A 57,462-nucleotide genomic window follows, 5' to 3' on the forward strand; every position below is an offset into this window, starting at 1 on the left:
GCCGCGCCCAGCTCTCTCCGGCGGTCGGCCGCTGGCAGGTCATCGTCCTGGAGGACGCCGACCGCCTCACCGAGGGCGCGGGGGTCGGGTGACCATGGGCCCCGGGTGTCCAGAAATCCCGGGCTCCGGGTGTTCGGGGATGCCGAGCGGCCCCCAAACCGTCCTCCCCCGAAAGCCCCGCTCCCCCTCACAAGGTCTTCGTAGCCCCCTCGTTCCCCGGTTCCGGTGTCCCGTCCGTGCCGTTGCCCGGACCGATGCGGATTTCGAAGTCGCCGTCGTAGTGCTTGTGGCCCTCGATGACGGCGGCCTCCACCGCCTCTACGCCCATTTCGCCACGGACGATCAGCGGGTCGCTGCGCAGGTCGCGCATCAGGGCCCAGCACATGCCGATCATGACCAGTGCGAACGGTGCCGCGACGAGGATCGTCAGGTTCTGGAGGCCCTTGAGGGCGTCCTCCTCGCCGTCGCCGATGAGGAGCATGATCGCGGCGACCGCTCCGGTGACGACGCCCCAGAAGATCACGACCAGCTTGGTCGGCTCGAAGGAGCCCTTCTGGGAGAGCGTGCCCATCACGATGGAGGCGGCGTCCGCACCGGAGACGAAGAAGATGCCGACCAGGACCATGACGAGGATGCTCGTCGCCGTCGCGATCGGGAACTCCCTGAGCAGGCCGAAGAGTTGGCCCTCGGGGGTCGACTCGTCCGCCAGGCGGCCCGCGTCCTTCATCTTCATCGCCGTACCGCCGAAGACCGCGAACCACAGCAGGCTGACCGTGCTGGGGACCAGGATGACGCCGCCGACGAACTGGCGGATCGTACGGCCGCGGCTGATGCGGGCGATGAACATGCCGACGAAGGGCGTCCAGGAGATCCACCACGCCCAGTAGAAGACCGTCCAGCTGCCCAGCCAGGTGGCGACTTCCTTGCCGCCGGTCGCCTCGGTGCGGCCGATGAGCTGCGGGAGGTCGCCGAGGTAGGCGCCGATGGAGGTGGGGAGGAGGTCCAGGACGATGACCGTCGGGCCCGCGATGAAGACGAAGACGACCAGCAGCAGCGCCAGCACCATGTTGATGTTGGAGAGCCACTGGATGCCCTTTTCGACACCCGAGACCGCGGAGGCCACGAAGGCGACCGTGAGGACGGCGATGATGGAGATCAGGAGGCCGGTGCCCGCCTTCTCCATCCAGCCGACCTCTTTCATTCCGCTGCCGATCTGGAGCGCGCCCAGGCCCAGCGAGGCCGCCGAGCCGAAGAGCGTCGCGAAGATGGCGAGGATGTCGATGAAGCGGCCGACGCCGCCGTTGGCGTGCTTCTCACCGATGAGGGGGGTGAAGACCGCGCTGATGGTCTGCCTGCGGCGGCGGCGGAAGGTGCTGTACGCGATGGCGAGGCCGACCACCGCGTAGATCGCCCACGGGTGCAGCGTCCAGTGGAAGAGGGTGGTGGCCATGGCGGTCTGCATGGCGTCCGACGATTCGGCGGGGTGCGTGCCGGGCGGCGGCGAACCGAAGTGCCCGAGCGGCTCGCTGACGCCGTAGAACATCAGGCCGATGCCCATGCCGGCGCTGAACATCATCGCGACCCAGGAGACCGTCCTGAACTCGGGCTTCTCGCCCTCCTCGCCGAGGGTGATCTTCCCGTACCTGCTCACCGCGAGCCACAGCGCGAAGACCACGAAGGCAGTAGCAGCCAGTATGAACGCCCAGCCACCGTTGTGGATCAGGCCGTTGAGCAGCTTGCCGGAGACGTCCTCCAGAGACTCGGTCGCGAGGGCACCCCACAGGACGAACGCGAGCGTGAGAACGGCGGTGACGCCGAACACGATCCGGTCGGTCTGTGGTCGGTGGGTGGTGTGCGGGCTGCCGGGCAGATCCGCCATGACTGGCGAAGCTGCCCGGTCGTCCGACGGCTGGTCGTCGTGGGACACGTGGTCACCTTTCGGGTAGGGAGGATTCCCTGCCGCTACCCGGTATCACAGGTGACGCACGTCACGGTCTGCTAACAGCGCGTGTCGGGTTGTCCGGTTGTGAGGTGGTACGCGGCCTTCGGGTCGAGGAGCAGGGGGATCAGGTCCCGCTGGGACTGCCGCAGGGGTACGTACGCACCTCCTGAGGCCGGGGTGAACGCGACGTCGTGCAGGGCGAGTTCGTCCCGTACGTCATCGAGCTGGGCCTTCGTCAGCCGGTAGCCGCAGGGCGGGTCGGCGAGGACTTCGGAGGGCTTGGCGGGGTCGTTGTCGGCGCCACCCAGATAGACGGGTCCCCGGTCGGCGAAGCCGGCCAGTCTGGCGCGGGTGGTGGCCGTCTCGACGGGGCCGCGCCGCTCCGACACGTACGCGAGCGCGCCGGAGAGGGAGGCGAGGTGGGAGGCGACCCTGCGCCGCTGGTTGAGGGCCTGGTCCTGCTTCTCGGCCTCGCTCAGCGCGTCGACGCGGCTCTCGATGAGCAGGCCGACGGAGTGCTTGATTCCGGCCGCGTTGCGCAGGATGCGCTCCTGCCCGTCGCCCGCGACCTGCTGGGTGGGTTCACCGGTGACCGGGTCCGTCCAGATGCCGTACGTGCCGGTGCTGAAGCCGGAGGCGTGGGCGGCGGGGCGTACGTAGTCCTCGGAGAGCTTCTTCGACTCGGCGTGGACGCGGGCGTCCGTGTTGAGGTTGCGCGGCCACAGGTCGAAGAGGTCCTTGTCGTAGAAGGGCGGCGTGGCTCCGTACTCGTGCAGGTCGTAGATCAGGTCGGGTTTGCGGTCGCGGACCACGGCCGCCATGGCGCGGCCCTCGGCGGTGGCCAGTGCGATGTGGTCGCGGTTGATGTCGACGCCGTCGGAGTTGCCGCGGGTGTTGGCGGCGCGGCCGTCCGGGTTGGCGGTGGGGACGACGAGGACGGTGGTCCTGCGGAGGAAGTCGCGGGTCCGGTGGTCCTTGGCGTACGCCAGGTCGCGGACCTTGCTCAGGCAGGCTTCGCGCCCGGCCGGCTCGTTGCCGTGCTGACTGCAGATCAGGAGCACGGTGGAGGCGGTGCTCCGGCGCTCGCCGATGCGTACGAGCTGGAGCGGCCGGCCCTGTCTGGTGGTGCCGACGGTGGAGGTGGAGACGCGGGAGCTGCCGCGGTCGACGGCTGCCAGGAACGTCTGTTCCTCGGGCTGGGTGGTCCAGCGGGCGCCGTCGGTGATTTCGAATCCGGTACGGGGCGGGGTCCGGCCGAAGTCCCCGGCCTGGGCGGAGTCCGCCGCCCGGCCCGAGTCCCCCGCCTGGGCGGGAGCGGCCACCAGCGGGACCGCGAGGGCGACCGCGCCGAGCAGCGTGCCCAGGACGCGGGCCCTCATCGCGGGCCTCCCGGCATCCGGGAGATGTTCTGCGGCACGGGGATCCCGTCGCGGGCTGCCGGCGAGAGCGGTGCGGCGGTGGCGTCGCCGGAGGTCGCCCTGACGAAGGCGCGGTCGCCGCCGACCACGGGCAGCTTCGCCGACGTGCCGGCGAGGTCGACACCGACGGTGGGACGGGTGTCCGGGGCCTCGACCAGTCCGGCGTCCGTACCGCCGACGATCAGGGCGAGCCGGTGGCCGGCCGGGACGACGTGGTCGGAGGCGGCCAGGTCGATGGTGATCTCGTACTTCTTGCCGGGGGTCAGCGGGCGGGCCAGGCCGTCGCCCCTGTAGTGGGCGAGGCTCGCCCAGCCGCGGCTGAAGACGGTGAAGCCGACGGTCGCCGGGTTGGCCTTCGTCTCCTTGAAGCAGGAGCTGTCGCCGGGGGTGCTGGGGCCCCAGCAGGTGCGCCCGGGGAGCGTGGTGATGCCCTCGCCCGCCGCTCCGTAGTTGCGGATGGTGGCGGGGCCGAGGTCGACGAGGACGGCGCTGAGGTTGGCGCTGGTGGTGGAGGGGGTGACGCTCAGGGTGACCTTGCCGGAGCCGGAGAGGCGCAGGTCGCGGGAGAGCGGCTTGGTGGCGAAGCCGGACTTCTCCGGGGTGCCGGTGTCGATCTTCGCGGCCCAGGCGGTCTCGTCGAGCTTCGGGTCGTCCGTGAAGGTCTCCACCGCGCCGGGCTTCGCCGGCTTCAGACCGAGGGCGCCTACGCCGGGCGAACTGCCCTTCTGCGGGCGGAGCCTGGTGGTGTCGGTGGAGCGCGGCGGCCAGACCTTGTCGGTGGACCACTGGTCGGGGGCGCGTTCGATGTCGGCCATCGGCTCGCGGTCGATGCCGTTGTCGTAGCCGAGGAGTTCGTGGTCGAACCAGCGGTGCAGGGTCTTCACCCACTCCGCCCGCCGGAAGTCGAACGGGTCGACGTGCCCGGTCTGCGACAGCCACACCTTGCGCTCGACGCCCTGCTCGGCGAGGGCGTCCCACCACTTGCCGAAGTGGTTGGTGCGGACGTTGAGGTCCTGCATGCCGTGTACGGCGAAGACGCTGGCGCGGACCTTGCGGGCGTCCGGCACGAAGTCGCGGTCCTCCCACATGTCGGTCCTGTTGCCGTTGAGCGGGGCGCCGTCGGCGAGTTCCTTCTTGACCGGCTTGCAGCGGGCCTTGGCCTCGGCGCTCTCGACGTATCCGGCGAGGTCGTCCGGGCCACCGTCGTACAGGTCGGCGCCCTGCTGGAAGTAGTAGTCGTACCAGGAGGAGATCGCGCCGATCGGCACGATGGTCTTGAGGCCCTCGACGCCGGTGGCGGCGGTGCCGTTGGCGACCGTGCCGTCCCAGCTCTTGCCGATCATGCCGGTGCTGCCGTTGGACCAGTCGGCCCGGGTGCGCTCGGCGCCGGTGCGGGTGGTGTATCCCCGGCCCCGGCCGTTCAGCCAGTCGACGACGGCCTTGGCGGAGGCGACCTCCGAGCGTCCGCCGACGTCGGCGCAGCCGTCGGAGCGGTTCGTTCCGGTGAAGTCGACGGCGACGTAGCCGTAGCCGCGCGGCACGAAGTAGTTGTCGTAGAAGAGCGGGAACTGGACCGGGTTGCCCTTGTCGTCGTACGTCTTCTTCTGGCTCTCGTTGCCGCGCCCGCAGCAGGAGTAATACGGGCTGGCGTCCATGATCACCGGGATGCGGCGGCCCGAGCCCTCGAGTTCGCGGGGGCGGACGATGTCGACGGCGACGCGGTCGGTCCTGCCGTCCTTGTCGCCGTCGACGCGGGTGTCGACCCAGACGGACTCACGGATGGCCTTGTCGTACGCGTAGACGGGCTTGCTCTCGCGGGCCCGGCCGGCCGCCGACGCGTCCGCGGCCGAGGCGGCCGGATTCGCGGCCTGGGCCGCATCCGCCGCCGCACCCGAGGGGGCCAGCAGCACGGCCGTCATCGCGGCCACGGTCATCGGGACGAGCGTTCTCCATTTCGGGCGCCTGGCCCGCGCAGCTATCGGCATGGGCGGACGGTAACCCGGTCGACTCCTGTGCAAAAGAGGGCAGGAGCGAGCCCCGTGCGCAGCGAGAAGCCAAAAGGGATACGGGGTCACATGTCGGCCGTATGGCGATCGTGTGACAGCAGCGACCATGGACATGACTGGTGGCCGAGGGGCTGAATAGAGTGCCAACAGATCGTTCCACCAGACCACTTGGAGCACTCGTGCACCGCAGAATCATCGCCCCGGGCGTGCTCGCCGCGGCCACCCTGTTGCTGGCGATCCCGGCATCGGCCGCCTCGTTCTCGCCGGGCGCCCCGGGCATCGGCGACCCCTACTACCCGGCCAGCGGCAACGGGGGCTACGACGTATCCCATTACGACCTGCGTCTGAAGTACCAGCCGAAGACTGACCTGTTGGAGGGCACGGCCACCCTCGTCGCCACCGCCACGCAGGACCTGTCGCGCTTCAACCTGGACCTGGGTCTCGCGGTCAGCGAGGTGCGGGTGAACGGCAAGAAGGCCACGTTCGCCAAGGAGGGCGAGCAGGAGCTCGTCGTCACACCGGTCACGCCGCTGCAGAAGGGCAAGGCCCTCTCGGTCGTCGTCAAGTACGCGGGCAAGCCCTCCGAGGTGAAGATCGGCGGCTACACCGCCTGGGCCCGTACCCCGGACGGCGGCGTCGCCGCGCAGGAGCCGGACTCGGCCGCCTGGTGGTTCCCGAGCAACGACCACCCGCTCGACAAGGCCACGTACGACGTGTCGGTGTCGGTGCCGGACGGCACCCAGGCCATCTCCAACGGCGTGCTGCAGTCGCAGAGTTCGAAGCTGGGCTGGACCCGCTTCGCCTGGCGCTCCAACAAGCCGCAGGCCTCCTACCTGGCCACGCTGGCCGTCGGCAAGTTCGACATCACCACCGACAAGACCGCGTCGGGGCTGCCGGTCCTCAACGCGTACAGCAAGGACCTCGGCGACAACGACGGTGCGGCGCGCGCGAGCATCGAGCGCTCAGCCGAGGTCGTCGAGTACCTGGAGGGCGTCTTCGGCCCGTACCCGTTCAACGCGATCGGCGGTTACGTCCCGAACGTGACCAGCGGTTTCGCGCTGGAGACGCAGACCCGCCCGTTCTACAGCCCCCGGCAGTTCGCAAGCGGCGCCAACGTCTCGGTCGTCGTGCACGAGCTGGCCCACCAGTGGTACGGCGACAGCGTCTCCGTGCACCACTGGAAGGACATCTGGGTCAACGAGGGCTTCGCCCGCTACAGCCAGTGGCTCTGGTCGGAGAAGGAGGGCGAGGGCACCGCGCAGGAGCTGGCCGACTACGCCTACGCCTCGCACCCGACCGAGGACCCGTTCTGGCAGGTCAAGCCGGGTGACCCGGGTGCGGACAAGCAGTTCGACGGCGCGGTGTACGACCGGGGCGCGATGGCCATCCAGGCGCTGCGCAACGAGGTCGGCGACGACGCGTTCTTCCAGATCCTCAAGGGCTGGCCGACGCAGTACGCGTACGGCAACGCGAAGGTCTCCGACTTCGTGAAGTACGCGGAGAAGATCTCCAAGAAGCCCCTCGCGGAGCTCTTCGACACCTGGCTGTACCAGCCGGTGAAGCCGGCTGCCCCTGCCGCGGCCGGGCCGAAGACCGCGAGGTCGTACTCCGGCGCCGGTACGCACGCGAAGCCCGTGCAGCCGAAGTCGTGGAAGAAGATCGCGGTGACGAACTCGGTCCACGACCACTGAGCGTCCACGACCGCTGATCGCCCACGGCCACTTGATCGTGCAGGGCCGCTGATCGTCCACGACCGTTGGTCAAGGACCGGCCGAGTACTGATCAACACGACGCCGCCCGTCGACCTCTGCTCCACAGGTCGGCGGGCGGCGGACGTCTTCCGTGCGGAAGTTGTGCTGCTTGTGGGTGGGAGGACAGATGTGTGGTGCGCATTGTCTACCGGGAAGTAACCCGTGCTGATTTGATGTGCGGCACCGGTGTACCGCACCTCTCGCCCCACCCTTCTCACGGGAGAACTCTGTGCCGATACCCTCACGCCGACGCGCCCTCACCGGCGCCGTCGTCACCGCCGTCGCCGCGGCGGCCACGCTGGCCGTCACCGCCCCGGGTGCCGTCGCGGCCCCGACGGCCCCGACGGCCTCCGCCGACGTGCCGAAGCTCCAGATCCTCTCGTACAACGCCTTCATCTTCAGCAAGTCCCTCTACCCCAACTGGGGTCAGGACTTCCGGGCGAAGGCGATCCCGGCGGCGTCCTTCTTCCAGGGGCACGACGTCGTCGTCCTCCAGGAGGCCTTCGACAACGGGGCCTCGGACGCCCTGGGCCGCAACGCCGCCGCCCAGTACCCGCACCAGACGCCCGTCGTCGGCCGCGGCAAGAGCGGCTGGGACGCGACCGGCGGTTCGTACTCGGCGACGACCCCGGAGGACGGCGGGGTCGCGGTCTACAGCAAGTGGCCGATCGTCCGCAAGGAGCAGTTCGTCTTCAAGGAGGCGTGCGGCGCGGACTGGTACTCCAACAAGGGCTTCGCGTACGTCGTCCTGAACGTCAACGGCGCGTTGGTGCATGTCGTGGGCACCCACCTCCAGTCGACCGACCCCGGCTGTAAGGCGGGCGAGGCGGCGGCCAAGCGGAGTGCGCAGCTGAAGCAGATCGACGCGTTCCTCGACGCGAAGAAGATCCCCGCCGCCGAGCAGGTACTGCTGGCGGGCGACCTGAACGTCGACTCGCACAGCCCCGAGTACACGTCGATGCTCGCCGACGGGGGCCTCGACGGCGCGGACGCCCGCACCGGGCACGAGTACTCCTTCGACACCGCCGACAACTCGATCGCCGCCGAGCGCTACCCGACCGACCCGCGCGAGGACCTCGACTACGTCCTCCCCCGCACGGGCCACGCCCGCCCGGCGGGCTGGACGAACGACGTCGTCAAGGAGCAGAGCGCGCCCTGGACGGTCTCCAGCTGGGGCAAGTCCTACACGTACACGAATCTGAGCGACCACTACCCGCTGGTGGCTTCTGCCAGGTGACATGACGTGACGTCAGATCTGCCCGGACTCGCAGTGTCGCGCCAAGTCCCGGCCGAGGAAGGGGGCTTGGCGCGGCACTCACTCCGCCCTCCCGAAGCGATGACGTGGCCTGTGCTTCTGCGTCGACGGCCCTTCGGGCGGCGGCAGGTGAGGGCCGATCCGGCCGGTTCCGGTAAGTTCAGCCGTACGAAACGGGTCTCGGTGTCCACCGGGCAGGGCCAGCGGCCTCGACGGCTCGAAGCCGATCACCGAGGACGCGTAGCGCTACTGTGCGCTCGCGACGTACTCCGGCCGGATCGCGGGTTACGACGTGAGCACTCTGGAGGACTGACATGACTGGGACGAACGACACCACATCCAGAAAGACGAGCGACGGCGCTGTGTCCCGGCGCGCCCTGCTCGCGGCCGGGTCGGTCGCGGCGCTCCTTCCCGCGGTGTCCCTGGCCGGGGCCGCCCCCGCGCAGGCCGCGTCTGCCGCGGGCGCCTTCGGCCCTTCGGTCCTGGCGGATGCGGCCGATGCCTTCGACCCGTTGCTCGCGCGGGCGCAGCAGCTGCTGACCGGAGGCACGTTCGACCCGGCGGACCCGGATTTCCGTACCGCGCTCACGGCGCTCGACACCTCGGCGGCGGCCCTCTGGCAGCAGTTGGACCGGTCGGCCGGGCGCACCGTGCTCTGGCCGGACCTCTCCCCCGTCACCGCCCCCGGCAGCTTCGGCCAGAGCTATACCCGGCTGCGTACTCTCGCCACCGCCTGGGCCACGCCGGGCGCCGCGCTCGGCGGGTCGGCGGAGGTCGCGTCCGCGCTGGTGGCGGCGCTGCGCTTCCTCCATGACACCGCCTACAACGCGGCGAAGAGCGAGACCGGGAACTGGTGGTTCTGGGAGATCGGCGCACCCCGGGCGCTCCTGGACTGCTGTGTGCTGCTGCGCGGGGAGGTCCCCGCCGCCGACCTCACCACATATCTCGCGGCGGTCGACCGCTTCTGCCCGAACGCGGACCGCCGCACCAACTCCCCCGCCCTCGCCGAGACCGGTGCCAACCGTGCCGACAAGGCGGTGATCGTGGCGCTGCGCGGGCTGCTCGGCCGGGACGCCGCCAAGGTCGCCCTCGCAAGGGACGGCCTCTCCGACGTGCGGGACGGCGGGCGCAACAGCCTGTTCCGGTACACCGCTTCGGGCGACGGCTTCTACCCGGACGGCTCGTTCGTCCAGCACGATTCGGTGGCCTACACCGGAACGTACGGAAACGTGCTGCTCGGGGGCGCGGCACACATGATCGCTCTGCTGTCAGGGTCCAGCTGGGCGGTCGGCGATCCGCAGGTGTCGGTGATCTACGAGGCGGTCGAGCGGTCCTTCGCCCCGGTGCTGTTCGACGGGCTGATGATGGACTCTGTACGCGGCCGGGCGATTTCTCGCGAACGGTCGGTGGACCACGTCGACGGCGCGGCGACCATGTCGAGCATCGTCCTTCTCGCCACCGGAGCCCCCGCCCCGTACGCCGCACGCTGGCGGGCACTGGCCAAGGGGTGGATGGAGCGCAACCGCACCACCCCGTACACCAAACTGGCCTCCCTTCCTCAACTCGTGTGCGCGAAGACGCTGTTGGCGGACGATTCGATTCCTGCTGCCGACCGCACCACCGGGCACTTCGTCTTCGCCGACATGGACCGGGTGGTGCACCGCCGCCCCGGCTGGGCGTTCGCACTCTCCCTGTCCTCGCGGCGCATCGCGGCGTACGAGGCGGGCAACGGCGAGAACCTGCACGGCTGGTACACCGGCGACGGGATGACGTACCTCTACAGCGGGGACGACCTCGGGCAGTTCGGCGACGGCTTCTGGCCGACCGTCGATCCGTACCGCCTGCCGGGCACCACGGTCGACACCCGCCGGCGCGCGGACCTCGGCACCGGGGGCGGCACGGGCACCTACCGCCCGGCGAACGCCGTCGCGGGCGGGGCCGTCCTGGACGCCCAGTACGGCGCGTCCGCCATGGAACTCACCGCCCAGGGCAGCACCCTGCGCGCCAGGAAGTCCTGGTTCTTCCTCGACAACGCGGTCGTCGCGCTCGGCTCCGGCATCACCGCGAGCGACGGGCGCACGGTCGAGACGATCGTCGAGAACCGCAGTCTGCACGCGAACGGCACGGCCCGTCTGCTGGTGGACGGCGTCCGCCGGCCCTCCGCGCTCGACCGGCCCGCCGACCTGCACCGCGCCGCGGGCTGGGCGCACATCGAGGGCGTGGGCGGTTACGTCTTCCCCGGCAGGGCAGCGCTGCACACCTTGCGCGAGGAGCGCACCGGAGCCTGGCGCGACCTCAACACCGGTGCGGACACCGGGGGTTCCACCGCCCCTGTCACCCGCCGCTACCTCACTCTCTGGCTCGACCACGGCACTTCCCCCTCGGCTTCCTCCTACGCGTACGTCCTCCTGCCGGGTGCTTCCCCGGCGACCACCGCTGCCTGGCAGCTGTCCCGGCCGGTGCACATCGCCGCCAACGACGCGAACGCCCAGGCCGTGGAGGCACGGCGCCTCGGGCTGACCGCCGTCACCTTCTGGCAGCCGGGCACCGCGGCCGGGATCACCTCGTCGGGCCCCGCGTCCGTCCTCGTCCGGCGCCGGAACGGCTCCGTCTCGGTGGCGGTCGCCGACCCCGGCCGCACCCAGACCACCCTGACGCTGCAACTCCCGTTCGCCGTACGGTCAGTGGTCTCCGCCGACGACACGGTGCAGGTCACCCCGGGCCGCCGCCCGGTGCTCACCGTCACGGTCGGCGGCTCCCGGGGACACACCCACCGGGCCGAGCTCCGCTGAGCCGACGCCACTGAACCCACCACCGCCTCGGCCGGCACCACCGACCCCACCACCACCGAGGCCCCGGCTGGGCCATGGCCCGTCACTCCACCGGCCTGACCAGCGCGATCGTCGCACTGCACGGCTGGGACGAGAGCAAAGACGCCGACCCGGCAACGCGTGCGGCCGGCCTTCCTCGACGGCACGGTGGTGGATGCCTGACCGGGACCCGCTCAGGCCGCCCCCGTCCCCCTTCGCAGCGCCGCCCGCGCCGGGAGCACGCTCGCTGCGAGGGCCAGCAGCAGGCAGCCGCCGACCGCCGCGAGCACCGGCGTCCACGGGATCACCAGGTCGACCGGGATGCCGAGGACCCCGCTCAGTCCTGCCCTGATGCCGAGCAGCGACGGAAGTGCGACCAGGCCCCCGAGCAGGGTGCCGAGGGCGACGACGAAGGTGGTCTCGCCGGCCACGGTCCACAGCACCTGGCGGGGCGTGGCCCCGGAGAGCCGCAGCACCCGGAAGTCGGCGAGCCGGTCGGCCGTGGCCATCAGGAGGGTGTTGGCGACGGCGATGCCCGTGTATCCAGCCGACATGACGACCAGGAGCAGGGTGAACACCCAGACCAGGCGGTCCTCCTCGGCCTCGGCGCTGCCCGCGTGGGCAGCGAGGGAGATCTCCTGACTGCCCGTCACTTCCCCCCGTTTCGGACCCGTCCGGTAGACGACCTCGGTCAGCGCGGAGGGGTCGTGCGCACGGACCGCGCTCCGGCTCAACAGGGCCTGGTACGGGGTGGACCGGTCGCTCAGGACCGCCACGACGCGCAAGGTCTCGCTGCGGCCGTCCTCGAAGGTGACGCCGACTCCCGGGGCCGTGCCCCACGCCCTCCGTACCGACTCTCCGACCGCGATCGTGCCCGGCGCTCGGAGCGCGTCGAGCGACCCGGAGAGCACGGTGAGCCGGGTCTGCACGGAGGCGAATTCCGCCGGCTCGACGCCTGCTGCGGCGATCGGCGTACGGGTGGTGTGGAGTGTGGTCGGGAGAATCGAGACGCCCTCGACGCGGGCGGCCGCCGCATCGGTGAGTCCCGGGGTGCGGTCGGGGACGACGGCCGCCTCGGCCCGTACGGACACGGCTTCTTCGGTCCGGTAGGAGTGCGCGGACGTCTGCGTGTTGCCGGTGATCAGGACGACGAAGCCGATGGTGGCGAGTACGGGTGCGACGGTCGAGGCGGTACGGCGGACCGCCGTCAGCATGCCCTCGCGGACGAGCAGCGCGACGGCCCCGCCGCGCCCGGTCAGTGGCCGGGTGACCAGCCGGACCAGGGGCGGTACGACGGCCGGGGTCAGCAGGGCCAGGCCGGTGATCAGCCCGACCGCGGTGAGCAGGGCGAAGGTCACCATGTCCGTGGGGTCGCCGGCGGCGGTCGCGACGGCCGCCGCACCTCCTGCGGCGGTGCAGGCGAGGCCTGCCCACAGCCGGGCCCGGGACAGCGGCAGGTCGTCGACCGCCGCTTCGCGCAGCGCCTCCAGCGGGGCGGTACGGGCCGCCCGCCGGGCCGCCGACCGCACCCCGGCGAGCGCGACGCCGACTCCCACCGCGAACGAGGCCGCCGTCACCCAGAGTTGGATGCGTACCGTGAACCCCTCGGGCTGGAAGCCCGCATCGACCAGGACGTCACCGAGCAGCGGTGCGAGCACCGTCCCGAGCAGCACCCCGGCGGCGGCCCCGACCGCTCCGACGGCCAGCCCCTCCCCGTACAGCATCCGGCGCAGTTGCTTCGGGGTGGCGCCGACCGTCCTCAACAGGCCGAACTCGCGGCGGCGTTGGGAGACGGAGAAGGCGAAGGTCGAGGCGACGACGAAGACGGTGACGAAGCCGGAGAGCGCGGCCATGGCGGTCAGTACCTGGGAGCCGATCCAGCGGGTCTTCTCGTCCTGCACGGGCGCGAGGGCCTCTCGGGCGTCGCCGGTGAGGACGGTGCCCGCCCGGCCGACGGCTTTCGTCGCGGCGGCTGCAACGGCGGCGGTGTCCGCGTGCGGGCCGGTGAGCAGACCGAGTACGCGGACGCCTCCGGAGAGGGCGGCGGCGCGGGCGTCGGTGACGTAGTAGCCGGGCCCTTCGACGGTGCCGGAGACGGTGAAGGGCTCCGGCCCTCTGGCGGTGAGCAGGGTGATGCGCTCACCCGCCCGTATCCCCAACTCCCCCGACACAGCTACCTCTTGAGGAGTTCGGGGCGGCCTCCCCTCCTTGATCGCGTACGGTGCGAGGGCCGCGCTCGACCAGCCGCGCCCCCGCCGTTCCCCCTTGCGCTGCTCCCCCACCGGCCGGTCGCCGCCCCATACCGCCTGGGCGGCGAAGGTACGTTCCGGCACGACCTGCCGCACCCCGGGCAGGGCGGCCAGTGTGCGGGTGAGCTGCTGGGTGCGCTGCGGCGACCACGGGGCACGGTCCACGAACGTACCCTCTCCACCGGCCCCCTTGGGCGCTTGTACGAGGACGGGGCTCGCGGCGTATTTCGCGGGCACGCCGCTCCCGCCGGACAGCAGGATCAGCGCGCTCGCGGAGAGGATCGCGACGCCCAGGCAGAGGGCGAGGAAGGAACCCGCGAGGGCGGTGCGGCGTTCGCGTACCGCGGCGAGGACGAAGGTCAGGGCGTTCACGCCTGCTCCTCCAGTACCGCCATGCGCGAGGCGATGGCCTCGGCGCCCGAGCGTGCGGTGATCTCGTCGGCGATCCGGCCGTCGGCGAGGAGGACGACACGGTCGGCCCAGGAGGCGGCGGTCGGGTCGTGGGTCACCATGATCACGGTCTGTCCGTGCCGGTCCACGAGGCCGCGCAGCAGGGCGAGTACGGCCCGCGAGGTCTTGGTGTCGAGTGCGCCGGTGGGTTCGTCGGCGAGGAGTACGGCGGGCCGGGAGATGAGGGCGCGGGCGAGGGCGACGCGCTGCTGCTGGCCGCCCGACAGCTGGCTGGGGCGGTGTCCTGCCCGGTCGGCGAGGCCGACCTCGGCGAGGGCTGCGGCCAGTGCGGCCGGGTCGGGGCGCTGCCCGGCGAGGAGCAGCGGGAGGGCGACGTTCTGGGCGGCGGTGAGCGCGGAGACCAGGTTGAAGGCCTGGAAGACGAAGCCGACGCGGTCGCGGCGCAGCAGGGTGAGGGCGGTTTCGTCGAGTCCTTCGAGTGCGGTGCCGCCGACGGTGACGGAGCCCTCGGTGGGGCGGTCGAGCCCGGCGGCGCACTGGAGGAGGGTGGACTTCCCGGATCCGGAGGGGCCCATCACGGCGGTCATGGTGCCCGCTTCGAAGGCGAGCGTGACCGAGTCGAGTGCGGTCACGGCGCGGTCGCCTGTGCCGTACCGCTTGGTGACGGAGGTCAGTTGCACGGGGTGGTGGCCGAGCGCGGTGCGCGCTGCTTCTGGTGTGGTGGTGGGCATGGGTTCGAGTCAACCCACTTGTGGGGCACGGCACATGGGCCGCCGGGCTAGTCCTGATACTCCACCCAGCACTACTGCCACCGCCCGTCCGCTGCCGCTATCGTCGGCCGGATGATCACCCGAACCGTGCTGGAGGCGCTGACCCGGCGCCCCCTGGGTTTCCTCCGTTCGTCCTGGCCCTGGCGCTCGCTCGCGCACCTCCTGTCCGGTGGGCTCCTGGGGGTGGGGACCTGGCTGGCCGTGGCCGGGCTGCTGGCCGCGCAGGGCCGGATCGGGCTCGGTGCCGCGGTGGTGTGCGCGGTCCTGGTGACGGGCTTCGCGGTGGCACTGTCCGGGCCGCTGGAGAGGTGGCGGCTGCGGCTGGTCGACGTGTCGGCCGTGCCGGTGCGGCCCGGACTGCGCACCCCGGCCGGACTGCGCTCTCTCGGGTACGGGGCGGTGTCCGTACTCGCCGTGGGATGGGCCGATCTCGCCCTGGCCACCGTCGCGTTGGGGATCCCCGGAGTGCTGCTGCTCGCCCCGTTCCAGCCCGACGCCCTGTGGTGGGCTTCGGTCTGCGGTCCGGTCGCAGGGGTGCTGCTGCTGCCGGTGGCCGCGTACCCGATCGCGGCGTGGGCCGGGGCGCGCGGCGCGCTCTCCCGTGCCGTACTGGCGGCCCCGGACGTCGAGTTGACGGAGGTAAGGCGTTCCAGGGCCCGCCTCGTCGACGCGTACGAGGCCGAACGGCGGCGCATCGAACGGGACTTGCACGACGGGGCGCAGCAGCGCATGGTCGCCCTGACGATGAAGCTCGGGCTTGCCCGGCTCGACCTCCCGGCGGGTTCGCAGGCGGCGCGGGAGGTCGCCGAGGCGCACACGATGGCGAAGGAGGCCCTGGCCGAGCTGCGCGAGCTGATCCGTGGCGTCCACCCGCAGGTCCTGACCGAGCGGGGGCTGCCGGCGGCGGTACGGGACGTGGCCGGGCGGTCGGCCGTCCCGGTGGACGTGGACCTCGAACTCCCGGACCGTATCGCCGAGTCGGTGGAGGTCGCGGCGTACTTCGCGGTCTGCGAGGCGCTCACCAACACCGCCCGGCACAGCGGCGCCACTCGGTGCCGGGTCAGCGGAGGCGTCACCTCCCGGACCCTCCTGATCGAGGTGTACGACGACGGGCGGGGCGGCGCGGACCCGGCGGCGGGCTCGGGGCTGACGGGCCTCGCGGACCGGGTCGCGGCGGTCGACGGCAGAATGCTGCTGTCCAGCCCGGCCGGCGGGCCGACCCTGCTCAGAGTGGAGATACCTGTGGGGACAGCGAGGGGACCTGTGAACGGCACACCGGAGGAGTTGCCGTGCGGCGGCTGAGGATCGTGATCGCCGAGGATGCCGTGCTGTTGCGGGAGGGCCTGGTGAGCCTGCTGGAGCGGTTCGGGCACAGCGTTCCGGCCGCCGTGGGGGACGGCCGGGCGCTGGTCGCCGCGGCCCAGGAGCACAGGCCCGATCTGGTGGTCGCCGATGTGCGGATGCCACCGGACTTCCGCGACGAGGGACTGCGCGCGGTGCGTGAACTGCAGTCTGCGCAACCGGAGTTGGCGGCCGTGGTGCTCAGCCAGTACGTCGAGCAGACCTTCGCCGAGGAGCTGCTGGAGTCCCGGCACGGAGCGGGCACCGGCTATCTGCTCAAGGACCGGGTCGGCGACGTCGAGGAGTTCATGGGGTCGCTGGTGCGGGTCGCGGACGGCGGCATGGTGGTCGACCCCGAGGTGGTGCGGCAGCTGCTCGCCCGGCGGCGGGACCCGCTGCTGCGGATCACGCCTCGCGAGCGGGAGGTACTGGGGCTGATGGCGGAGGGCCGGTCCAACGCGGCGATCGCCCGAGCGCTGGTGGTGACGGAGGCGGCGATCGCCAAGCACATCGCCGGCATCCTCCAGAAGCTCGACCTGCCGCCGGCGCCGGACGACCATCGGAGGGTGCTGGCGGTACTGGCGTACCTCCGGGGCTGAAGTCCTCCTGCGGGGCCGAGCATCTGCGTGTTCGACATCCGTCCGCGGGCGGATGTCACATCCGGGAGGGCCCGCTGCGTCCCTTCCGTGAGAGCACGCCACTTGTTGCGAAGGAGCTGGTCATGACCGGAAACGTTGCTGTCATCGGTGGGGGCATCGCCGGGCTGACCGCCGCGATCACCGCGGCGGAGGCCGGGGTGGGTGTGGACCTGTACGAGGGGCACGGCTCCCTGGGCGGGCGGGGCCGGGCGACCCCCGCCCCGTACACGGCACACGAGGGCCCGCACGTCTTCTACGCCGACCTGGACCACTGGAAGTGGCTCACCGACCGCGACCTGGTCGGCAAGCTGGGGCGTCCTTCGCTGCGGGACCTGAGGTTCGGATTCGTACGGGACGGGCGGCTGAGGTCGGCGCCGCCGGCCGGGCTGGTGCGGATGATGATGCCTGGGCGGCCCCGTACGGCGCCGGTGGACATGACGTTCCACGCGTGGGCGTCGGAGCGGTACGGCGAGGCGGCGGCAGTAGCGGCGGCACGGGCGGTCGGGGTCGTGACGTACGACGCGGACACCGGGCGGCTGTCGGCGGCGTTCGTGTGGGGACTGTTCCGCCGGGTGTTCGCCACGACGGTGCCGACGGTGCGGTGGGTGGTGGGCGGCTGGCAGGCGGTGCTCGGCCGGATGGAGGCGCGGGCGCGGGAGCTGGGCGTGCGCATCCACCTGGAGAGCCGGGTGACGGAGCTGCCGGAGGACCGGCCGGTGGTCGTGGCGACCGAACTGGCCGCTGCTGGGCGGTTGTTGGGGGACGACTCGCTGGAGTGGCAGAGCGGGCACGTGGTGATGCTGGACGTGGCCGTACGGTCGGACCGGAGGGACCGGTTCATCGCCTTCGACCTGGACGGGGGCGGCTTCCACGAGTCGTACTCGATGCAGGACCCGACCGTCGCACCGGCCGGCGAGTCGCTGTTCCAGCTGGACATGCCGGTGCGGGCGGGCGAGAGCCTGGCGGATGCGCGGGAACGGCTGGAGTCGCTGGCGGACCTGACGGTGCCGGGGTGGCGGGACCGGACGACGTGGAGCCGGACAGCGACGGCGAAAGGCCGTACGGGAGCCCTGGACCTGCCGGGCCAGACCTGGCGCGACCGGCCGGCGGTCGACCGGGGCGACGCGGTCTTCCTGGCCGGGGACATGGTGGCGGCACCGGGAATGCGGGGCGAGATCTCGATCTTCAGCGGAATCGAAGCGGCCAGGGGCGCGGTGGCGGCGGCCAAGCCTGGCTCGACACCGGGAAGCTCGGGGAAGGGACGTACGGCGTGACGGGTGGGGCGGGGCGGGGCGTACGGGGCCGGAGGCGGGCGTGTGCGCGCAGACGGACGAGAGCGAACGCGCACGCGGCGACGGACGCGAACACGGACAGGTGGCGAACGCGCGCGGGCGGGAGCGAGGGCGGCCTCGCAAGTGCGGACGGCCGGGAGCGGACGCGCGCTCGGGCGGGAGCAGAGGCGGATGCGCAGGCACAGATGGCCGGGGGCGGATGCGCAGGCCCAGACGGCCGCGAGCGGAGACGGACGGAGGGCGCAGACAGCCTAGGGACGGACGCGCACACGCAGACGGACGGAGGGCGGACGCGCACATCCACACGCACACAGACGGGGCGAACACGTGCACGGCCAGAGGTGGAGGCGAACACGGCCGGGGTGGAAGCGGACGTACACGCGGACAGGAGCAAAGGCGGACGTGCACCGCGGACAGCCGAGGGCGGACATACAGGCGCAGACGGACGAGGGCAGACGTGCCCACGCAGACGACGGCGGACGAGCACGGGGCCGGAGGCGGAAGAGCCGACGCGGGGCGGGCCCCGCGCACAGCGGGGAGCGGACACACGCACGGCCAGGGCGGGTCCCGCACGGCGGACACGCACACAACCTGGGCGGGCCCCGTGCACAGCGGGGAGCGGACGCGCGCACAGCGGGGGGGGCGGACACGCACCCAACCAGGGGGCGGGCCCCGTAGGCATCATCCGGGGCGCAGCGCCTACCGCTCCCGTGCGAAGGAGCGCCGGTAGGAGCGCGGCGGTACTCCCCTGCGGCGGACGAACTGTTCGCGGAGGACTGCCGCGCTGCCGTAGCCGACCCGATGCGCTATCTCCTCGACGGGCAGGTCGGTCGTTTCCAGCAGTTCCTCGGCTGCGGTCATCCTCAGATTGACCAGCCACGCGTGCGGCGTGGTGCCGGTCGCCGCGGCGAACCGGCGGGCGAAGGAGCGTCGGCTCATCAGGGCGCGCCGGGCCAGCTCCGCCACGGAGAGCGGTTCCCGGATGTTCTGACGGGCCCAGGCGAGCACATCGCCGAGCCGCTCGTCCTGGCAGTCCTCGGGCACGGGGGCCGCCAAGTACTGTGACTGGCCGCCCTCGCGGTGGGAGGGCAGGACCAGGTCGCGGGCCACGGCGTTGGCGGTCGCCGCTCCGTGCTCGCGGCGGATGAGATGCAGGCACAGGTCGAACCCGGCGGCGGCGCCCGCGCCCGTGACGACCGGCCCCTCGTCGACGTACAGGGCGTCGGCCTCCACCGCGACGTCGGGGTGTCGGCCCGCGAGGAGGGCGGCGAACCGCCAGTGGGTGGTGGCCCGGCGGCCGTCGAGCAGGCCGGCCGCGGCGAGCGCGAAGGTTCCCACGCAGTGGGCGGCGACGAGCGCGCCCCTCGCACGGGCCGCCACGAACGCGTCGAGGACGGCACGCGGCGGCGGGATACGGAAGTCAGCCCAGGGCAGCGCGAGTACGAGATCGGCGGTGGCGAGCCGCTCCAGGCCGTCCGCGACGGTGAGCGGCACACCGATGTCGGTACGGAGCTGTCCCGGCCGGTCCGTACACAGCGCGAAGTCGAAGTACGGCAGCCCGGGACGCGGGTCGAACACCTCGGCGACGACGCCGACGGCAAGCATGCCGACACCGGGCGGGGCATACGCCGCGATACGTGTGAACGGCGCTCGGGGCGCGAGCTGTTCGGCGGCGGGAGCCAACGAGGCGCCGGACTCGGCCTGTTGAGATGACATGCGGGCGAGTCTGGCACGATTCCCGCGATCGGTGGCAGGAAGGCCACTCGTGGCTGCCCCGCCCGGACGGAATGCTTGCGGACATGACGACAGCGACTGAAGCAACGAAGGAAGCAACGAAGGAAGCAACGACGGAAGCAACGACGGAAGCAACGACAGCGGCAACGGCAGAAGCGCCGCTCGCCCGCACCGCCTCCTACACCGTCCTGCACACCGGCTACACCCTCTCGACCGGTCCCGGCGTCGCCGCGACCGTCTCCTACGTCACCGACGGCGACCGGCACGTGATCTTCGACCCGGGCATGGTGCCGGACCGCGACAGCATTCTGGGCCCGCTGGCCGAACTCGGGCTCGGCCCGGACGACATCACGGACGTGGTCCTCAGCCACCACCACCCGGACAACATCATCAACGTGGGGCTGTTCGGCCGGGCCCGGGTGCACGACCACAAGGCGGTGTACGAGGGCGACCAGTGGGAGGACCGGGACGCGGAAGGCCACGAGCTCACGCCCTCCCTGCGGCTGATCCACACTCCGGGGCACAGCGCGCAGGACGTGACGCTGCTGGCGGGGACGGCGTCGGGGGTGGTGGCGTTCGCGGGCGACCTGTGGTGGCGGCCGAACGGGCCGGTCGTCGACCCGGTCGCCCCCGACCAGGCGCTCCTGCGGGAATCACGGCTGCGGGTACTGGCGCTGGCGGACGTCATCGTGCCGGGGCACGGAGCTCCGTTCCCGGCGGACGAGAACGCGCCTCTCTGACGCGCGCCGCTGAGTGCATCTCTGACGCGTCGCTGAGCGCCTCGCTGACGCGTCGCTGAGCCCATCTCTGACGCGCCGCTGAGGTGGAGAGCGGGGTGGCCGGTCGCACAGGGCCTCGCACCACCCCGCCCCTCATCCGTACAGTTCCTCGATCTCCTGCCCGTACTTCTCCCGGATCACCCGACGCCTCAGCTTCAGGGAGGGCGTCAACTCGCCGGTGTCCGGCCCCCATTCACCGCTCAGCAGCCGGTACCGCTTCACCTGCTCCGTCCGGTTCAGCCGCGCGTTCGCCGCTTCGACGGCCCGCGCGATCTCCTCCCGTACCGCAGGATGGTCCACCGTCACCGGCCCCTCGATACCCCGCGCCGCCGCCCAGGAAGGGAGCACTTCGCCGTCCATGACCAGCAGCGCCACCACGTACGACCGTCCGTCGCCGTGCGCCAGGGCCTGTCCGATCAGGGGGTGTTCCTTGAGGGTGTTCTCGACGAGGGCCGGAGAGACGTTCTTGCCGGCCGAGGTGACGATCATTTCCTTCTTGCGGTCGGTCAGCCAGAGGAATCCGTCCTCGTCGAGGCGGCCGATGTCGCCGGTCGCGAACCAGCCGTCCGCGTCCAGCGCGCCCTCGATCGTCCCGTCCGCCCGCAGATAGCCGCGGAAGACGGTCTCGCCGCGAACCAGGATCTCGCCGTCCTCCGCGACCTTCAGTTCCAGGCCGTCCAGCGGGCGGCCCACCGAACCCAGCCGGAATCCCCCGGTCGGACCGTTGGCCGTACAGACGCCGACCGTCTCCGTCAGCCCCCACGCGTCCATGATCACGATGCCGAACCCCGCCCAGAACCGGGTCACTTCGAGGGGCATCGGCGCCGACGCACTCGCCGTCCACACCAGCCGGTCGAAGCCCGCGAGTCCGAGCAGCGGGTCCAGCACCTTCGTCTTCGCCGCCCGGTACGCACCCTCCAGTTCCGGTGACGGCAACTCGCCCCGCTCCCTGCACGCGACGTGCGCCCTGGCCGTGTCCGCCGCCTGCTCGACCGCCGCCCGTTGCTCCTCGGGGAGTCCGGACAGCGCGGCCCCTACCGTCGCTGCCAGCTTCTCCCACACCCTCGGCACCCCGAAGAACTGGGCGGGGTGCAACTCCCGCGCGGTGGCAGCCACTTGGGCGGGATCGGCGCAGAGATGGACGTGCGAAGCGCGGAAGACGGGGAGGTAGATGCCGAGCATGCGTTCCGCGATGTGCGCGAAGGGGAGGTAGCAGATGTGCTCGACGTGGCCGGGGAGGTCGACCACCCGGTCGAGGGAGAGCGCGTTGCTCACCACCATGCGGTGGGTGATCGGGACGCCCTTGGGGTCGCCGGTGGTGCCGGAGGTGTAGACGACGGTGACGATGTCGTCGGCGCGCGTCTGCTGCCAGCCCTTTTCGAAGGTGTCGGCTCGGTGGAGCCGCCCTCCGGTGGCGTGCAGCGAACCGTACGTACGATGTGGGCCCGCCTCGGCCGCCTCCACGACGACCAGTTTCTCCAGCGGGACCTCCGGATCCTCCAACAACGTTTCCCAGAGTGGGAGTTGACCCGCGCCTTCGACGATCGCGAACCTGGCCCCGCTGTGTCGCGCGAGGTGCGCGACCTGCTCGGACGCGGCTGTGCCGTACACCGTGACCGGGATCGCGCCGAGGTGCATGAGGGCGAGGTCGCTCAGCCAGTGCTCGGGGCGGTTGCCCATCATCATGAGCACCTGCTCACCGCGCCGCACTCCCAGCGCCGCGTACCCGGCGGCCAGGACGGCGGCCTTCCGGCGGACCTCGCGCCAGGTGAGAGTGGTCCAGCCGCTGCCGTCCACCGTGCGCGAGGAGGCCGTGCGCCAGGAGGCCGTGCGCCAGGAGAGGGCGGGGAGGTCCCCGTGGTCCTCGGCATTGCGTAACAGCAGTGCAGGCAGGGTGAGTTCGGCCGGATCGGCGGGAAGCCGCAGGATCGTGGTCATGACGGAGACTTTCACAACAGTGGTGAGACAGCAATACTGTTGCACTGAATCCCAGCGGAGGATCAGCGGCACAGGATCAGCAGAGGAACGGGGCACCGCCATGACGACGACCACCGGTACCGGGGAGCCGACGCTCACGGTCGACGAACTGGCCGCGCGCGCCGGCGTCACCGTCCGCACCATCCGCTTCTACAGCACCAAGGGCCTCCTGCCGCCTCCGGCGATCGGCCCCCGCCGGGTCGGTCACTACGGTCCCGAGCACCTCTCCCGGCTCGCCCTCATCGAGGAGCTGCAGCACCACGGGATGACCCTGTCCGCCATCGAGCGCTACCTGGAGCAGCTGCCGCCCGACCTGAGCGCGCACGACCTGGCGATCCACCGCGCGGTGGTGGCGTCCTGGGCGCCGGACTCCGCGGAGGACGCCACCCGCGCGGAGCTGGAGCGCCGGGCGGGCCGCGCCCTGTCGGACGTGGACATCGACCGGCTGGCCGCGATGAACGTACTGGAACGCGCCGGCACCCCGGACACCTTCCGGGTCGATCCGGGGCTGCTGGCGCTCGGCGTGCAGCTCCTGGGCGTGCCGATCGCGCACGAGACGATCCTCGCGGCGCGCACCATCCTCATGGAGCACACCCGCTCGGCGGCGCGTGCGCTGACGCATCTGTTCCGCGACGAGGTGTGGAGCCCGTACCGGGAGCGGGAGTCGGACCCGGAGCACGTGGAGGCGATGAGGTCGCTGTCGGCGCACATGCAGCCGATGGTGCTCCAGGCGCTGGTCACGGCGTTCCAGCGGTCGCTGAAGGAAGAGCTGCGGGCCGCGTTCGTCGACGAGTCCTGAGAGGTACGTCGACGGAGGGCGCGGCCCGCGGCCCAAGGGGGACGACGGTCAGCTGTCGCTGAACTTCTCGCCCTTCGACGCCTTCTCCACCAGCAGCGCCGTCGGCTCGAACCGCTCGCCGTACGTCGCCGCCAGCTCGCGGGCTCGGGCGACGAAGCCGGGCAGGCCGCCCTCGTAACCGTTGATGTACTGGATGACGCCGCCGGTCCAGGCCGGGAAGCCGATGCCCATGATGGAGCCGATGTTGGCGTCGGCGACCGACGTCAGCACGCCCTCCTCGAAGAGCCGGACCGTGTCGATGGCCTCGGAGAAGAGCATCCGCTCCTGCATGTCGACGAAGGGGATCTCCTTGCCGGGCACGGTGAAGTGTTCGCGCAGCCCCGGCCACAGGCGGGTGCGCCTGCCGTCCTCGCCGTACTCGTAGAAGCCGCCGCCGCCACTGCGGCCGGGGCGCTGGAACTCGTCCACCATGCGGTCGATGACCACGTCGGAGGGGTGCCCCGGCCACACTCCGCCCGCTTCCTCCACCGCCTTCTTCGTCTCGTTGCGGATCTTGCGCGGCAGGGTGAGGGTCAGCTCGTCCATGAGGGAGAGGACCTTCGCCGGGTAGCCGGCCTGGGCGGCGGCCTGCTCGACGGAGGCGGGCTCGATGCCTTCGCCGACCATCGCGACGCCCTCGTTGATGAACTGCCCGATGACGCGCGAGGTGAAGAAGCCGCGGCTGTCGTTGACGACGATCGGGGTCTTCTTGATCTGGCGGACCAGGTCGAAGGCGCGGGCGAGTGCCTCGTCGCCGGTCCTTTCTCCCTTGATGATCTCGACGAGCGGCATCTTGTCGACCGGCGAGAAGAAGTGCAGGCCGATGAAGTCGACGGGGCGCGAGACGCCCTCCGCGAGACCGGTGATGGGGAGGGTGGAGGTGTTGGAGCACAGGAGCGCGTCGGGCTCGATGACGTCCTGGATCTCCTGGAACACCTTGTGCTTGAGGCCGGTGTCCTCGAAGACCGCCTCGATCACCGCGTCGCAGCCCGCCAGGTCGGCGGGGTTGGCGGTGGGCGTGATGCGGGCGAGGAGTTCGTCGCGCTTGGCCTCGGTGGTACGGCCGCGGCTCAGCGCCTTCGTGAGGAGCTTCTCCGAGTACGCCTTGCCCTTGGCGGCGGCCTCCGGGGTGACGTCCTTGAGGACGACCTCGATGCCGGCGCGGGCACAGGAGTAGGCGATTCCGGCGCCCATCATGCCCGCGCCGAGGACGGCGACCTTGCGGACCTTGCGGGGCTCGATGCCCTTGGGGCGGTTGGCGCCGGAGTTGACGGCCTGGAGGTCGAAGAAGAACGCCTGGATCATGTTCTTGGCGATCTGCCCGGTGACCAGCTCGGTGAAGTACCGGGCCTCGATGGTCAGCGCGGTGTCGAAGTCGACCTGCGAGCCCTCGACGGCCGCCGCGAGGATATTGCGCGGGGCGGGGTAATTGGCGCCGCCCGTCTGCTTCTTGAGGTTGGCGGGGAACGCCGGGAGGTTCGCGGCGAAGCGCGGGTTGGACGGGGTGCCGCCGGGAATCTTGTAGCCCTTGACGTCCCAGGGCTGCTGCGATTCGGGGTGCGTGTCGATGAAGGCGTGCGCCTTGGCGAGCATCTCCTCGCGCGTCGCCGCGACCTCGTGGACGAGACCGTTCTCCAGGGCGCGCTGCGGGCTGTACTGGGTGCCCTGGAGGAGGACCTTGAGCAGCGCGTCGGCGATGCCCATGAGCCGTACGGTACGGGTGACGCCGCCGCCCGCCGGGAGCAGGCCGAGGGTGACCTCGGGGAGGCCGATCTTGGAGCCCGGCGCGTCGAGCGCGATGCGGTGGTGGGAGGCGAGCGCGATCTCGTAACCGCCGCCCAGGGCCGCCCCGTTGACGGCGGCGACGACGGGCTTGCCGAGGGTCTCGATCCGGCGCAGCGAGTTCTTGATGGCGGTGCCGGTGTCGAAGGCCTGCTGGGCGTTCTCCGGGCCGACCTGGATCATGTCCTTGAGGTCGCCGCCCGCGAAGAAGGTCTTCTTCGCGGAGGTGTAGATGATGCCCCGGATGGAGTCCTTCTCGGCCTCGGCGCGGTCGGCGACCGCCGCGATGGAGGCCTTGAAGGCGGCGTTCATGGTGTTCGCGGACTGGTTCGGGTCGTCGAGGACGAGGGTGACGACGCCGGTCTCGTCCTGCTCCCAGCGGATGGTGGTGGGCTCGCTCATTTTCCGGGTCTCTCCGTAAGAAGTGGGTGCGGGCTGGACGAGATTCAGACGCGCTCGATGACGGTGGCGACGCCCATGCCGCCGCCGACGCACAGCGTGGCGAGGCCGTAGCGCTTGTCCTGGCGCTCCAGTTCGTCGACGAGGGTGCCGAGGATCATCGCGCCGGTGGCGCCCAGCGGGTGGCCCATGGCGATGGCGCCGCCGTTGACGTTGATCTTGTCGAGGGAGAGGCCCATGTCCCTGGCGAAGCGCAGCACGACGCCCGCGAACGCCTCGTTGATCTCGACGAGGTCGATGTCGTCGATGGTCAGGCCCGCCTTGGCGAGTGCCTTGCGGGTGGCGGGGGCGGGGCCGGTGAGCATGATGGTCGGCTCGGATCCGGAGACGGCGGCCGAGACGATACGGGCGCGAGGGGTGAGCCCGTAGCGTTCGCCGACCTCCTTGGTGCCGATGGCGACGAGGGCGGCGCCGTCGACGATGCCGGAGGAGTTGCCCGCGTGGTGGACGTGGTTGATCGACTCCACCCAGTGGTACTTCTGCAGCGCCACCGCGTCGAAGCCGCCCATGTCGCCGATCGCGGCGAAGGAGGGCTTGAGAGGGGCGAGCGAGTCGGCGGTGGTGCCGGGGCGCATGTGCTCGTCGTGGTCGAGGACCAGCAGGCCGTTGCGGTCGCGTACGGGGACGACGGAGCGCGCGAAGCGGTTGTCCTTCCACGCGGCGGCGGCCCGCTCCTGGGAGAGCGCGGCGTACTCGTCGACGTCGCGGCGAGAGAAGCCCTCGATGGTGGCGATGAGGTCGGCGCCGATCCCCTGGGGGACGAAGCCGTTCTCGAAGTTGGTCATCGGGTCGTTGAACCAGGCGCCGCCGTCGGAGCCCATCGGGACCCGCGACATCGACTCGACGCCGCCCGCGAGGACCAGGTCCTCCCAGCCCGAACGGACCTTCATGGCGGCCAGGTTGACGGCTTCGAGGCCGGAGGCACAGAAGCGGTTCTCCTGTACGCCCGCGACGCTGTCGGGGAGTCCGGCGGAGATCGCGGCGGTGCGGGCGATGTCGGAGCCCTGGTCGCCGACCGGGCCGACGACGCCGAGGACGATGTCGTCGATGGCGGCCGGGTCGAGGTCGGGGAAGCGGTTCCTGACCTCGTGGATGAGGCCGACGACCAGGTCGATCGGCTTGGTGCCGTGCAGGGCCCCGTTGGCCTTGCCGCGCCCGCGCGGGGTGCGGATCGCGTCGAACACAAACGCTTCGGTAGTCAAGACACTTGCCTTTCAGGAAGAGCTTTGAGGAAGAGCTTTCGAGAAGAGAGGGGGTGGCGCTACCCGAGGAGGGAGCGGCCGATTATTTCCTTCATGATCTCGGTCGTGCCGCCGTAGATCGTCTGGATGCGGCCGTCCGTGAAGGCCTTGGCGACCCGGTATTCGGTCATGTAGCCGTAACCGCCGTGCAGTTGGAGACACCGGTCGGCAACGCGTTTCTGCAATTCGGTGGCCCACCACTTGGCCATCGACGCGTGGACTGCGTCGAGTTCGCCGTCTCGGTGATCGACGATGCAGCGGTCGAGAAACGTCCGGGTGACGGCGCACTCGGTGGCCATCTCCGCTATCTCGAAGCGGATGTGCTGGAGCTTGGCCAGCGGCCGGCCGAACGCCTCGCGCTCCTTGACGTAGTTCGTGGTGATCTCCAGGAGGTGTTCGGCGGCGGCGATCCCGGCGACCGCGATGCCCATGCGCTCCTGGGCTAGGTTGGTCATGAGGTGGACGAATGCGCCGTTGAGCTCACCCAGGAGATTCTCCTTGGGAACCCTCACGTCGTGGAAGAACAGCTCGGCCGTGTCCTGCGCCTTCTGGCCGATTTTGTCGAGGTTGCGGCCCCGCTCGAAGCCCTCCGCACCGCGCTCCACGACCAGGAGGGACAGGCCCTTCGCACCGCCCTGCGGAGAGGTCTTCGCGACGACGATCACCAGGTCGGCGAGTATGCCGTTGGAGATGAACGTCTTGGAGCCGTTGAGCAGCCAGTGGTCGCCCTTGTCCTCGGCGGAGGTACGGATCCCCTGGAGGTCCGAGCCCGCGCCCGGCTCCGTCATCGCGATGGCGGTGATCGTCTCGCCGGAGCAGAAGCCGGGCAGCCAGCGCCGCTTCTGCTCGTCGGTGGAGAGGTCGGTGAGGTAGGGGCCGATGATGTCGTTGTGCAGGCCGACCGCGAGCCCGGCCGCCCCCGCACGGGTGAACTCCTCGGCCAGTACGGCACTGTAGACGAAGTCGGGGTTTCCGCCGCCCCCGTACTCCTCGGGCACGGCGAGCCCGAGCAGGCCCTGCCTTCCGGCGGCGAGCCAGGCGTCGCGGCTGACGATGCCGTCCTTCTCCCACTGCTCGTAGTGCGGCAGGACCTCCTTGGTGAGGAAGGTGCGGACGGTCTCGCGGAACGCTTCGTGCTCCGCGTTGAAAATCTGACGCTTCATCAATCCACAGTCCCCTACAGCCAGTTCTTCACGGTCTCGATGAGCTTGGCCGGTTCGGGACCGACCGGAATGACGTTGAGCATGGTGACGCCCGCCGCCCGGAACGCCTCGACGCGTTCACGGACGTAGCTCTCGGGCCCGCACAGCGACATGAGCTCGCAGAACTCGTCGGGGACGGCGGCCTCCGCCTCCTTCTTCCTGCCTGCGAGGTAGAGGTCCTGGATCTTCGCGGCCTCCTCCTCGTAGCCGTAGGCGACGGCGAGGTCGTTGTAGAAGTTCTTTCCCCTGGCTCCCATGCCGCCGACGTACAGGGCGATCTGCGGGCGCGCCAAGTCCCGTACCTCTGCGGCGTCTTCGCCGATGGCGAGGAGTCCGCCCGCGACGGTCCGCAGCGCGCCTAGGGAGGGGTCGCGCCGCGTGCTCCCCTCGGCGAGGGCGCTCCCCCACACCTGTTCCGCCTTCTCGGGGAGGAAGAGGGTGGGCAGCCAGCCGTCGGCGATCTCGGCGGTCAGCCTGACGTTGGCGGGGCCGAGCGAGGCGACGTAGACGGGGATGTTGTCGCGCACCGGCTTCGTGAGGATCTTGAGCGGCTTGCCGAGCCGGCCGCCCTTCTCCTTCGGGAGCGGCATGTCGGTGATGCCGTGGTGGTCGATGACCTCCCGCCGCCAGATGCGGCGGCACAGTTCGACGGTCTCGCGGGTGCGTCCCAGCGGCTTGTCGTACGGCTTGCCGTGCCAGCCCTCGACGACCTGCGGGCCCGACGCGCCAAGGCCGAGCAGTGCCCGGCCGCCGGAGATCGCGTCGAGTCCGGCGGCGGTCTGGGCGATGAGGGCGGGGGTGCGCGAGTAGACGTTGAGGATGCCCGCGCCGATCTTCATGCGGGTAGTACGGGCGGCCAGATAGCCCATGACCGTGGGCGAGTCGAAGCCGTACGCCTCGGCCACCCAGACGGCGTCGAGACCGGCGGACTCCAGCTCCGCGACCTGGTCGCAGGCCTCGCGGGGGTCGGCCGCGTAGCTCAACGGGACGGAGATCACCATCAGTTGGTCTCACCCTTCGTGGTGCCCTCTGTGGTGCCCTCTGTGGCGGCCTTGGTGAGGCTCGGTACGTCCCAGTCGGCGGCCACGTCGGCCGTGTCGGCCCCGGGCAGCGCGGGCCCCCGGGCGATCGCGCCCGGCGTCGCGGAGAAGCGCGGGGCGGGTGCCGGCTGGGTGACGCCGCCGTGCTCGACGTAGGTGGAGCGGGCGGCGAGGTGCGGGTGGTGCGGGGCCTCGCGCATGGAGAGCACCGGCGCCACACAGGCGTCGGAGTCCTCGAAGACCGCCGTCCACTCCTGGCGGGTGCGCTCCTTGAAGCGGGCGGCGATGGTCTCGCGCAGCTCGTCCCAGCGGGCGAGGTCACCGCGCTCGGGTGCGGTGTCCGTGATGCCGAGCAGGTCGGTGAACTCGGCGTAGAACCGCGGTTCCAGCGCCCCCACCGCCATGTACTGCCCGTCGGATGTCTCGTACGTCCCGTAGAAGGGGCAGCCGCCGTCGAGGAGGTTCGAGCCGCGCCGGTCCTGCCAGCCGCCGGCCGCGAGCATGGCGTGCAGCATGGTCGCGAGGTGACTGGCGCCGTCGACGATCGCCGCATCGACGACCTGGCCGGAGCCCTCGGGCGTACGGGCGTGCTGGAGTGCGGCAAGGACGCCGATGACCAGGTAGAGCGAGCCGCCCGCGTAGTCACCGACCAGGTTGGCGGGGACGGTCGGCGGCTCGTCCGGCTTGCCGATCATGCCGAGGGTGCCGGTCAGGGCGAGGTACCCGATGTCGTGCCCGGCCCGCTGGGCGAGGGGGCCCTCCTGACCCCAGCCGGTCATGCGCCCGTAGACCAGCTTCGGGTTGCGGGCGAGGCAGCTGTCGGGGCCGACGCCGAGGCGTTCGGCCACGCCGGGGCGGTAGCCCTCGATGAGGATGTCGGCGCGCTCGACGAGGTCGAGGACCTGGCCAGGTCCCGCCGGGTCCTTGAGGTCGACGAGGACGGAGCGCTTGTTGCGGTTGGTGAGGTCCTTCGCCGGGTCGACGCCGAGCCCGGCGCCGCCGGGCCTGTCCACCCGTACGACATCGGCGCCCAGGTCGGCGAGGCACATCGCGGCGAACGGGCCGGGACCGATGCCGGCCAGCTCCACCACGCGCACTCCGGACAGGGGCCCTCGCGGGACCCCCTTGTTCGTGCCTGCTGTCCTTGCCATCAAGCCCCCAGCGCGTGACTGTGACACAACTGATGTAACAGCAGTGATGCTAAGAACGTGTTCCACTCTGCACAAGCCCCTTGGCCGAGCAAGCGCTTAGCCTTTTCCCGAGCTGCACCCGACGACTGGAGGATCCCCATGCCGCGTCCGTACGACATCGTGCTCTTCGGAGCAACCGGCTTCGTGGGCGAACTGACGGCGCGGTACCTGGCCGCGCACGCCCCGGAGGACTGCCGCTGGGCACTCGCGGGCCGCTCGCCCGCCAAACTGGAGCGACTGCGCGAACGCCTGGCCGGGACCAACCCGGCCTGCGCCGCACTGCCACTGCTGCGGGCGGACTCCGACGACCCGGCTTCGCTGCGCGAACTCGCCCGCAGCACCCGGGTGTTGGCGTCGACTGTCGGCCCCTACCTCCAGTACGGAGAGGGCCTGGTCGCGGCGTGCGCCGAGGCGGGCACGGACTACGCGGACCTGTGCGGGGAGCCGGAGTTCCTGGACCGGATGTACGTGGCGTACGACGCGGTGGCCAGGCGGAGCGGGTCCCGGATGGTGCACGCGTGCGGCTTCGACTCCGTACCGCACGACCTGGGCGCGTACTTCACGGTGCGCCAACTGCCGGAGGGGGTGCCGCTGCGGGTCGACGGATACGTAAGGACCGGGGCGCGCTTCTCCGGGGGCACGTTCGCGTCGGCGCTGGGGGCGATGGGGCGCGGGCGGCAGATGATGCGGGCGGCGCAGGAGCGGCGGGCGGTGGAACCCCGGCCGGAGGGCGGGCGCCGGGTACGGGCCCCGTTCGGCGCACCGCACCGCAGCGGCGAGCTGTCCGCCTGGGCGCTTCCCCTGCCGACTCTCGACGCACAGGTGGTGCAACGGTCGGCGGCGGCACTGGAGCGGTACGGACCCGACTTCCGCTACCGGCACTTCGCGGCGGTGAAGTGGCTGCCGGTCGCGGTGGGCGGGGCGCTCGCGGCGGGCTCGGTGGTGGCGGCCGCGCAGGTGCCGGCGGTGCGGCGGCGGCTGGGTGCGCTGTTCGCCCCGGGGACCGGTCCTGACGAGGCGCGGCGGGCGAAGAGCTGGTTCACCGTGCGGTTCGTCGGAGAGGGCGGCGGACAGCGGGTGTTCACCGAGGTGTCGGGCGGCGACCCCGGGTACGGCGAGACGGCGAAGATCCTCGCGGAGTCACTGCTCTGCCTCGCCTTCGACGAACTGCCCAAGGCGGCGGGGCAGGTGACGCCGGTGGTGGCGATGGGCGACGCCCTGCTGGAGCGGCTGCAGGAAGCGGGAATCCGGTTCCGGGTGGCGGCCGTCCGGTGATCGTCGGGGGTCCGCTGATCAGTGGGTGTCCGGTGATCATTGGGTGACCGGTGAGCACTGGATGACCGGTGATCAGCCGGATATCCAGCCCGAGATCGTGTAGATCATGCCGCCGGTCCAGCCCAGCATCGCCAGCACGCCGACGAACACGCTCACTGCCATCCGCCGGCCCGCCCGGTGGACGGTGACGGACTCGAAGTATTCGGGGACGGCGGGTGCGGTACGTGCGCTCATTTTCATGCTCATGCTCATATTCATGTGATCACCCTGTCCCGAAATTCTGCTCACCACATCCGTACGCATACTCAGTTACGCGTCTGTTGCATCGGCCACGCACCTGTTGCACCAGCCTCGGCGGTCGCCTCCGCCAGGGCCCGTCTGCACAGCGAGTCCGCGCGGCGGGTGGTCTCCGGCTGGCGGAAGGCGGAGGCCAGCCTCAGGGTGTGCGCACACGCGTTGTCGAGGCTGACCCGGTGGCCGACGGACACGAAGACGGGCTTCACGCCGGCCCGGGTACGCAGGGCGCGGCCGACCTCCGTGCCGTCGCCCTCGTCGAGGAGGGGCGAGAAGTCCCCACGCCGGGGGCCGGGTTGTTCGTACGTGAACGTGAAGGGGCTCTTCGCGACGCCGAGGGTGGGAAGCCCGGTCAGTACGCCGAGGTGACTGGCCAGGCCGAAGCGGCGCGGGTGGGCCAGCCCGTACCCGTCGCAGACGATCAGGCCGGGGTCGACGCCGAGCTTCCCGAGGGCGGCCAGCACCGTCGGTATCTCGCGGAACGCCAACAGGCCCGGTACGTAAGGGAACGCGACCCGGCCGGTGGCCGTGGTCTCCTCCACCACCGCGAGGGTCGCGGCGTCGAGGACGACTGCCGCGGCGACGACGAGGTCGCGGGCGTCGTCGTACGCGACGTCGACACCGGTGACATGGCCGGTGCCGGGCGGCGGTCCGGCCTGGTCCAGGACGACCCTGGTACGGAGTTCGTCCTGGACGGCGCGGGCGGCGGCCTCGTCCTTCGGGGTGGTATGGGGCGTGTGGTTCATCGTGATCGCCACTGTAGGACGTGGGTCTGACAGTGGGCGGTGGAGGGGCTGGCGGGGCCGACGGGGCCGACGGGGTCGGTACGCTGGCGATCATGTTCGTACTTGAGTTGACCTATACCGCGCCCGTCGAGCAGGTGGACGCGCTGATAACCGATCACGTGGCGTGGCTGGACGCGCAGTACGCGGCGGGTGTCTTCCTGGCCTCCGGCCGGAAGCAGCCGAGGGACGGCGGGGTGATTCTCGCGGTCGCGCAGTCGCGCGCGGAGATCGAGGCGCTGGCGGCGTCGGACCCCTTCACGGTGGGTGGGGTGTGCGCTTACCGGATCACGGAGTTCGTGGCGACGAAGACGGTGGAGGGGTTGGCGCCTTATCGGCAGGCACCGGTCGCTTAAGGCGCGGGCGGTCGCGGGGGCGGGGCGGGGGCGGTCGCGGAGGGGGCGTGCTCTGCGTGGGGCCGCCCCCTTGCCCACCCTTCCCCAAGCTCTCGGCTTCGCTCGAGCAGGGGAGACCCCACAGCCCCCGGGGGGCGGCCCCGCTGCCCAAGGAGGCTAGGGGAGGTAAGGGGCAGGCAGTTAGGGGCGCGGGGAACTGCGCGACCAGCCACAACGCACCCGCACGACGATGACCCGCCCTCAGAATTCCAGCCGTGCCACGCGCCCCTTCTCCCCCGCCGCCCAGCACCCGAAGTCCGCCGTGCAGTCCACCGTGTCGTACGAGCCGCCGTCGATCTTGCGCCACGAGCGTCCCGCGTTGAGCGTCACGTCCGTGCCCGTCGGGCCGACGGAAAGGGCCACCGACCGGCTGCCCGGCAGCCATGCCACCCCGGAGCGGTACTCCGCCGGCGGAGTCGCCGACCGGCGCCACGTCCGACCCCCGTCGGCCGTGATCGCCGCCGCGTCCGGCGACGCCTGCCCCGCCCGGTAGTCACCGCCGACCGCGATCCCGTGCGTACGGTCCCGGAAGGCGACACCGAAGACCCCCCGCGCCGGATCCCCCGCCGGGATCGAAAGGTCCGTCGCCCGCCAGGTCAGTCCGCGGTCCGCCGAGTGCAGCACCCGGCCCCGCGATGCGCCGCCCGTGGCCAGCCACACGTCCCGCGACCCGTTGCTCACCAGGCACTGCCCGCTCGCCGCGAACCCGGCCTCCCCCGGCAGCGCCTCCGGCATCCCCTTGTTCGGGAGCACCTTCCAGGACTTGCCGCCGTCCGCGGTGGACAGGATGCGGTACTTGCCGTCGACCGGGTCGCTCATCGCCAGCCCGTTGCGGTGGTCGAAGAAGGTCAGGCAGTCGTAGAAGGCCTTGGGGTCGGGGTTGCGGAAGGTCTCCTTCCAGGTCCGGCCGCCGTCCTCCGTGCGGTACGTCCGGGACGCCTCGCCCTCGCCGATGGCCAGCACCACCGCGCGCCGCCCGTCGAACGCCTCGATGTCCCGGAACTCCAGTTCGCCCGCTCCCGGCGGCGACACGTCTGCCCAGGTGCGGCCCCCGTCGGCGGTGCGCAGCACGGTGCCCTTGCTGCCGGCCACCCACGCGGTGTGCCGGTTCACCGCCGCGAGACCCCGGAAACGTACGTCCGGCACGCCTGTGTCCTTGAGCCGCCACTCGGAAGGAGCATGCCCGCTCTCCTCCACCACCGGGATCACGCCCGGTCCCGCCGCCTGTGCCGGAACCGTGCCCAGTGCCGCGGCCACCGCCGCCGCACTCAGTCCCACGGCCATCACACGTCTCGTATTCCCCATACCCCTCATGGCGCTGGAAGCTAGCGGACCGGACTGCTGTCGTCCAGAGTGCGGCCAGGGGCACCCGTTCCTATGGTGGGCACACACCGGGCACTCAGCCGGGCACGCACCGTGGATCCAGAGCCGAGGAGGCGACGGGATTGGCAGTCGAGATCGTCGACGCGCAGGACGCGGGACGCTACGAGGCGCGGGTGGACGGATCGGACCGCACGGCAGGCATCTCGCAGTACATCCGTACGCCCGAACTCATCGCGTTCGTCCACACCGAGGTCGCACCGGACTTCGAGGGGAAGGGCGTCGGCGCCGCACTCGTCCGGCAGTCGCTGGACGAGGCACGGGCCGCCGGACTGCGGGTGCTGGCGGTCTGCCCGTTCTACTCGGGCTGGATCCAGCGCCATCCGGACTACCAGGACCTGCTCTACCAGAGCCGCAGCTCGGTCACGGACTGACGGGGGCCCGGCCATGGACACCAGCGACACAACGAACGTCGACAGCGGCGAACGGCCGAAGACCGACGACAGCGGCGAACGGCCGAAGGTCAAGGAGTACCCGGGCGAGACGGTCGACGTGACCTTCGACCCCGGCCGCTGTCTGCACGCGGCCGAGTGCGTACGGGGCCTGCCGGAGGTCTTCGACCTGAAGAAGCGCCCCTGGGTCTCCCCGGACGCCGCCCCTCCAGAACGAGTGACCGAGGTGATCGGACGCTGCCCGAGCGGCGCCCTGCAGTACCGGCTGCGGGACGGGCCCGCCGAAACCGGCGAGAGCCCGACGGTGGTCACCCGCAACAAGGCGGGCCAGCTGCTGCTCCGAGGAGATCTGACGGTCAACGGTTCACACGGTCCGCACCATGAGACACGCGTGATCCTGTGTGGCTGCGGTGCCAGCGGGAACCAGCCGTACTGCGACCACGCAGGTGTCTGCGGCTCGACGTGATTGCAGCCGGAGACGGGTGATGCAGCTCACGCCCGTTCCGTGTGCACGGAATCGCGCGTTCCTACGTCTTCCGGGGCGGCAGGACGCATCCACCGAGCATGAGAGGTGCTGGCCTTGTCCACCGTCATCGAGCAGGCCGTGCAGGCCCGTCTGATCTCCACCGCGCCGCAACTGGAGAACGTTCCCGCGACGCTGAGCTACGACCGCACGGACCCCTTCGCCGTCCACATGACCTTCCCTCCCCCGGCGACCCTGGAGGGAATCGAGGTGGTGTGGACCTTCGCCCGGGAGCTGCTTGCCACCGGCCTTGAAGGGGAGGCCGGCGTCGGTGACGTACAGCTGCGCCCCTACGGCTTCGGGCGGACCGTGCTGGAGCTGCATGCCACCGAGGGGATCGCGATGGTGCACATCAGGACCTCCGAGCTGCGGAACTTCCTGCAGGAGACGCAGGAGCTGGTGCCGCAGGGCACCGAGCACCGGTTCCTGGACGTCGACCAGGACCTGGCCCAGCTGCTCAGCAGCTGACGGGCGGGGGCGGGTCCAGCCGGACTCCACCGAAGACCGAGAAATCATTTGCGCCCGCCGGAGCGGCGGGCGTAACGTTCCTCTCGCCCTGTTGTCGTCGAATGGAGAAGGACGTTGCTCGTCTGAGGTCTGGGACACCGTGCCGCGAGGCAGCCACCCTTGAGTGGACTGCAATTTTCCGCGTGCCGCGTGCGACCTCGGCGTTCGAGCCGTCTTCTTCCCCTCGGGGCCCGAAAATCTGACAGCCGCTCCCCAGTTTTCTGCGCTGTCACCACCCCGGCGCGAGGCCTGACGCGAAGCCTGACGCAAGGTCCGTACGCATTCCCGGTGTCTCCACCAGTTGCCCCAGCACCACTCACCGCAACCTGGAGGCCCTCGTGTCTACCCACCCCCATGCACAGCCCCGGAGCACGTCGCTCACCTGCACCGCCCTCTCCTTCGCCTGGCCGGACGGCACCCCTGTCTTCGAGGACTTCCAGATCGCCGTGGGACCCGGCCGCACCGGCCTCATCGGGGTCAACGGATCGGGGAAATCGACCCTGCTGAAGCTCTTCGCCGGGGAGCTCGCCCCGACCGGCGGCCAGGTGAAAGCCGCGGGCAGCATCGGCTACCTGCCGCAGAACCTGGTGCTCGACACCGGCCTGCGCGTCGACGAGGCCCTGGAGATCGCGGACAAGCGCGCCGCGCTGCACGCCATCGAGGCCGGTGACGCGAGCGAGGAGAACTTCACCGCGATCGGCGACGACTGGGACGTGGAGGAGCGCGCGCTGGCCACGCTCGGCGAGCTCGGCCTCGGCCACATCGGTCTGGACCGCACCATCGGCGAGGTGTCGGGCGGCGAGTCCGTACTGCTGCGGCTGGCCGCACTGCTGCTGCGCCGGCCCGACCTGCTGCTGCTCGACGAGCCGACGAACAACCTCGACCTGTACGCACGGCAGCGGCTGTACGACGCCGTGTCGGCCTACTCCGGAGTGCTCGTCCTGGTCAGCCACGACCGGGAACTCCTGGAGCGGGTCGACCAGATCGCCGATCTGCGCGACGGCGAGGTCCGCTGGTACGGCGGAACCTTCTCCGAGTACGAGGCGGCGCTCGCCGTCGAACAGGAGGCCGCGACGCGCATGGTGCGCGCCGCGGAGGCCGACGTGCACAAGCAGAAGCGCGAACTGGCCGAGGCCCAGATCAAGTTGGCGAAGCGCAAGAAGTACGGCCAGAAGATGAACGAGCAGAAGCGCGAGCCGAAGATCGTGATGGGGCTCCGCAAGCGGGCCGCCCAGGAGTCGGCGGGCAAGCACAAGATCATGCACACCGAGCGGCTGAAGGACGCGCGGGAACGGCTCGACGAGGCGGAGGAGTTGGTGCGCGAGGACGCCGAGATCCGCATCGAGCTGCCGTACACCACGGTCCATCCGGGGCGCGGCGTACTGCTCGTACGGGACCTGGAAATGCCGTACGGGGCGCGCCTGGACGGCGAGTTCGAGCTGCGCGGGCCCGAGCGGGTCGCGCTGACCGGGCGCAACGGGGCGGGCAAGACCACCCTGCTGCGCACGGTCGCCGGGCAGCTGGAACCGCTGTCGGGGGAGGTGGAGACGAAAGTCACGACGCGGTTCCTGCCGCAGCGGCTCGATGTGCTGGACGACTCGCTGAGCGTCGCGCAGAACGTGGCACTGCTCGCGCCGTCGGCGACGAACAACCTGATCAGGGCGCGGCTGGCACGCTTCCTGTTCAAGGGGGCCAAGGCCGACCAGGCGGTGGGCACGCTGTCGGGCGGCGAGCGCTTCCGGGCGACCCTCGCGGCACTGCTGCTCGCGGATCCCGCGCCGCAGCTCCTGATGCTGGACGAGCCGACGAACAACCTCGACATGGCGAGCGTGCGGCAGCTGACCGAAGCGCTGCAGGCGTACGAGGGGGCGCTGATCGTGGCGAGCCACGACGAGCCGTTCCTGGAGTCGATCGGGATCACCCGGCGGCTGCATCTGGGGGCGGAACCGGAGATCCCCACAGAGGAGGCGGAGCCCGCGGAGGCCGAGAGCGTGGGCTGATACCCGGCAGAAGGTGCGGGGGCGAGAAGGCGCCGGGGCGCCTTGTCACGGCGGGGCGCTCTGTCACGGTGGGGCGCCGGCGGGGCGTCCGGTCACGGTGGGGCGCCCCATCACCACGCGGCAACGGCGGGGCACCCGGCCACGGCGGGGCGTCCCGTCACCGCACGGCGACGACGGAACGTCCGGTCACGGCGCGGCGCCCCATCACCGCACGGCGACGGTGGGCCATCACTGCGCGGCGACGGCGGGGCACCCGGTCACGGCGGGGCGCCCCGCCACCACGCGGCGTCCCGTCACGGCGGGGCGACCGATCACGGCGCGGCGACGACGGGGCGTCCGATCACGGCGCGGCGCCCCATCACCGCGCGGCGACGGCAGGGCGCCCGGCCACGGCGGGGCGCCCCGCCACCACGCGGCGTCCCGTCACGGCGGGGCGACCGATCACGGCGCGGCGCCCGGTCACGGCGGGGCACCCCATCACCGCGCGGCGTCCCATCACCGCGCGGCAACGACGGGGCACCCGGTCTCCGCGCGGCGCCCCGTCACCGCGCGGCAACGACGGGGCACCCGGTCTCCGCGCGGCGCCCCGTCACCGCGCGGCGTCCTGTCACAGGGAGCGCAGCTGGGCCTGGGTGCCGGCCAGTTCCGTCTGGAGCGCTTGTCCGGCACGCTCCGCGTCTCCCCGTACCACCGCGTCCACCAGCGTCTCGTGGCCCGCCTCCCCGCAGGCCCGGTCCCTGTTCCGCAGGCCGGTCAGTTCGAGCATGTCGATGAGCCCGGCCCGCAGTACGGGGCGGAACTCCGCGAACAGCGAGGTGAGGACGGGGTTGTGCGCGGCGTCGACGACCACGGCATGCAGGGCGATGTCCGCGTCGACGAATGCCGCGTCTCCCCCGCCCACCGCCTCGCGCCGCGCCTCCATGGCCGCCCGGAGCGCGGTGACGTCGTCCTCGGTGCGGCGTTCGGCGGCGAGCCGAGCCGCCTGGACCTCGACCAGCATCCGTACCTCGTACACATCGGTGATCTCGGCCCGGCGCAGGCGGGCCGGCCAGTCCTCCTCGGGTTCGGTGGCGATGACGAAGACGCCGGAGCCCTGGCGGGCCCGCAGCAGCCCCGCCTCGGACAGGGCGCGCAGTGCCTCGCGGACGGTGGAGCGGCCGACGCCGAGGGTCTTGGCGAGGGTCGTCTCGCCGGGGATCTTGGTGCCGACCGGCCAGTGGCCCTCGGTGATCTGCTCGCGCAGATGCGCAATGGCCTGTTCCACCAAGGGAGTTGGGCGGAGAGCGCCGAGCGTCATGAATTTCACCTGTCAGGTTGTCTGAGGACTTGAGGTGTGGTTAGTGTAGCCGCCATGCACTACTGCGGGCTCCTTCTCGGCTGCCGCGGCGGGGTCTGAGCCGACCGGCACCCCGCCGCGGGGTGCCGTGCTGCCGGTCGGACTCGGAGCCGTTGGACGACCGAAGGAACCACTTCCCGTGCACACCTGGAATCCGCAGCAGCCCAGTCCCATGCCGTCACACCGTTACCGCCCGGCCCACGAGCGCGTGGCCGTACCACTGGCCGATGCCGATCGCACCTGGCCCACCCGCCGCATCGAGAAGGCGCCGCTGTGGGTACCGGTCGATCTGCGCGACGGTAACCAGGCCCTGGCCGAACCCATGGACACCGGCCGCAAGCGCAAGCTCTTCGATCTGCTCGTCGCCATGGGCTACAAGGAGATCGAGATCGGCTATCCGTCCGCGAGCCGCGCCGATTTCGACTTCGTACGGCACCTGGCGACCACCGGCGCCGTGCCCGACGACGTGACCACGGTGGTCTTCACACCGGCCCGCCGCGACCTCATCGAGCGCACCTTCCAGTCGATCGAGGGGCTGGCGCACACGGTCGTCCACCTCTACACGGCCACCGCTCCCACCTGGCGCGACACCGTCCTGGGCCGGTCCCGCGACGAGGTGCACACCCTGATCAGGGGCGGTGCGAGGGACGTGCTGCGGCTCGCGGAACAGCGTCCGGACGCCGACATCCGTTTCCAGTTCTCGCCCGAGGTCTTCAACCTCACCGAGCCGGACTTCGTCCTGGAGATCTGCAACGGTCTGAGCGAGCTGTGGGACGCCTCCCCCGACCGCCCGGTCATTCACAACCTCCCCGCCACGGTCGAGATCGCCACCCCGAACGTCTACGCCGACCAGATCGAGTACATGCACCGGCACTTGGAGCGGCGCGACTCGGTGATCCTCTCCGTGCACCCGCACAACGACCGCGGTACGGGGGTGGCCTGTGCCGAACTCGCCGTACTGGCGGGGGCGCAGCGCGTCGAGGGCTGCCTGTTCGGCAACGGCGAGCGCACCGGCAACGTCGACCTGGTCACGCTCGCCCTCAACCTGCACACCCAGGGCGTCGACCCGGAGGTGGACCTCTCCGACATCGACGCGGTACGGGAGGTGGTCGAGCACTGCAACCGGCTGCCGGTGCCGGTCCGTCACCCGTACGCCGGCGACCTCGTGCACACCGCGTTCTCCGGCACCCACCAGGACGCCATCAGCAAGGGGCTGGCCGAGCACTCCCGGCGGGCTGCCTCCGAGGGTGTGCCGGAGTCCGAACTGCCGTGGTCCGTACCGTACTTGCCGATCGATCCGGCCGACATCGGGCGGTCGTACGAGGCGGTGATCCGGGTCAACAGCCAGTCCGGCAAGGGCGGCATCGCCTATCTGCTGCAGGCCGGTTACGGGATCGACCTGCCGCGCGGGATGCGGCCCGACTTCTCGAAGGCGGTCCAGCGGGCCACCGACGACAGCGGGCGGGAGGCGAGCACGGAGGAGCTGTGGGAGCTGTTCCGTGCGCAGTACCTCTCCCCCGGGGTCGGCGGGCCGGTGTCCGTGCCTTGGTGGGAGGCGGCCGAAGTCGGTCCGGGTGCCCATGAGTTGGTGTGCGACATCGGATTCGACGGCGCGCCGCCGGCCCGCTTCAAGGGGTCCGGGAACGGGCCCGTCGCCGCCTTCACGGCGGCCCTGGCGGAGGCGGGCGTCGAGGTCGACATCCTCGGTTACGCAGAGCACTCCACCGGCAGCGGCCCCGGCAGTCCTGCCGTCGCGTACGCACAGTGCCGGATCGGCGGGGCCGTGTGGTGGGGTGCGGGGCAGGACACCTCGGTGCTGACGGCGACGGTGCGGGCAGTGCTGTCGGCCGTCAACAGGGCGCGGGTCGGTGCCTGATGACTGCTCATCAGCCGTCCGACATCCTGCGGGTGCGTTCCGTGGATTTCGTCAGGGACGGCCGTCTTCTGCTGGACGGCATCTCGCTGACGGTCCGCCCCGGCGAGCACTGGGCGCTGCTCGGTGCCAACGGGGCAGGTAAGACCACCCTGTTGAAGCTGCTCGGCGCGCTCGCCCATCCGACGCGCGGCAGCCTCGAGGTCCTGGGGCACGAGCTCGGCCGGATCGATCTGCGCGAGCTGCGGACGTACGTCGGCCATGTCGACCCGCGCCATCCGCTGCGCTCGCCGCTGCGTGTGCGGGACGTCGTCCTGACGGGTCTGGCCAACTCCGTGGAACCGGTGCCCCGTTGGCGGCCGACCGAGGTGCAGGTGAAGGAGGCCGACCGGCTGATCGCGCTCCTCGGTCTGGAGTCACGGAGCGAGGCGCGGTGGCCGACCCTGTCGCAGGGCGAGCGGGGCCGCGCACTGGTCGCACGGGCGCTGATGCCCAGCCCGCGCCTGCTGCTGCTCGACGAGCCGGCGACGGGTCTCGACGTGGCCGGTCGCGAACAACTCATGGACCGGCTCGATGTGTTGGGCGACACGTACCCGGAGCTGGCTTCGGTCCTGGTCACCCACCATCTGGAGGAGCTGCCCGCCGGGACGACGCACGCGATGCTGCTGCGCGACGGGCAGTGCCTGGCGTCCGGGCCGGTCGCCGATTCGCTGACGAGCGAGCTGGTCGGCGACTGCTTCGCGCACCCGGTCCGGCTGACCCGGGACGAGGGCCGGTGGAGCGTGCGGACGCGGCGCGTGGCGGGCGTCTGATCAGCGGATACCCGGAGCCTGCGGGCCCGTCGTTCGATACGTTCGAGCGGCGGGCCCGCTTCCCTTTCCGGAGCCCGTACCGTTTCGATCCGTATCGGAGATTTCCCATGCCCAGCAGGAAAGCCCTCGTGCGCCGTCCGAGTCCACTGCTCGCCGAAGGGCTCGTGACGCACGTTGAACGGACGCCGGTGGACGTGGAGTTGGCGCTCCGGCAATGGGAGAACTACACCTCCACGCTGCATGCGCACGGCTGGCAGACGGTGGAGGTGGAGCCGGCCGACGACTGCCCGGACGGGGTGTTCGTCGAGGATTCGGTGGTGATGTTCCGCAACGTCGCGCTGATCGGACGGTCGGGGGCGGTGTCCCGGCGGCCGGAGACGGCGGCCGTGGAGTCGGTACTGGTGGAGCGGCTCGGGTGTTCGGTGAACCGGGTGCGGGAGCCGGGGACGCTGGACGGCGGGGACGTGCTGAAGGTCGGCTCCACGGTGTACGTGGGGCGGGGCGGGCGGACCAACGCGGAGGGGGTCCGGCAGCTGCGGGCGGCGTTCGAGCCTCTCGGGGCGCGGGTCGTGGCGGTGCCGGTGAGCCGGGTGCTGCACCTGAAGTCGGCCGTGACGGCGCTGCCGGACGGGACGGTCGTGGGGTACGAGCCGCTGGTGGACAGCGTGACGGCGTTTCCGCGCTTTCTCTCCGTACCGGAGGAGGCGGGCGCGCATGTCGTCGTGCTGGACGGGAACACGGTGCTGATGGCGGCGAGTGCGCCGAAGTCGGCCGAGCTGTTCGCGGATCTTGGGTTCGTCCCCGTTCCGGTGGACATCAGTGAGTTCGAAAAGCTCGAAGGCTGCGTGACTTGTCTCTCCGTGCGCCTGCGCGACCTGCATACATAACAGTATGTAGCGGGACATAACGGATGGGGACTTGGCTACTCGCTCACGCCGCGTTTAACCTACGGTCTCGTAACCTACGAAGCCGTAGGTAACCGCCTTCGTCCCCATCCCCTGGAGTACCCGTGACGATCACCTCTCCCCATCTCGGCAGCTCGGAGGCGTGGACCGACGCCAAGCTGCTGTTCGCACTGGAAGAGGTGGTGGAAAAGGAACTCAACCGCCACCTGAAGGTCACCAAGGACTGGATGCCCCACGAGTACGTGCCGTGGTCGGACGGCCGGAACTTCCCCGGCTTCTTCGAGGACGGCCAGGCCTGGGAGCCCGAGCAGTCCAAGGTCACGGACATCGGCAAAATCGCGCTCGTCGTGAACCTGCTGACCGAGGACAACCTGCCGAGCTACCACCACGAGATCGCGTCCCTCTTCGGCCGGGACGGGGCGTGGGGCACCTGGGTGCACCGCTGGACCGCCGAGGAGGGCCGGCACGGCATCGTGATGCGCGACTACCTGCTCGCTTCGCGGGCGGTGGACCCGGACAAGCTGGAGCAGTTCCGGATGGTGCACATGAGCGAGGGCTTCGAGTCCGACAACCGGCACTCGATGCTGCACTCGGTGGCGTACGTCGCCTTCCAGGAGCTCGCCACCCGCATCTCGCACCGGAACACCGGCCACCAGTCCGGTGACCCGGTCTGCGACCGGATGCTGTCGCGGATCGCCACGGACGAGAACCTGCACATGGTCTTCTACCGGAACCTGCTGGGCGCCGCCTTCCAGCTCGCTCCTGACCTGACCATGCAGGCCGTGCGCGACGTGGTCGTGAACTTCCGCATGCCGGGACACGGCATGCCGGGCTTCGAGCGGGCCGCGGCACAGATGGCCATCGGCGGGGTCTACAACATCCGGATCCACCACGACGACGTGATCCAGCCGGTGCTGCGCTTCCTCAAGGTCCTCGACATCGACGGGCTCGGCCCCGAGGGCCTGAAGGCCCAGGAGGAGCTCGGGCTCTACATGAGCGGGCTGGATTCGGAGGCGACGAAGTTCGACGAGAAGCTGGCGGCGAGGCTGGCGCGGAAGGCGGCACGGGCAGCCGGAGCGGCGTAAGCGCTCCTTTGGCGGAGGGGCTGCCGGAGGCTTGGCCTCCGGCGGCCCGTACGCCGTGGTACCGGTCCGCCGCCTCGTGCGCGCCCGACACCCGCTCGACCGCGTCCGTGCTCGCGCACGTAACGATCCGGGTCGGCTCGCGCACGTAACGATCCGGGTCGCCGAGGCGGGCGGCGATCCGCACCTCGTCCCGGTCGGCCGAGGCCGCGACGCCGGCGAGTCCGCGCCCGTACGGACCGTGCTGTCAACTGGCCCTGCTCCAAGTGAATTGGTGGCTGAGGGTGAGCTGAGGCCGACTCTGGAGGAGCTGGCGGAGATGAGCCGTCACGGCCAAGAGGGGATCTCCGCGCAGGGGCGCCGCCCGCGCCACGTAATCTGTCGGGCGTGAAACCTCTCACCCGTCTAGTCCTCATCGGCGCCCCGGTCGCCATCGTTGCCACCGCAGTGTTCGGCGGCAACCCCAAGGGGGACGACCTGATCTACGTCGACCCGTACGAGAACGCGGAAGCGTCCGGTGAGGCCGATGCGGCCACCGAGGCAAAGAAGCCCAAGACCGACCAGGAGGTGATAGCCAAGCTGCCTCCCGGTCTCGCGGCCCCCGCCGCCAAGGAGATGGCCGCGCAGATCATCTCCACCGCGGAGAACTCGACGACCAACTGGCGCGGCCAGTACTCCTCGATCCGCGACGTCGGCGACGGCAACGGCTACACCGCCGGTGTCGTCGGCTTCACCTCCGGCACGCACGACATGCTGCAGCTGATCCAGGACTACACCAAGTCCCACCCGGACAACCCGCTCGCCGTCTTCATCCCCGCACTGGTGGAGGTCGACGGCAGCGCCTCGCACAAGGGCCTCGACCCCGGCTTCCCCCAGGCGTGGAAGCAAGCGGCGAAGGAACCCGACTTCATCAAGGCGCAGGACCAGGCCCGCGACAAGTACTACTTCAAGCCCGCGGTCGATCTCGCCAAGATGGACGGTCTGGGCACGCTCGGCCAGTTCATCTACTACGACGCGATGGTGCTGCACGGCCCCGGCATCGACCCGCGCGGCTTCTACGGCATCCGCGACCTGGCCCGCAAGAAGGCCAAGGCGCCCTCCGAGACGGACGCCAAGGACAAGAAGAAGGCCGAGAAGGAGTACCTGAACGCGTTCCTGCACGAGACGCGCGAGGTGCTCCGGACGAAGAAGAAGCTCAACGACACGTCCCGCATCGACACCGCCCAGAAGGTCTTCCTCCAGAAGAACAACATGGATCTGAAGCCCCCGCTGGAGTGGAAGATGTACGACGAGACCTTCCGCATCGCGCGCTGACGCGGAAGGCCGCCCGCCGGGCCGGCGGTGTCACCGCCCCGCCGCGCTCCGGACCGGGAAGGCCGCGGCCTGAACCGGGAAGGCCGCGCTCCGGACCGGGGAGACCGTGGTCTGAACCGGGAAGGCCGCACCCCGGGCCGGGGAGGGTGTCACCACGCCGCCTCCCGGTAGTCCTTCAGGAAGACGCCCGACACCGGGTCCCCCGCCTCGCCCCGCACGACCGGGTCGTACACCCTGGCCGCCCCGTCGACGATGTCGAGCGGGGTGCGGAAGCCGCGCGCCGCGATCCGCGCCTTGCGGGGATCCGGGTTCTCGTCGGTGATCCAGCCCGTGTCGACGCTGCACATGTGGACGCCCTGGACGGCGAGTTCGGCGGCGCTGGTGCGGGTGAGCATGTTGAGGGCGGCCTTGGCCATGTTGGTGTGCGGGTGGCCGCCGGTCTTGTTCCGTACGGTGAACCGCCCTTCGACCGCCGTCACGTTGATCACATACCGGCGCGGGCGCGGCGAGGCGAGCAGCAGCGGGAGCAGCCGGTCGCAGAGCAGGGCGGGGGCGAGGGCGTTGACGAGCTGGGTCTCCAGGAGTTCGGCGGGGTCGACGGAGCCGAGGCGGGCGGACCAGGAGTTGACGGGTGCGAGGTCGGGCAACAGCCCTGCCTCGTCCGTCTCTTCGGCCAGTACGAGGGCCAACGCACCGTGCGCCGGGGAGAGTTCCGCGTTCATCGATACGTACCCGGGGGCCCGCAGCACTTCGGCGGGCAGTGTCCCGCGCTCCCCCGCCGCCAGCGCCGCGTACGACTCGGGCGGTCGGCGCACGGTCTGGGCGGCGTTGTTCACCAGGATGTCCAGCGGTTCGCCCGTGTCCCTCAACTGCTCGCACAGGCCGAGCACTTGGCGCGGGTCGCGCAGGTCGACGGCGACGACGGTGAGCCGGTCGAGCCACTTCTCACTGCCTTCCGCGGCCCGGAAACGGGACAGGGTGTCGTGCGGGAAGCGGGAAGTGACCAGGAGTTCGGCGCCGTCGCGGAGCATCATCAGGGCGAGCTGGAAGCCGATCTTGACCCGGCCGCCGGTGAGCAGGACGCGCCGCCCGGAGAGGTCGGTGGTCAGGGCGCGGCGGGCGGTGTTGTCGGCGGCGCAGGCCGGGCAGAGCAGGTGGTAGAAGGCGTCGACCTGCCGGTAGGGCTGTTTGCAGACGTAGCAGCGGCGCGGGCGGCGGAGAGTGCCGGGCGTGCCGGGCCGCTCCAGCGGAGCGTCCTCGCGCCGGTCGAGGGCCCCGGTCGTGGCGGCGGCCATGGTCGCGGCGTCCACCTGCTTGTCGGCTGCCTTGCGGTCCTTGCGCCGACGGTGCCGGCCGTCGCGGACGTACGCCCCGGCGACCCGCTCGGTGTGCAACCGGACGGGGTGGTCGGCGGGGAGGGTGCGCAGCTTCTTGACCGTACGATGGAAGGACGCGAGTTCCTCCTCGGACGGGGCGTTGCCGGACAGTGGGTCGTCGGACAGTGGGTCATCGGACAGTGCGTCGTCGCGGGACCCCTCCGGTATCGGCCCGTGCGGCCCGTCGGCCGTGTGCTGCATGTGTTCCCCGCCCCCGTGCGTGCTTTCGGCGGCGGCCCCGACCGGATTCGAACCGGCGTGTCCTCACCTGCGAGATGAGCGCGCCTGCCTCTGCGCTACGGGGCCGCCTGGTCGCCCCGGACGGCCGGATTCGAACCGGCGTATCCCGCTTGCAAGGGCGGGTGCGCCTGCCTCTGCACTACGATCCGGAGCAACTTGGGGTTGATCCTAACGGGTGACCCCGGCAGCACTACCGTGCGTCCTCCCGCACCAGTTCCGCCGCCTTCTCGGCCGGCGCAATGGTCGGTGCGTGGGTGTGCCCCCGGGTGATGTGCGGCATCACGGAGGCGCGGCCCATCCGGCAGGTGCCAGTGCGTACGCGACGGTGGGTTCGGCGGTTGAGCGGTGGGTTCAGCGGCTGAGCAGTGGGTTCAGCGGCTGAGACTCTCGTTGGCGCGCTCGCGCCGCAGTGTGTACCGCTCCCTCTCCGAGAGCCCGCCCCAGACGCCGAACCGCTCGTCGTGGGTGAGGGCGTACTCCAGGCAGGCGGTCCGCATGTCGCACGCGCCGCACAGCTGCTTGGCCTCGCGGGTGGAGCTGCCCGGGTCGGGAAAGAAGAACTCCGGGCCGGTCTGGGCACACAGTGCGCTCTCCCGCCAGGAGGGCTCGCCGTCGGCGGAAAAGATGGTGCTGTCGGTGGAATAGGTGTTCTTGATCGGCATGCTGCACACGCTGCCCGGTGCCGATCAACGTTTGATCAACGAGCGTTCAACGGGACCACTTCCGCTTCGAGCGCGAGCAGTACCTGTACGCACTCCCACGAGTGGTTGTCCCTGGCCGTCTCCAGGACGAGGAGTTCGCGGACCAGCCGCACGACGCTGCGGACCGGCCCGTACCCTCCAGGAGTCGTTTCGAAGCCGGGCCGGCCGGGGGAAGTGACGGGGGTCCGGGATCAACTGACTTGAGGAGTACGCAAGATGACCGACTTCGCAGTGATCGGCGGCGGTGTCGCCGGGCTGGCCACCGCACTGCTCCTGGCCAGGCGCGGGCACCCCGTCACGCTCTTCGAGCGGGACTCCCGCGCACCCTGCGGCGACTTCGACGCGGACTTCTTCGACTGGCCGCGTCCCGTCACGGTCCCGCAGGCCGTCCAGCCGCACACCCTACTGGGCGCGGCACGTGCCGTACTGAAGGAGGAACTGCCCGATGTGTACGGAGAGTTGCTGCGGCGCGGCGCGAGCGAGTACCACGAGCTGGCCGGTTTCGCGGAACCGACGGAGGTGCGCGAGGGCGACGAGCATCTGGTCATGCTGCAGACGCGCCGCATCCTCGTGGAGACGGTCCTCTACGACGCGCTGCGGGCCGAGCCGACCGCAACCCTGCGCTACGGAGAACCGGTCACTGGGCTCATCGTCGCGCCGACCGGCGAGGGCGGCGCCCCCCGGGTGACGGGGGTGCGCACCGAGCGCGGTGACTTCCCGGCGGACGTCGTGATCGACTCCGGCGGGCGGCGGGTCCAGACCGCCGACTGGCTGGCCGGGGCCGGGTGCCGGCCGCCGGTCGTGGAGCGGCACCGTACCGGGATCGCGTACTTCTGCCGCTGGTACCGGCTGCCGGAGGGACGGGCCGAGAGGCCGCGCGGGCCGCTCGCGCTGACCGGGGGCGCCTTCGGCGGGTGTGCGGTCTTCCCGTCCGACAACGGGGTGTTCGGCGTCGCGCTCTTCCTGCACACCGACGACCCGACCCGTACGGCGCTGCGCGACCCGGCCGTCTTCGAGACGGCGGCCAGGGCCTTCTCGTCGGGTGCCGCCTGGCTGTCCGGCGGCCCGGAGCCGCTGTCCGAGGTGCTGCCGATGGCCGGGCTCGACAACCGGTGGAGCGCGCTGGTCGATGAGGAGGGCCCGGTCGTTACTGGTCTGCTCGCCGTCGGGGACAGCTTCACGCACACCAATCCGACGATGGGGCAGGGGATTTCGCTCTCCCTGTGGGCCGCCAGGTGGCTGGCCGACCACGTGGACGGGGGTGTGGATCCGGCGGGCGCGGAGTTCGCCGGCGCGTACCACGCGTGGGCGGTGGACACCCTCAGGCCGTGGTTCGACATACAGGTGCAGACCGACGACGCGATCGGACAGCGTTACGCCGAACGGTCGACCGAGCCGCCGACCGGATTCGCCAGGCAGCGCGCCGCGATGCTGGTGTGCGGTCTTTCCGACCCGGTGGTGGGCCGGGCGCGCGCCCGGGTGCGGAACCTGCAGGAGCTGCCCCGGGAGGCGTACGAGGACCCGGAGGTGAAGCGGCACCTCGCGGCCTGGCTGGCGGCCCACCCGCACTGGGAGCCGGGCCTGGAGGGGCCGAGCCGGGAGGAGTGGGAGAAGGTCACCTCGCGGTAGGGCCGCATCGCAGGGCTTCGGTGGTCAGGTCGTGGTTCCCAGCACCTCGCCCAGGTCGTAGCCCACCGGCTCCTCCAGCTGGTCGTACGTGCAGGACTCCGGCGTCCGGTCCGGCCGCCATCTGCGGAACTGGGTGGTGTGCCTGAACCGGGTGCCCTGCATGTGGTCGTACGCCACCTCGCAGACCCTCGAAGGGTCGAGGGCCACCCACGACTGGTCCTTGCCGCTGTTCCAGCGGTTCTGGCTGCCCGGGAGCCGGTTCGCCTCGTGTGCGGTCTGGTCCTCCCAGGCTGCCCACGGGTGCGCGGCGCCGGGGGCCAGGCGCAGCGGTTCCAGCTCTTCGAGCAGCTCCTTGCGGCGCTGCATGGTGAAGGCGGAGGAGGCGCCGACGTGCTGGAGGCGGCCCTGCGTGTCGTACAGGCCGAGCAGCAGTGAGCCGACGGCAGGGCCCGCCGTCTTGTGCAGCCGGTAGCCCGCGACGACGCAGTCCGCGGTCCGCTCGTGCTTGATCTTGTACATGAGGCGGGCGTCCGGCCGGTACGGCAGCGTCAGAGGCTTCGCCATCACCCCGTCCAGGCCGGCCCCCTCGAACCGGTCGAACCACACCTGCGCGACCTGCGGATCGGTCGTCGCGGGCGCCAGGTACACGGGTGGACCCACACCCTCCAGCACGTCGGCGAGGGCCTTGCGGCGCTGCACGAGGGGTACGTCGAGGAGTGCCAGGTCCTCCAGTGCGAGCAGGTCGAAGGCGACGAGACTCGCCGGGGTCTGCTCCGCCAGGAGCTTGATGCGGGAATCGGCGGGGTGGATGCGGTCGGAGAGCCGCTCGAAGTCGAGGCGGCCGCCCTGCGCGATCACGATCTCGCCGTCGACGACGCAGCGGGGCGGGAGGTTGGCGAGCAGCCCGGCTACGAGTTCCGGGAAGTAGCGGGTCAGGGGCTTGCCGGTGCGGCTGCCGATGACCAGGTGGGCGCCGTCCCGGTGCACGATCGCCCGGAAGCCGTCCCACTTCGCCTCGTACTGCATGCCGGGCGGGATCTTCTTCACGGACTTGGCCAGCATCGGCTTCACCGGGGGCATGACGGGGAGATTCATCGGTCCCTGCGGTGGTGACGAGTTCGTGGCCATGGTTCTGACCCTGCCCGATACTCCGATATGCGGCATATGTAGGCTCGGCCTACCGTGGCGCACATGGGCAAAACGGGCGAAGCGATCGAGCTGGACGCAGGAGGGCGGACCGTGCGGCTGTCCAGCCCGGACAAGGTCTACTTCCCGGAGCGCGGCTTCACCAAGCTGGACGTGGCCCGCTACTACCTGGCCGTCGGCCCCGGCATCCTGCGGGCGCTGAACGAGCGCCCGACCATGCTGGAGCGGTTCCCGGACGGCGTCGAGGGCGAGTCCTTCTACCAGAAGCGGGCCCCGAAGAACGTGCCCGACTGGCTGCCCACGGCCACCATCACCTTCCCGAGCGGGCGCACCGCCGACGAGCTCTGCCCGACCGAGCCGGCGGCGGTCCTCTGGGCGGCGAACCTGGGCACGCTGACCTTCCACCCCTGGGCGGTGCGCCGCGACCGCCCCGACCACCCGGACGAGCTGCGCATCGACCTGGACCCGCAGCCGGGCACCGACTTCTCCGACGCGGTACGGGCCGCCCACGAGCTGCGCGCGGTGCTTGACGAGCACGGGCTGCGGGGCTGGCCCAAGACGTCCGGCGGGCGCGGACTGCACGTCTTCGTGCCGATCGAGCCGCGCTGGGACTTCACCGCCGTACGGCGCGCGGCGATCGCGGTCGGGCGGGAGCTGGAGCGGCGGATGCCGGACGCGGTGACGACGGCGTGGTGGAAGGAGGAGCGGGGATCGCGGATCTTCGTGGACTTCAACCAGACCGCCCGCGACCGGACCATGGCGTCCGCCTACTCGATCCGCCCGAAGCCGCACGCCCCGGTCTCGGCGCCGCTGCGCTGGGAGGAGCTGGACGACGTACGCCCCGAGGACTTCGACGTGGCGACCATGCCCGTCCGGTTCGCCGAACTGGGCGATGTGCACGAGGACTTGGCGGATCACGCCTTCGTACTGGACTCGCTCCTGGAGCTGGCGGACCGGGACGCGACCGACCGGGGGCTCGGCGATCTGCCGTATCCGCCGGACTATCCGAAGATGCCGGGCGAGCCGAAGCGCGTCGCTCCCAGCCGGGCCAAGCACGACGATCACGAGGTGCAGGAATGAGCAGCGAGATACCGGAGACGGGGCCGGAGACGGGGCTGGACACCGAGCCCGAGCACCACGGAGCACACGGCGCGCACGGCAGAGTGCGTACCGGGAGCGAGCGGTGGGAGGCGTTCAAGAAATCGCCGTTCCTGCCCGCGACGGTGCTGGTGTTCATCCTGGCGGCCGCGGCCGGACTCTTCGCCGGTTCCTACACGTACACGATGGCGAACCCCACTCCGCACCACATTCCGGCGGCCGTCGTCGGCGATCCGGCGACCCCACAGCTGAAGGCATTCGTCGCGGGGCTCGACAAGGCGCTGCCCGGCTCGATGAAGGTGACCTCGTACGAATCCCGGGCGGCGGCCCGCAAAGCGATCGAGGAGCAGAAGGAGTTCGCCGTGCTGAGCGGCGACGGCCGGAAGGTCGAGCTGGACCTGTCGGGTGCCTCCGGCGCGTCGGTCGCCCAACTGCTCGCCGAGGCCGGGGCGAAGGTGGGCAAGGCGACCGGGGTGACCGTCGAGGTGAAGGACGTCAAGCCCTTGCAGAAGGGCGACCCGCGCGGTCTCGCGCTGTTCTACATCTCGCTCGCCGCAGTGATCATCGGTTTCGTCGGCGCGATCCAACTGAGCGTGCACGCACGGGGGCTGAACCCGGCCGAGCGGATCTTCTTCCACGTCGCGTACTCACTGCTCGGCGGGTTCGTGATCGCGGCGGTGGTGGACTGGCTGCTGGGGGCGCTGGATCTGCCGTTCGCGCAGTCCTGGCTGATCCTCGCGCTGACGATGTTCACCTCGGGCATGGTCTTCACGATGTTCAACACCCTGATGGGCCGCTGGGCGATGATCCCCACCTGGGGCCTGATGGTGCTGCTCGGCAACCCGTCGTCGGGCGGAGCGGTGTCGTGGCCGCTGCTGCCTTCGCTCCTCGGGCACATCGGGCGGTGGCTGCCGCCGGGCGCGTCGGTCAACGCACAGCACACCGCCGTCTACTTCCAGGGGCACCAGCACCTGATGCCGTATCTGGTGCTGGCAGGCTGGGCGCTGCTGTCCTGTGCGGTGTTCTGGTTCTGGCGGCACCGGCACCCGGGCGGCCGCGACAAGTCCCCCGCCCACGCGGGACGGGGGACCGTGACGGCGGACGCGCCCGCCGGGATGTGAAGCCCGGCTACAGCTCCTTGATGCGGATGTCGCGGTACGAGACGACGTCGGTCGTCCCGTGCACCTGGAGCCCGAGGTAGCCGGACGCGAACCTGCGTCCGTCCGTGCCGGGGTCGTCGCCGCGCGGCGGGTAGAAGTCCTGCCCGCCGTTGTTGTCGAACTCGTTGATCAGCACGCCGTTGCGGAGTACCGAGTAGTGCTGGCCCTGCACCCGGATCTCGTAGTCGTTCCAGGTGCCCTTGGGGGTGACGCCCGCGCCGCCGAGGCCGACCCGGTCGAAGCCGTAGAGCGAGCCGGTCTTGTACATGTCGCCGTCGGGCCGGTCGAGGATCTGCACCTCGTGCCCGTACTTGATGGCGACCCACTCGGGCCTGGGCTCCTCCGGATGGTCGTGGACGTTCGGGAAGCGCACGAAGACACCGGAGTTGGCGAAGTTGGTGTCACCGGGCGCGTCGTCGCGGAACTGAAGCTTCAGCGAGAAGTCCTCGTACTTCCGGGAGGGGAACCACAGCATGCCCATGCCGGGCACGGTCGTACTGCTGGTGATCGTCCCGTCGGCGTTGAGGCCGAAGGAACCGCCGCCGACCTGCTGCCACTTGGCGAAGGAGGCGGCCGTGCCGTCGAACAGCGGGCGGTAGCCCTCGGTCTGGCCCGGCCTGCCGATGCCGGACTGCTTGGCGGCGGCGTAGATCTTCTTGTGCTCGCGCTGGTCGATCACGCCGTCGGCGAGGAGCTTGTCGAGCACCTTGTCGACATGCTTGAGGAAGAGGGCGTGCGAGGTCCACTCCTTCTCGTCCTCGATCAGCTCGCCGATGGTGCAGCGGCTGCGGGTGAGGCGGTTCGGGACGCCGGTGTCCACGGTGCCGACGAAGACGGTCAACCGCTCGTCGAATTCTGGGCAGTTGGGGGCGGGAACGCCGCCGCCCGGTACGACGTCGAAGGACACCTTCTTCGGCTCCGAGGTGTTGCCCGCCTTGTCGGTGGCCCGGTGCAGGAAGGCGTGGTGGCCGACCCGGTCGACGACGACGGGGGCGGTGTACGCGAGGTAGGGCCCGCCGTCGAGCGAGTACTCGACCTTGTCGACGCCCGAGCCCCCCGCGTCGGTCGCGGTGACCTTCGCCGTCGCGCTGCCGAGGTAGGCGCCGTCGGAGTTCTTGGCACCGGTCACGGCCGCGGCCGTCTCGGGCGGGGTCTTGTCCTGGGCGGGCGGGACGACGACGGTGAAGTCGGCGGCCTTCTCGGCGGCGACGTTCCCCGCCTTGTCGCTCGCCCGGTAGCGGACCTTGTGCGTACCGGCTTCGTGGACCATCACCGGTGCGGTGTACGGGGTCCAGGCGCCGGCCGCGCCGAGCGCGTACTCGATCCGGTTGACGCCCGACCCGGTGTCGGACGCGGTCACGGTGACCGTCGCCGTGCCGAGGTACCTGCCCTGGTCGTCCTTCTCGCCGGTCACGGTCGCCGAGGTCTCCGGCGGGGTCTTGTCGTCGGTGGACGGTGGGGCGATCTTGAAGTCGACGGCCTTCTCGGCGGCGGTGTTCCCGGCCTTGTCGGTGGCCCGGTAGCGGACCTTGTGGGCGCCGACCTCGTGGATCATCACGGGGGCGGTGTACGGGGTCCAGGCGCCGGCCGCCCCGAGCGCGTACTCGGTCTTCGCGACGCCCGAGCCGCCCTCGTCCGTGGCGGACACGGTCACCGTGGCGTGGCCGATGTAGTCGCCGTCCGCGTTCGTCTCGCCGTCGACCTTCGCGGAGGTCTCGGGAGCTGTCGTGTCGGGGCCGCCCTCGGTGACGGTGAGGATGCCCTGCATCGCACCGTGGCCGGGGATGGTGCAGTGGAAGCGGTAGCGGCCGGGGGTGAGGGTGACTTCGGCGGTGTGCTTGCCGCCCTGGGCGTCACCGGGGTTGGCGAGGATGTTGAGCGGTACGTCGTTGTTGTACTCGGGGTCCGACACGTCGAAGGTGAGCGTGTGCGGCATGCTCGTGGTGTTGCCGGTCGCGGTGCTGTTCTCGAAGACGATCGTGGTGGGTCCTGCGACGGCTGTGGTGGGGAAGGTCAGATAGCGGTCGATGGGGTCGCCCGCAGTCCAGGTGAGGGTCTGCGCGGCCTTCTCGCCGTTGCCTGCCGTACGTCCTTGTGCGGCGGTTGCCGCCAGCCCGAGCACCATCACCAGGGCGGCGAGAACTGCCGTCCACACATGCGGAGTCGGTCGCCTCCTGGCTCTCCTGACGACCACTCACCTCACCTCCTTCTTGACCACGTCCGCGGCGGCCGGGGTCGGCTCGCCGCCCTTGTACGTCACGCGCCACAGCGCCGACTTGTCGTCGAGGGTGAAGAAGCCCCGCCCGTAGTCGAGGACGTAGAGCGAGCCGTCGGGGGCGAACTTCCAGTCCATGAGGTTGCGGATGCCCGCAGCCCCCACCGGGATGATCTTCTTCAGGGACTCGGCGTGCGTGGGCAGTCCGCCCCTGCCGGCCGTCTTCGGGTCGGTGAGCACGGCGTGCCGGGGCTGGTCGCCGTCGTAGAAGTCGCCGACGAACCACTTGCCGTCCCAGTAGGAGGGCCACTTGTCCTTGCTCGCGCTCGCCGTGTCGTAGCGGTAGACGGGGCCGTTCATGGTGGCCTGGCCGCCGCCCTTGAGCCAGGGCAGGAGGAGCTTCTGCTCGGAGAGCTTGTAGCTGGGTACACCGTGGGCGTCGCGGGGGTAGTCGGGGCCGCCGCCCTGCGGGGAGTACCAGATGGTGTTGGGGGTGACGGGCGGCAGGTTCACCAGGCCGTCGTTGTTCGGGGACTCGTTCTTGGGGCTCGCGCAGTCGTACCAGCCGAGCGGCTTGTCCGGGTCGGGCAGGTTGCGGTCGCGGTAGGGCTGGTTGTTGCCCATGCAGTACGGCCAGCCGTGGTTGCCCGGCCTGGTGATCGCCGCGAAGGTGTCGTACTTGGCGGGCCCCCAGGTGGTGCTGGGCTCTCCGGCGTCCGGGCCGACCCAACCCGCGTACAGGACATCGGTCTTGGGGTCGACGGCGATGCGTGCGGGGTTGCGTACGCCCATCACGTAGATCTCGCCGCGGGTCTTGCCGCCGCCCTCGTCGCTCTCCTGGCCGGTGAAGAGGTTCCCGGCAGGGAGGGTGTAGGTGCCGTCGTCCTCGGGGTGGATGCGGAGGATCTTGCCGTTGAGGTTGTTCGTATTGCCCGCGGTCCGGCGGGCGTCGGCGAAGGAGACGCCCTTGAAGTGGGGCTTGGGGTTGTTGCCCGAGTAACCACCGCTGAACTGCGAGGAGTTGTTGTCCCCGGTCGCGATGTACAGATTCTGCTTCGAGTCCCAGGCCATGCCGCCACCGGCATGGCAGCAACTGTGCACCTGGACCGGCCAGTTCAGCAGCACCTTCTCGCTCGCGAGGTCGAGCTTGTTGGTGGCCGGGTCGAGGGTGAAGCGGGAGACGCGGCGCTCGGCCATGTGCGTGTCGCGGTTGATCCGGGAGTGGGGTGTGTAGTGCAGATAGACCCACCCGTTGGTGAGGAAGTCCGGGTCGAGCTCGACTCCGAGCAACCCCTCCTCGTTCTTGATGAGTTCGTCGCCGCCGCCCTTGTTGCCGAAGACGGTGAGGGCGCCGGCGAAGGTGACCTTCTTCGTCTTCGGGTCGTAGACGTGGACCTGTCCCTGACCCTTCCCGATGTCGGGGTTGTTCCAGTCGGTGACGACGGGGGCGTTGCCTGCGGCGCCGCCCCTTCCGATGTAGACGACGCGGCCGTCCTTGGCGACGACGAGGCCGTGCGGCTCGCCGATCTGGTCGGTCTGACCGGGCTGGTTCGGCGAAGTGACGCGCTCGGACGTGTAGTTGGAGTTGATCGCGGCACGGCAGTCGGCGCGCTCCAGACGGGTGGTCCAGAGCAGGGCGCCGCGCAGGTGGTCGCGGAAATCGGTCTCGGCGAAGGCTTCGGCCGTGCCGCCCATGCCGGTGTAGAAGGACCGTCCGCCGTCGTAGTCGCGACACCAGGAGACGGGGTGGTCGGCGCCGTTGGCGCCGGTGCCCGGCCGGTAGGTGGCCTCGCGGACCCTGGCGACCGTGTGCACGTCGCCGGACGGATTCGTGGTCCAGTTGAGCCACTTGTCGGGCCGCTTCCACTCCAGCGGGAGTGACCTGGTGGCCGGGTGCTGCCGGTCTCCTACCTCAACCGTCGCCCGTTGTACGGCGGTTGGGCCGGTGGCGCGGGCGCCGACGAGTCCGCCGAACCACTCGGAGTACGGTTCGGTGCGCGCGGCGTCGTGGATGCCGAGGAAGCCGCCACCCGCCTCCATGTACGCCTCAAGCCCGGCCTCCTGCTCCGGGTCGAGGACGTCGCCGCCGCCGGTCAGGAAGACGACCGCGTTGAACTTGCCGAGGCGGGGCTTGGTGAAGATGCCCGCATCGTCGGTCGCCACGACCGTGAACCGCTGGGCGGCCGGCCCGGACCTGCCGATCTTCTCGACGGCCTCGATGCCGGCGTCGACATTGGGTGCCTCTTCGCCGGAGGCGGAGGCGTGGAAGACGAGGACCTTGACTGTGGCGCCGCTACCGGGCGGGGCGGGCAGGGACAACGTTGTCCTGACCTTGGCCTTGAGGGCCTCCCTGGCCTCCCTGGCCTCCCCGGCCGAGGGGGCCGGATCGTCGGGGTACGGCCGGGCGGAGGCCGACCATCCGCCGAGCAGGGAGGCGGCGAGGGCTCCCGCCGTAAGGACTGCCGCCCATACGCGGCGGGGTGGTCTCGATCGGTGACGCGGTGCGCTCTGCAGATGCTGCATAGGTGTTCACCCATCCCTCTGTGGCTCAGTGGTCACAGGAACAGCCGCTGAAGCTAGACCTCTTTTCCCGGTTCGCCAAGAGGTACGACCGCCCTGGACCCAACTTTGTCCTGAGTGTGGATAAACCGGCCTCGCAACGCTACGGTGACGCCGTCAATCTCCGTACTGGGATGGGGAGTTCGGCATGGACAGACGCAGCTTCAACAGACGCCTGCTGGCGGGCGGGACGGCGGTGGCGGCGGTGACCGGCACGACCACTCTGACATCGTTGTCGGCGGCACAGGAGGCGCAGGCCGCTCAGGCCGCTCAGGCCGCTCAGCCCGCTCAGCCCGCTCAGGCAGCGGCGGCCCCGCCGAGGACGGCACCGGCCGGCGGACAG

General features: G+C 70.9%; 44 protein-coding genes and 2 tRNA genes (1 of these 46 only partly in view). 23 read left to right on the plus strand and 23 right to left on the minus strand.

The annotated features are described in order from the left end of the window. Positions 1-187 precede the first annotated feature (187 nt). The 3 genes from AB0D18_RS07835 to AB0D18_RS07845 all read right to left on the minus strand — a co-directional run bounded on the left by AB0D18_RS07835 (position 188) and on the right by AB0D18_RS07845 (position 5,345). The gene (locus AB0D18_RS07835; protein ID WP_362414102.1) at positions 188-1,927 is read right to left on the minus strand and encodes a BCCT family transporter; all 1,740 of its coding nucleotides are present in this window, start codon (positions 1,925-1,927) and stop codon (positions 188-190) included. 71 nt (positions 1,928-1,998) lie between these two features. Then, on the minus strand, positions 1,999-3,321 hold the full coding sequence (locus tag AB0D18_RS07840) for a M14 family metallocarboxypeptidase (protein ID WP_362414104.1): 1,323 nt from the start codon (positions 3,319-3,321) through the stop codon (positions 1,999-2,001). Then, positions 3,318-5,345: a Xaa-Pro dipeptidyl-peptidase gene (locus tag AB0D18_RS07845; RefSeq protein ID WP_362414106.1), complete on the minus strand. Its 2,028-nt coding sequence runs from the start codon at positions 5,343-5,345 to the stop codon at positions 3,318-3,320. The genes AB0D18_RS07840 and AB0D18_RS07845 overlap by 4 nt, the downstream gene beginning before the upstream one ends. Before the next feature lie 200 nt (positions 5,346-5,545). Here AB0D18_RS07845 and AB0D18_RS07850 point away from each other — a divergent pair, with 200 nt between their 5' ends. The 3 genes from AB0D18_RS07850 to AB0D18_RS07860 all read left to right on the plus strand — a co-directional run bounded on the left by AB0D18_RS07850 (position 5,546) and on the right by AB0D18_RS07860 (position 11,164). Continuing rightward, positions 5,546-7,057, plus strand: coding sequence for a M1 family metallopeptidase (locus tag AB0D18_RS07850; protein WP_362414108.1), 1,512 nt, complete (start codon positions 5,546-5,548; stop codon positions 7,055-7,057). Positions 7,058-7,346: 289 nt separating this feature from the next. Beyond that, positions 7,347-8,354 carry a sphingomyelin phosphodiesterase gene (gene sph / locus AB0D18_RS07855; RefSeq protein WP_362414110.1) on the plus strand — a complete coding sequence of 336 codons (1,008 nt, stop codon included), beginning with the start codon at positions 7,347-7,349 and terminating at the stop codon, positions 8,352-8,354. A 332-nt stretch (positions 8,355-8,686) separates the two neighbouring features. Continuing rightward, entirely contained in the window at positions 8,687-11,164 is a 2,478-nt protein-coding gene (locus AB0D18_RS07860; RefSeq protein ID WP_362414112.1) for a polysaccharide lyase 8 family protein, read from the plus strand. Positions 11,165-11,376: 212 nt separating this feature from the next. Here the strand turns inward: AB0D18_RS07860 and AB0D18_RS07865 are convergent, their stop codons facing one another. Further along, positions 11,377-13,803, minus strand: a complete 2,427-nt coding sequence (locus AB0D18_RS07865) for an ABC transporter permease (protein ID WP_362414114.1) — start codon at positions 13,801-13,803, stop codon at positions 11,377-11,379. Then, complete coding sequence (locus AB0D18_RS07870) at positions 13,800-14,573, minus strand: ABC transporter ATP-binding protein (RefSeq protein WP_362414116.1); 774 nt, start codon at positions 14,571-14,573, stop codon at positions 13,800-13,802. Before AB0D18_RS07870 ends, AB0D18_RS07865 begins: the two co-directional genes overlap by 4 nt. A gap of 111 nt (positions 14,574-14,684) precedes the next feature. Between AB0D18_RS07870 and AB0D18_RS07875 the strand changes: the two genes are divergently transcribed. The 3 genes from AB0D18_RS07875 (at position 14,685) to AB0D18_RS07885 (ending at position 17,865) form a co-directional block, all read left to right on the plus strand. Continuing rightward, positions 14,685-15,914, plus strand: coding sequence for a histidine kinase (locus AB0D18_RS07875; protein ID WP_362414118.1), 1,230 nt, complete (start codon positions 14,685-14,687; stop codon positions 15,912-15,914). Next, the gene (locus AB0D18_RS07880; protein WP_362414120.1) at positions 15,902-16,552 is read left to right on the plus strand and encodes a response regulator transcription factor; all 651 of its coding nucleotides are present in this window, start codon (positions 15,902-15,904) and stop codon (positions 16,550-16,552) included. Before AB0D18_RS07875 ends, AB0D18_RS07880 begins: the two co-directional genes overlap by 13 nt. A gap of 122 nt (positions 16,553-16,674) precedes the next feature. Next, positions 16,675-17,865, plus strand: a complete 1,191-nt coding sequence (locus AB0D18_RS07885) for an NAD(P)-binding protein (RefSeq protein WP_362414122.1) — start codon at positions 16,675-16,677, stop codon at positions 17,863-17,865. 717 nt (positions 17,866-18,582) lie between these two features. Here AB0D18_RS07885 and AB0D18_RS07890 read toward each other — a convergent pair. Then, positions 18,583-19,488, minus strand: a complete 906-nt coding sequence (locus AB0D18_RS07890) for a helix-turn-helix domain-containing protein (RefSeq protein WP_362414683.1) — start codon at positions 19,486-19,488, stop codon at positions 18,583-18,585. A gap of 194 nt (positions 19,489-19,682) precedes the next feature. On the opposite strand from AB0D18_RS07890, the gene AB0D18_RS07895 reads away from it, so the two are divergent. Continuing rightward, on the plus strand, positions 19,683-20,357 hold the full coding sequence (locus tag AB0D18_RS07895) for an MBL fold metallo-hydrolase (protein ID WP_362414124.1): 675 nt from the start codon (positions 19,683-19,685) through the stop codon (positions 20,355-20,357). A 132-nt stretch (positions 20,358-20,489) separates the two neighbouring features. Here AB0D18_RS07895 and AB0D18_RS07900 read toward each other — a convergent pair whose 3' ends face one another. Further along, positions 20,490-22,334 (minus strand): AMP-dependent synthetase/ligase, encoded by a 1,845-nt coding sequence (locus AB0D18_RS07900; RefSeq protein WP_362414126.1) that lies wholly within the window; start codon positions 22,332-22,334, stop codon positions 20,490-20,492. Between the two features lie 100 nt (positions 22,335-22,434). Between AB0D18_RS07900 and AB0D18_RS07905 the strand changes: the two genes are divergently transcribed. Continuing rightward, positions 22,435-23,172, plus strand: coding sequence for a MerR family transcriptional regulator (locus AB0D18_RS07905; protein ID WP_362414128.1), 738 nt, complete (start codon positions 22,435-22,437; stop codon positions 23,170-23,172). A 48-nt stretch (positions 23,173-23,220) separates the two neighbouring features. On the opposite strand, the gene AB0D18_RS07910 is transcribed toward AB0D18_RS07905, so the two are convergent. The 5 genes from AB0D18_RS07910 to AB0D18_RS07930 are packed head-to-tail and all read right to left on the minus strand — an operon-like array spanning position 23,221 to position 30,086. After that, positions 23,221-25,395: a 3-hydroxyacyl-CoA dehydrogenase NAD-binding domain-containing protein gene (locus AB0D18_RS07910; protein WP_362414130.1), complete on the minus strand. Its 2,175-nt coding sequence runs from the start codon at positions 25,393-25,395 to the stop codon at positions 23,221-23,223. A gap of 44 nt (positions 25,396-25,439) precedes the next feature. After that, positions 25,440-26,654: an acetyl-CoA C-acetyltransferase gene (locus AB0D18_RS07915; RefSeq protein WP_362414132.1), complete on the minus strand. Its 1,215-nt coding sequence runs from the start codon at positions 26,652-26,654 to the stop codon at positions 25,440-25,442. A 59-nt stretch (positions 26,655-26,713) separates the two neighbouring features. Further along, entirely contained in the window at positions 26,714-27,856 is a 1,143-nt protein-coding gene (locus tag AB0D18_RS07920; RefSeq protein ID WP_362414134.1) for an acyl-CoA dehydrogenase family protein, read from the minus strand. 14 nt (positions 27,857-27,870) lie between these two features. Next, complete coding sequence (locus AB0D18_RS07925) at positions 27,871-28,896, minus strand: LLM class F420-dependent oxidoreductase (RefSeq protein ID WP_362414136.1); 1,026 nt, start codon at positions 28,894-28,896, stop codon at positions 27,871-27,873. Continuing rightward, positions 28,896-30,086, minus strand: a complete 1,191-nt coding sequence (locus tag AB0D18_RS07930; RefSeq protein ID WP_362414138.1) for a CaiB/BaiF CoA-transferase family protein — start codon at positions 30,084-30,086, stop codon at positions 28,896-28,898. Before AB0D18_RS07930 ends, AB0D18_RS07925 begins: the two co-directional genes overlap by 1 nt. A gap of 138 nt (positions 30,087-30,224) precedes the next feature. On the opposite strand from AB0D18_RS07930, the gene AB0D18_RS07935 reads away from it, so the two are divergent. Continuing rightward, entirely contained in the window at positions 30,225-31,400 is a 1,176-nt protein-coding gene (locus AB0D18_RS07935; RefSeq protein WP_362414140.1) for a saccharopine dehydrogenase NADP-binding domain-containing protein, read from the plus strand. Between the two features lie 72 nt (positions 31,401-31,472). Here AB0D18_RS07935 and AB0D18_RS07940 read toward each other — a convergent pair whose 3' ends face one another. Next, positions 31,473-31,634: a hypothetical protein gene (locus tag AB0D18_RS07940; protein ID WP_362414142.1), complete on the minus strand. Its 162-nt coding sequence runs from the start codon at positions 31,632-31,634 to the stop codon at positions 31,473-31,475. 71 nt (positions 31,635-31,705) lie between these two features. Continuing rightward, positions 31,706-32,440 carry an endonuclease V gene (locus AB0D18_RS07945; RefSeq protein ID WP_362414144.1) on the minus strand — a complete coding sequence of 245 codons (735 nt, stop codon included), beginning with the start codon at positions 32,438-32,440 and terminating at the stop codon, positions 31,706-31,708. Between the two features lie 92 nt (positions 32,441-32,532). Here AB0D18_RS07945 and AB0D18_RS07950 point away from each other — a divergent pair, with 92 nt between their 5' ends. After that, positions 32,533-32,832: a YciI family protein gene (locus tag AB0D18_RS07950; RefSeq protein ID WP_362414146.1), complete on the plus strand. Its 300-nt coding sequence runs from the start codon at positions 32,533-32,535 to the stop codon at positions 32,830-32,832. A 240-nt stretch (positions 32,833-33,072) separates the two neighbouring features. On the opposite strand, the gene AB0D18_RS07955 is transcribed toward AB0D18_RS07950, so the two are convergent. Next, entirely contained in the window at positions 33,073-34,155 is a 1,083-nt protein-coding gene (locus tag AB0D18_RS07955) for an oxidoreductase (RefSeq protein WP_362414148.1), read from the minus strand. A gap of 161 nt (positions 34,156-34,316) precedes the next feature. Between AB0D18_RS07955 and AB0D18_RS07960 the strand changes: the two genes are divergently transcribed. The 4 genes from AB0D18_RS07960 to AB0D18_RS07975 all read left to right on the plus strand — a co-directional run bounded on the left by AB0D18_RS07960 (position 34,317) and on the right by AB0D18_RS07975 (position 37,673). Continuing rightward, entirely contained in the window at positions 34,317-34,625 is a 309-nt protein-coding gene (locus tag AB0D18_RS07960; RefSeq protein WP_362414150.1) for a GNAT family N-acetyltransferase, read from the plus strand. 13 nt (positions 34,626-34,638) lie between these two features. Next, the gene (locus AB0D18_RS07965; protein ID WP_362414152.1) at positions 34,639-35,109 is read left to right on the plus strand and encodes a (4Fe-4S)-binding protein; all 471 of its coding nucleotides are present in this window, start codon (positions 34,639-34,641) and stop codon (positions 35,107-35,109) included. 114 nt (positions 35,110-35,223) lie between these two features. Continuing rightward, on the plus strand, positions 35,224-35,634 hold the full coding sequence (locus tag AB0D18_RS07970; protein ID WP_362414153.1) for an SsgA family sporulation/cell division regulator: 411 nt from the start codon (positions 35,224-35,226) through the stop codon (positions 35,632-35,634). Positions 35,635-36,011: 377 nt separating this feature from the next. Further along, positions 36,012-37,673 (plus strand): ATP-binding cassette domain-containing protein, encoded by a 1,662-nt coding sequence (locus AB0D18_RS07975; RefSeq protein ID WP_362414154.1) that lies wholly within the window; start codon positions 36,012-36,014, stop codon positions 37,671-37,673. A gap of 607 nt (positions 37,674-38,280) precedes the next feature. On the opposite strand, the gene AB0D18_RS07980 is transcribed toward AB0D18_RS07975, so the two are convergent. After that, positions 38,281-38,970, minus strand: coding sequence for a FadR/GntR family transcriptional regulator (locus AB0D18_RS07980; RefSeq protein ID WP_362414155.1), 690 nt, complete (start codon positions 38,968-38,970; stop codon positions 38,281-38,283). 211 nt (positions 38,971-39,181) lie between these two features. Between AB0D18_RS07980 and AB0D18_RS07985 the strand changes: the two genes are divergently transcribed. From AB0D18_RS07985 to AB0D18_RS08005, 5 genes are all read left to right on the plus strand, one after another. After that, entirely contained in the window at positions 39,182-40,885 is a 1,704-nt protein-coding gene (locus AB0D18_RS07985) for a 2-isopropylmalate synthase (protein ID WP_362414157.1), read from the plus strand. After that, positions 40,885-41,694, plus strand: coding sequence for an ATP-binding cassette domain-containing protein (locus AB0D18_RS07990; protein WP_362414159.1), 810 nt, complete (start codon positions 40,885-40,887; stop codon positions 41,692-41,694). Before AB0D18_RS07985 ends, AB0D18_RS07990 begins: the two co-directional genes overlap by 1 nt. A gap of 107 nt (positions 41,695-41,801) precedes the next feature. Continuing rightward, on the plus strand, positions 41,802-42,581 hold the full coding sequence (gene ddaH, locus AB0D18_RS07995) for a dimethylargininase (protein WP_362414161.1): 780 nt from the start codon (positions 41,802-41,804) through the stop codon (positions 42,579-42,581). 122 nt (positions 42,582-42,703) lie between these two features. Further along, a complete protein-coding gene (locus AB0D18_RS08000) occupies positions 42,704-43,684 on the plus strand; it encodes an acyl-ACP desaturase (protein ID WP_362414163.1) in 981 nt (326 codons plus the stop codon). Between the two features lie 384 nt (positions 43,685-44,068). Continuing rightward, positions 44,069-44,995 carry a chitosanase gene (locus tag AB0D18_RS08005; RefSeq protein ID WP_362414165.1) on the plus strand — a complete coding sequence of 309 codons (927 nt, stop codon included), beginning with the start codon at positions 44,069-44,071 and terminating at the stop codon, positions 44,993-44,995. Between the two features lie 149 nt (positions 44,996-45,144). Here the strand turns inward: AB0D18_RS08005 and AB0D18_RS08010 are convergent, their stop codons facing one another. The 4 genes from AB0D18_RS08010 to AB0D18_RS08025 form a co-directional block, all read right to left on the minus strand. After that, a complete protein-coding gene (locus AB0D18_RS08010) occupies positions 45,145-46,572 on the minus strand; it encodes an SDR family NAD(P)-dependent oxidoreductase (RefSeq protein ID WP_362414167.1) in 1,428 nt (475 codons plus the stop codon). A 32-nt stretch (positions 46,573-46,604) separates the two neighbouring features. Further along, positions 46,605-46,677: transfer RNA gene (locus AB0D18_RS08015), tRNA-Ala, on the minus strand. 10 nt (positions 46,678-46,687) lie between these two features. Next, a tRNA-Ala gene (locus AB0D18_RS08020) sits at positions 46,688-46,761 on the minus strand. A gap of 221 nt (positions 46,762-46,982) precedes the next feature. Further along, entirely contained in the window at positions 46,983-47,273 is a 291-nt protein-coding gene (locus AB0D18_RS08025; protein ID WP_362414169.1) for a WhiB family transcriptional regulator, read from the minus strand. A 255-nt stretch (positions 47,274-47,528) separates the two neighbouring features. Here AB0D18_RS08025 and AB0D18_RS08030 point away from each other — a divergent pair, with 255 nt between their 5' ends. Then, entirely contained in the window at positions 47,529-48,941 is a 1,413-nt protein-coding gene (locus tag AB0D18_RS08030; RefSeq protein WP_362414171.1) for an FAD-dependent oxidoreductase, read from the plus strand. A gap of 24 nt (positions 48,942-48,965) precedes the next feature. Here the strand turns inward: AB0D18_RS08030 and AB0D18_RS08035 are convergent, their stop codons facing one another. Beyond that, the gene (locus AB0D18_RS08035) at positions 48,966-50,036 is read right to left on the minus strand and encodes an ATP-dependent DNA ligase (RefSeq protein ID WP_362414685.1); all 1,071 of its coding nucleotides are present in this window, start codon (positions 50,034-50,036) and stop codon (positions 48,966-48,968) included. 96 nt (positions 50,037-50,132) lie between these two features. On the opposite strand from AB0D18_RS08035, the gene ligD reads away from it, so the two are divergent. Then, the gene (ligD, locus tag AB0D18_RS08040) at positions 50,133-51,167 is read left to right on the plus strand and encodes a non-homologous end-joining DNA ligase (RefSeq protein WP_362414173.1); all 1,035 of its coding nucleotides are present in this window, start codon (positions 50,133-50,135) and stop codon (positions 51,165-51,167) included. Continuing rightward, positions 51,164-52,306, plus strand: coding sequence for an ABC transporter permease (locus AB0D18_RS08045; RefSeq protein ID WP_362414175.1), 1,143 nt, complete (start codon positions 51,164-51,166; stop codon positions 52,304-52,306). The genes ligD and AB0D18_RS08045 overlap by 4 nt, the downstream gene beginning before the upstream one ends. A gap of 7 nt (positions 52,307-52,313) precedes the next feature. Here AB0D18_RS08045 and AB0D18_RS08050 read toward each other — a convergent pair whose 3' ends face one another. Beyond that, positions 52,314-54,470 (minus strand): family 16 glycoside hydrolase, encoded by a 2,157-nt coding sequence (locus tag AB0D18_RS08050; RefSeq protein ID WP_362414687.1) that lies wholly within the window; start codon positions 54,468-54,470, stop codon positions 52,314-52,316. 69 nt (positions 54,471-54,539) lie between these two features. Next, positions 54,540-57,083, minus strand: coding sequence for a ThuA domain-containing protein (locus AB0D18_RS08055; RefSeq protein ID WP_362414177.1), 2,544 nt, complete (start codon positions 57,081-57,083; stop codon positions 54,540-54,542). A 184-nt stretch (positions 57,084-57,267) separates the two neighbouring features. On the opposite strand from AB0D18_RS08055, the gene AB0D18_RS08060 reads away from it, so the two are divergent. After that, positions 57,268-57,462 carry the beginning of a multicopper oxidase domain-containing protein gene (locus AB0D18_RS08060; protein WP_362414179.1) on the plus strand. It continues 816 nt past the right edge of the window, so only the first 195 of its 1,011 coding nucleotides appear in the window; the start codon lies at positions 57,268-57,270; the stop codon falls past the right edge of the window.

It is taken from the genome of Streptomyces sp. NPDC048442, assembly GCF_040651475.1.
GTDB lineage: Bacteria > Actinomycetota > Actinomycetes > Streptomycetales > Streptomycetaceae > Streptomyces.

What these genes read in the sequence shown, in the direction of transcription:
- AB0D18_RS07840 (WP_362414104.1), bottom strand. Translation starts at nt 3,321, where the DNA reads ATGAGGGCCCGCGTCCTGGGCACGCTGCTCGGCGCGGTCGCCCTCGCG.
- AB0D18_RS07845 (WP_362414106.1), bottom strand. Translation starts at nt 5,345, where the DNA reads ATGCCGATAGCTGCGCGGGCCAGGCGCCCGAAATGGAGAACGCTCGTC.
- AB0D18_RS07860 (WP_362414112.1), top strand. Translation starts at nt 8,687, where the DNA reads ATGACTGGGACGAACGACACCACATCCAGAAAGACGAGCGACGGCGCT.
- AB0D18_RS07870 (WP_362414116.1), bottom strand. Translation starts at nt 14,573, where the DNA reads ATGCCCACCACCACACCAGAAGCAGCGCGCACCGCGCTCGGCCACCAC.
- AB0D18_RS07875 (WP_362414118.1), top strand. Translation starts at nt 14,685, where the DNA reads ATGATCACCCGAACCGTGCTGGAGGCGCTGACCCGGCGCCCCCTGGGT.
- AB0D18_RS07885 (WP_362414122.1), top strand. Translation starts at nt 16,675, where the DNA reads ATGACCGGAAACGTTGCTGTCATCGGTGGGGGCATCGCCGGGCTGACC.
- AB0D18_RS07890 (WP_362414683.1), bottom strand. Translation starts at nt 19,488, where the DNA reads ATGCTTGCCGTCGGCGTCGTCGCCGAGGTGTTCGACCCGCGTCCCGGG.
- AB0D18_RS07895 (WP_362414124.1), top strand. Translation starts at nt 19,683, where the DNA reads ATGACGACAGCGACTGAAGCAACGAAGGAAGCAACGAAGGAAGCAACG.
- AB0D18_RS07900 (WP_362414126.1), bottom strand. Translation starts at nt 22,334, where the DNA reads ATGACCACGATCCTGCGGCTTCCCGCCGATCCGGCCGAACTCACCCTG.
- AB0D18_RS07905 (WP_362414128.1), top strand. Translation starts at nt 22,435, where the DNA reads ATGACGACGACCACCGGTACCGGGGAGCCGACGCTCACGGTCGACGAA.
- AB0D18_RS07910 (WP_362414130.1), bottom strand. Translation starts at nt 25,395, where the DNA reads ATGAGCGAGCCCACCACCATCCGCTGGGAGCAGGACGAGACCGGCGTC.
- AB0D18_RS07920 (WP_362414134.1), bottom strand. Translation starts at nt 27,856, where the DNA reads ATGAAGCGTCAGATTTTCAACGCGGAGCACGAAGCGTTCCGCGAGACC.
- AB0D18_RS07925 (WP_362414136.1), bottom strand. Translation starts at nt 28,896, where the DNA reads ATGGTGATCTCCGTCCCGTTGAGCTACGCGGCCGACCCCCGCGAGGCC.
- AB0D18_RS07930 (WP_362414138.1), bottom strand. Translation starts at nt 30,086, where the DNA reads ATGGCAAGGACAGCAGGCACGAACAAGGGGGTCCCGCGAGGGCCCCTG.
- AB0D18_RS07935 (WP_362414140.1), top strand. Translation starts at nt 30,225, where the DNA reads ATGCCGCGTCCGTACGACATCGTGCTCTTCGGAGCAACCGGCTTCGTG.
- AB0D18_RS07940 (WP_362414142.1), bottom strand. Translation starts at nt 31,634, where the DNA reads ATGAGCGCACGTACCGCACCCGCCGTCCCCGAATACTTCGAGTCCGTC.
- AB0D18_RS07945 (WP_362414144.1), bottom strand. Translation starts at nt 32,440, where the DNA reads ATGAACCACACGCCCCATACCACCCCGAAGGACGAGGCCGCCGCCCGC.
- AB0D18_RS07950 (WP_362414146.1), top strand. Translation starts at nt 32,533, where the DNA reads ATGTTCGTACTTGAGTTGACCTATACCGCGCCCGTCGAGCAGGTGGAC.
- AB0D18_RS07955 (WP_362414148.1), bottom strand. Translation starts at nt 34,155, where the DNA reads ATGGCCGTGGGACTGAGTGCGGCGGCGGTGGCCGCGGCACTGGGCACG.
- AB0D18_RS07965 (WP_362414152.1), top strand. Translation starts at nt 34,639, where the DNA reads ATGGACACCAGCGACACAACGAACGTCGACAGCGGCGAACGGCCGAAG.
- AB0D18_RS07980 (WP_362414155.1), bottom strand. Translation starts at nt 38,970, where the DNA reads ATGACGCTCGGCGCTCTCCGCCCAACTCCCTTGGTGGAACAGGCCATT.
- AB0D18_RS07985 (WP_362414157.1), top strand. Translation starts at nt 39,182, where the DNA reads ATGCCGTCACACCGTTACCGCCCGGCCCACGAGCGCGTGGCCGTACCA.
- AB0D18_RS07990 (WP_362414159.1), top strand. Translation starts at nt 40,885, where the DNA reads ATGACTGCTCATCAGCCGTCCGACATCCTGCGGGTGCGTTCCGTGGAT.
- ddaH (WP_362414161.1), top strand. Translation starts at nt 41,802, where the DNA reads ATGCCCAGCAGGAAAGCCCTCGTGCGCCGTCCGAGTCCACTGCTCGCC.
- AB0D18_RS08010 (WP_362414167.1), bottom strand. Translation starts at nt 46,572, where the DNA reads ATGCAGCACACGGCCGACGGGCCGCACGGGCCGATACCGGAGGGGTCC.
- AB0D18_RS08025 (WP_362414169.1), bottom strand. Translation starts at nt 47,273, where the DNA reads ATGCCGATCAAGAACACCTATTCCACCGACAGCACCATCTTTTCCGCC.
- AB0D18_RS08030 (WP_362414171.1), top strand. Translation starts at nt 47,529, where the DNA reads ATGACCGACTTCGCAGTGATCGGCGGCGGTGTCGCCGGGCTGGCCACC.
- AB0D18_RS08035 (WP_362414685.1), bottom strand. Translation starts at nt 50,036, where the DNA reads ATGAATCTCCCCGTCATGCCCCCGGTGAAGCCGATGCTGGCCAAGTCC.
- ligD (WP_362414173.1), top strand. Translation starts at nt 50,133, where the DNA reads ATGGGCAAAACGGGCGAAGCGATCGAGCTGGACGCAGGAGGGCGGACC.
- AB0D18_RS08045 (WP_362414175.1), top strand. Translation starts at nt 51,164, where the DNA reads ATGAGCAGCGAGATACCGGAGACGGGGCCGGAGACGGGGCTGGACACC.
- AB0D18_RS08050 (WP_362414687.1), bottom strand. Translation starts at nt 54,470, where the DNA reads ATGGTGCTCGGGCTGGCGGCAACCGCCGCACAAGGACGTACGGCAGGC.
- AB0D18_RS08055 (WP_362414177.1), bottom strand. Translation starts at nt 57,083, where the DNA reads ATGCAGCATCTGCAGAGCGCACCGCGTCACCGATCGAGACCACCCCGC.